A 56988-nucleotide genomic window follows, 5' to 3' on the forward strand; every position below is an offset into this window, starting at 1 on the left:
AGCGGTTCGCCGCCTGGGCCTCGCGGGCCAGTGAGGAGTCCCTCTCATGAGCGAGCGCGCGGCTCCCTTCTACTGCCCCTACTGCGGCGACGAGGATCTTCGTCCCAGCGAACAGGGCCACGGCGCGTGGGAATGCGCGGCGTGCAACCGCGCATTCCAGTTGAAGTTCCTCGGGCTACTTGCCCGGGGGCTTCGGCAGACGGAGTCAGGGGGAGAGCAGATATGAACACCGTTCAGGAAGAGCGCACTACCGACGATCTCAAGGCGCTCGCCGAGCAGGCGGGCCGTGACCTGGAGGACGCCTCGGCGCTGGAGATTCTCCAGTGGGCCGCCCGCACCTTCGGTAACCGTTTCTGCGTTACCTCTTCCATGGAGGACGCGGTCGTCGCACACCTCGCCTCCCGTGCGCTGCCCGGTGTCGACGTGGTGTTCCTCGACACCGGCTATCACTTCCCGGAGACGATCGGGACCAGGGACGCGGTGGAGGCGGTGATGGACGTCAACGTCATCACCCTGACCCCGCGTCAGACGGTCGCCGAGCAGGACGCGGAGTACGGCCCCAAGCTGCACGACCGCAACCCCGACCTGTGCTGCAAGCTGCGCAAGGTCCAGCCGCTGGAGGAAGGCCTCAAGGACTACGCGGCCTGGGCGACCGGACTGCGCCGCGACGAGTCCGAGAGCCGGGCCGGCACCCCCGTCGTCGGCTGGGACGAGAAGCGCCAGAAGGTCAAGATCTCGCCGATCGCCCGCTGGAGTCAGGACGACGTCGACGCCTACGTCGCCGAGCACGGCGTTTTGACCAACCCCCTGCTGATGGACGGCTACTCCTCCATCGGCTGCGCCCCCTGCACCCGTCGTGTCCTGGAGGGCGAGGACGCACGCGCCGGCCGCTGGGCGGGTCGCGCCAAGACTGAGTGCGGGCTGCACCTGTGACCATCAACCCGACCCAGGAGATGCAAGTGACGACCGGAGCCACCGTCTGGCTCACGGGTCTGCCGAGCGCCGGCAAGACCACGATCGCGTACGAGCTGGCCGGCCGGCTGCGCGCGGAGGGCCACCGTGTCGAGGTGCTCGACGGCGACGAGATCCGCGAGTTCATCTCGGCCGGCCTCGGCTTCAGCCGCGAGGACCGGCACACCAATGTGCAGCGCATCGGCTTCCTCGCCGAACTGCTGGCCCGTAACGGCGTCAAGGCCCTGGTCCCGGTGATCGCGCCGTACGCCGACAGCCGCGAGGCGGTGCGCAAGCGCCACCAGGAAAGCGGGGCGCCGTACTTGGAAGTGCATGTGGCCACCCCGGTAGACGTATGCAGCGAGCGGGATGTGAAGGGTCTGTACGCCAAGCAGGCGGCGGGCGAGCTGACCGGGCTGACGGGGGTCGACGACCCGTACGAGGAGCCCGAGTCGCCCGACCTGCGGATCGAGTCGCAGCACCAGACCGTGCAGGAGTCCGCGGCCGCGCTCCACGGCCTGCTCACCGAAAGGGGACTGGCATGACGACCGTGGTCACGACGCAGGAGGGTACGGACACCCCGTACGCCCTGTCCCACCTCGACGCCCTGGAGTCGGAGGGCGTGCACATCTTCCGGGAGGTGGCGGGCGAGTTCGAGCGGCCGGTGATCCTCTTCTCCGGCGGCAAGGACTCCATCGTCATGCTGCATCTGGCGCTGAAGGCGTTCGCCCCCGCGGCGATCCCCTTCTCGCTGCTACACGTGGACACCGGCCACAACTTCCCCGAAGTGCTGGAGTACCGCGACCGCGTGGTGGCCGCACATGGGCTGCGCCTCCATGTGGCCTCCGTACAGGACTACATCGACCGCGGTGTGCTGCGCGAACGTCCCGACGGGACACGGAACCCACTGCAGACACTCCCGCTGACCGAGAAGATCCAGGCGGAGAAGTTCGACGCCGTCTTCGGCGGCGGACGCCGGGACGAGGAGAAAGCCCGCGCCAAGGAACGGGTGTTCTCGCTGCGCGACGAGTTCTCGCAGTGGGACCCCCGCCGCCAGCGCCCCGAGCTGTGGAACCTCTACAACGGCCGCCACGCACCCGGCGAACACGTCCGCGTCTTCCCGCTGTCCAACTGGACCGAGCTGGACGTGTGGCAGTACATCGCCCGCGAGGGCATCGAGCTGCCGGAGATCTACTTCGCGCACGAGCGTGAGGTGTTCCAGCGGGCCGGCATGTGGCTGACCGCCGGCGAGTGGGGCGGGCCGAAGGCGACCGAGACGGTGGAGAAGCGGCGAGTGCGCTACCGCACCGTCGGCGACATGTCCTGCACCGGCGCCGTCGACTCCGACGCGACGACGCTGGAGGCCGTGATCACCGAGATCGCCGCGTCCCGGCTCACCGAGCGCGGCGCCACCCGCGCCGACGACAAGCTCTCCGAGGCCGCGATGGAAGACCGCAAGCGCGAGGGGTACTTCTAACGATGTCCAGCACCACCGAACCCACCGAGCCGCTGTCGGTCGAGCAGCTGTCGGAGACCACCCTGCTGCGTTTCGCGACGGCGGGCTCGGTCGACGACGGCAAGTCCACGCTCGTCGGACGGCTGCTGCACGACTCCAAGTCGATCCTCACCGATCAGCTGGAGGCGGTCGAGCGCGCCTCGGCCTCGCGAGGTCAGGACGCCCCCGACCTCGCCCTCCTCACCGACGGCCTGCGCGCCGAGCGCGAGCAGGGCATCACCATCGACGTGGCCTACCGCTACTTCGCCACGCCCAAGCGCCGCTTCATCCTCGCCGACACGCCCGGCCATGTGCAGTACACCCGCAACATGGTCACGGGCGCCTCCACGGCCGAGCTGACGGTGATCCTGATCGACGCGCGCAACGGCGTCGTCGAGCAGACCCGCCGGCACGCGGCGCTGGCGGCGCTGCTGCGGGTTCCGCACGTGGTCCTCGCCGTCAACAAGATGGACCTCGTCGACTACAAGGAAGCCGTGTTCGCCGCGATCGCCGAGGAGTTCACGGCGTACGCGACCGAGCTGGGCGTCCCCGAGGTCACCGCGATCCCGATCTCGGCGCTCGCGGGCGACAACGTCGTGGAGCCGTCCGCGGTCATGGACTGGTACGGCGGCCCGACGGTGCTCGAGCACCTGGAGACGGTGCCCGTCGCCCACGACCTGAGCCACTGCCACGCCCGGCTGCCCGTGCAGTACGTGATCCGGCCGCAGACCGTCGAGCACCCGGACTACCGGGGCTACGCGGGCCAGATCGCGGCCGGTTCGTTCCACGTCGGCGAGCAGATCACGGTCCTGCCGGCCGGCCGCTCGACGAAGATCAGCGGTATCGACCTGCTCGGCGAGCCCGTCGACGTCGCCTGGACCACCCAGTCGGTGACGCTCCTGCTCGAGGACGACATCGACATCTCGCGCGGCGACCTGATCGTGCCCAGCAAGGACGCGCCGCCCACCACGCAGGACATCGAGGCGACCGTCTGCCATGTCGCGGACGCCCCGCTGACCGTCGGCCACCGGGTGCTGCTCAAGCACGGCACCCGCACCGTCAAGGCGATCGTCAAGGACATCCCGTCCCGGCTCACCCTCGACGACCTGTCCCTGCACCCGCACCCGGGACAGCTCGTCGCCAACGACATCGGCCGGGTGAAGATCCGCACCGCCGAGCCGCTGCCGGTCGACTCCTACGCCGACTCGCGCCGCACCGGCTCGTTCATCCTGATCGACCCGAACGACGGCACCACGCTCACCGCGGGCATGGTCGGCGAGTCGTTCGCCTCCCCGGAGCCGGTCCGGGACGAGGGCGACGACGACGGGTGGGACTTCTGACCATGAACTCCCCCGATGTCTACTCCACGTTCGCGAAGGAGGGCGGCCGCGTCGGCAGCGGCGCCCTCGGCTGGGGTCCCCCCGAACGGAGTTTGGGGGAGGCCAGGGCGGGGTGCCGCGATGTGTGCGCTGACGTACGCGCACTGCTCGCGCGCCCTCACCCCCCACCGCCGTAGACGAAAACCTGCCGCCCTCCCGGCCGCGACCTGAGAGACCGTGACCGCCGGGCCTCCGAGAGGAACCCCTCCCGTGCCTGCCACATTCGCCGTACGTCGCACCCTCGCGGTGATCGCCGCGCTCCCCCTCCTCACCCTCGCCGCCTGCGGCTACGGCTCTCAGGCCGAGGACGACGGCACCGCCAAGGTGGCCGCAGGGGCGGAGAAGATCGACGGTCTCGACTCCGTCCGGATCGGCTACTTCGGGAACCTGACCCACGGCACCGCGCTGGTGGGCGCGAACAAGGGCTACTTCCAGAAGGCGCTCGGCGCGACCGAGGCCCAGTACCAGATCTTCAACGCCGGTCCCTCCGAGATCGAGGCGCTGAACTCCGACTCCATCGACATCGGCTGGATCGGCCCCTCCCCGGCGATCAACGGCTACACCGCGTCGGGTGGCAAGAACCTGCGCATCATCGGCGGTTCGGCGTCCGGCGGTGTGAAGCTGGTCGTCGATCCGGAGAAGATCAAGTCCCTGAAGGACGTCAAGGGCAAGAAGATCGCCACCCCGCAGCTCGGCAACACGCAGGACGTGGCGTTCCTCAACTGGGTCTCGGGGCAGGGCTGGAAGGTCGACGCGGAGAGCGGCAAGGGCGACGTCTCTGTGGTCCGCACTGACAACAAGATCACGCCGGACGCCTACAAGTCCGGCTCCATCGACGGTGCTTGGGTGCCGGAGCCGACCGCGTCCAAGCTGGTCGCCGAGGGCGGCAAGGTGCTGCTGGACGAGTCGGACCTGTGGCCGGACAAGAAGTTCGTGATCACGAACATCATCGTGCGGCAGGAATTCCTCAAGGACCACCCGAAGGCCGTCGAGGCGGTGCTGAAGGCCTCGGTCGAGGCCAACAAGTGGATCAACGCCAACCCGGACGAGGCCAAGGCAGCGGCGAACAAGCAGCTGGAGGCGGACTCGGGCAAGGCCCTGCCCGCCGAGGTCATCGACCCGGCCTGGAAGTCGATCACCTTCCTCGACGACCCGCTGGCCGCCACCCTCAACACCGAGGCGGAGCACGCGGTCAAGGCCGGCCTGCTGGAGAAGCCCGACCTCAAGGGCATCTACGACCTCACGCTGCTCAACAAGGTCCTCAAGGCCGAGGGCGAGAGCACCGTCGACGACGCCGGTCTCGGCGCGAGCTGACCGAACGACCCGATGACTTCCCAGGAGGTGACGACCATGGCCACGACCACGACCCTCGCCAAGGCCGCAGACGACGCTGCGACGGCCGCACACGCCGCCCGGATCGAGCACGTCTCGAAGTCGTTCGCAGGCCCCGCCGGACAGCAGCTCGTGCTGGACGACATCAGCATCGATGTCGCGCCCGGCGAGTTCGTCACCCTCCTGGGGGCCTCGGGCTGCGGCAAGTCCACGCTGCTGAACCTGGTGGCCGGGCTCGACGCGCCCACCGCCGGGTCCATCACCACGGACGGCCGCCCGGCCCTGATGTTCCAGGAACACGCCCTCTTCCCGTGGCTGACCGCCGGCAAGAACATCGAACTCGCCCTCAAACTCAGGGGCGTCACGAAGAACGAGCGGCGCGACAAGGCCCAGGAACTCCTCGAACTCGTCCGGCTCAAGGGCGCGCACGGCAAGCGGGTGCACGAGCTGTCCGGCGGTATGCGCCAGCGCGTCGCCCTCGCCCGCGCGCTCGCCCAGGAGAGCCGACTGCTGCTCATGGACGAGCCGTTCGCGGCGCTGGACGCCATCACCCGTGACGTGCTGCACGACGAGCTGACCCGGATCTGGGCGGAGACCGGGGTGTCCGTTCTCTTCGTCACGCACAACGTGCGCGAGGCGGTGCGGCTCGCGCAGCGCGTCATCCTGCTGTCGTCGCGGCCCGGCCGGATCGCCCGCGAGTGGACGGTCGGCATCCCGCAGCCCCGCCGCATCGAGGACGCGCCCGTGGCGGAACTGTCCGTCGAGATCACCGAAGTACTGCGTGGGGAGATCCGCCGTCATGGCCAGCACTGACTCGAAGACGACGGAGGACCCCGGGAGCATCGAGGCGGGCCTCGACGCGCTGGAGACCTCGGTCAGCGGCCGGCCGCCCTTGCGGCAGACCCTGCGCGAGAAGATCCTGCCGCCGGTCATCGCCATCGCTGTGGTCCTCGTCGTCTGGCAGGGACTGATCTCCCTGAAGATCGTCGACGACCCCGCGAAGCTGCCCTCCCCCGGTGCCGTGTGGGCCGAGGTCGAGGACGCGTGGCTGAAGGGCACGCTGCTCGACTACATCTGGACGAGCGTCTCGCGGGGCCTGTTCGGCTTCGCGCTCGCCCTCGTCATCGGCACGCCGCTCGGCCTGCTCGTGGCCCGGGTGAAGTTCGTGCGCGCGGCGATCGGCCCGATCCTGTCCGGTCTGCAGTCGCTGCCGTCGGTGGCGTGGGTGCCGGCCGCCGTCATCTGGCTCGGCCTGAAGCCCGAGATGATGTACGCGGTGATCCTGCTCGGCGCGGTGCCGTCGATCGCCAACGGTCTGGTGTCCGGCGTCGACCAGGTGCCGCCGCTGATCCTGCGCGCGGGGCGGACGCTGGGGGCGACCGGACTGCGCGGTACCTGGCACATCGTGATGCCCGCGGCGCTGCCCGGCTATGTGGCGGGGCTGAAGCAGGGGTGGGCGTTCTCCTGGCGCTCGCTGATGGCCGCCGAGATCATCGCGCAGGCACCGGACCTGGGCGTGGGGCTCGGCCAGCTGCTGGAGGTGGGCCGCACCAACAGCAGCATGGCGACGGTCTTCCTCGCCATCCTGCTCATCCTGTTCGTCGGTATCGCCATCGACCTGCTGATCTTCAGCCCGCTGGAGCGGTGGGTGCTGCGCACACGCGGTCTGCTGGTGAAGAGCTGAGTCTGATTCCCATGAACAAGAAGCCGGTCCTTCTCGTCATCGCCCACGGCAGCCGCGACCCGCGGCACGCCGCGACCGTCCATGCCCTGGTACGCCGGGTACGGTCGCGGCGGCCGGGGCTGCGCGTGGAGACCGGCTTCCTGGACTTCAACGTCCCGTCCGTCCAGGGCGTGCTGGAGTCCCTGGCGGCGGAGGGCGTCCGGGACGTCGTAGCCCTGCCGCTGCTGCTGACCCGCGCTTTCCACGCGAAGGCCGACATCCCCGCCGTACTGCGGGACGCCCCGCCGCGGCTGCGGATCCGCCAGGCGGAGGTACTGGGCCCGTCCCCGCTGCTCCTCCAGGCGCTTGAACGTCGTTTGTACGAGGCGGGGTTGACGCCCGCCGACAAGTCCTCGACCGGGGTCGTGCTGGCCTCGGCGGGGTCCACCGACCCGGAGGCGATCGCGGTGATCGCCGACATCGCGCGGGAGTGGTGGCACACCGGTTGGTGCGCCGTGCGACCCGCGTTCGCCTCCGCGGCCCTCCCCCGCACCGAGGACGCGGTGCGCGACCTCAGGTCCCTGGGCTGCTCAAAGATCGCCGTCGCCCCATACGTCCTGGCCCCCGGCTTCCTCCCGGACCGCATCGCCCGCGGCGCGACCGAGGCAGACGTACTGGCCGACGTACTGGGCCCGGCACCGGAGGTGGCACGAGTACTGCTGGAACGCTACGACGCGGCACGCACGCCGATACTGACGGCGGTCGGTGCCTGAACCGGTTCTGGGGCCGGGGCAACAGAGAGCGCGTACACGCGTGTTCCCCTCAGCAGGACTGGTGAAGTCCGGTGCGGTGCAGCGCCCCCAAAGGGGCGCGAGGAACTGCGCGACCAGCCCCCACCGGCACGCAGCAGCGCTCGGGTGCCGTTGCTCTCCGTGTCGTAGGTGAGGTGGACCAGGTCGGGGGCGAGTTGGACGCCGTGCAGGTGGGAGGGGACGACGGGGCGGAAGCCGGGGTCCGTACCGGAGGTCAGCGCGGCGATGGTCGAGGCGCGGTCCCAGTGTCGTCCGGACGCGCCGAACTCGTGGAAGTCGGGGTGCAGCAGCGCCCCGAGTAGTTTGGGCGAGCGGCGGACGTCGGGGGTGAGCAGCTTCAGCTCGCCCTCGATGGCCGCCTTCACGGCGGGACCGTTCTCAGGCACTGGTCATTTCCACGAGCTTGACGACCGTGTTCCAGTTGCGGGACGTGGCGATCACGCCCATGTTCAGCCGGGGCTTGGAAAGGTGCTCGGCGAGCTTGGAACGGCCCAGGCCGTTCGGGGCGTACAGGTACAGCGCGCGGTCGCCGAGCCGGAACTCCTCGGGGAGGTAGGCGGCCTGGTCGATCTCGGCGAAGCGGTCGGGGTCGACCGGCGCGGAGAAGTAGATGACGTGCAGTTGCTTGGCCTCGAGGTCGGCGGCCGGGAAGGGGCAAGCCTCGGCGACCGCCTTCAGATAGGCGTGGTCGCGCACGATCACGTCGACGCCGAAGCCGAAGTGTTTCTCGATGGCCCGCGTCAGCTCCGCGGCGAGGGATTCCTCGTCGCCGTGGCCGCTGGAGAACACGGCCTGGCCGCTCTGCAGATAGGTGCGTACGCCGTCGTGGCCGAGGCCCTCCATGAGGGTGCGCAGCTCGGCCATCGGGACCTTCCTGCTGCCCCCCACGTTGATTCCGCGCAGCAGCGCCGCATATGTCGTCATCCGCCCAGCTTATGCGGCTGGGGCACCCTGGGCCCCGCCCCCGAGAACTCCGAGTAGATGTAAGGGACCACGGTCCTCCCCAGTGGTGAGACCTCGGTATCCGAAGTGATGAGTCGCGGGCAGGGCACTTCACCGGGCAGCACGACGAGATGGCTTTATCCAGCCCATACCTTCGAAGCGGAGGTGACGGCAGGGGGCCGGCACCGTTGACGAGGGGGCAAGCCCGTCATGGGGAACGGAGATATACGGGTGCGGGGCATCGCCGCCCGGGCCGGCGGCTGGAGCGCCCGGCACCGATGGGCTGCCGTCGGTATCTGGGTGCTGTTCGTCGTCCTGGCGATGGGGCTGGGGTCGGCCGCGGGCCGGGTCGACGTCAAGGACAGCGATCAGCTCAAGGGCGAGACACACACCGCCGCCAGAATCATCGAGGACGCCGGGATCGACGAGCCGGCCGGTGAGACCGTCCTGATCCAGGCGAAGGACGGCGGCGTCAAGGCCACGGACGCCGACTTCCGGGCCGCGGTCGAGTCCGTGGTCAAGGCGGTCGAGGGCACCGGTGAGGTCACCGACGTGACGTCGCCGTACGAGAGCGACACGATCTCGAAGGACGGCCGCAGCGCGCTCGTGCAGTTCGACATCCGCGGGGACGCGGAGACCGCGGGCGAGCGGGTCGAGCCGGTCCTCAAGGCCGTCGAGGACGTTCAGAAGGACCATGCGGCGCTGCGGATCGAGGAGATCGGCTCCGCCAGCATGATGAAGACGTTCGACGACGCGTTCGGGGACGACTTCAAGAAGGCCGAGTTCTCGGCGGTGCCGGTGGCCCTCGGCATTCTGCTGATCGCCTTCGGCGCGCTGGTCGCGGCGCTGCTGCCGGTGCTGCTGGCGATCACCGCGATCATGGCGACGATGGGCCTGATGGGCATCGTCAGCCATGTGATGCCGATGAGCGAGACCGCCAACTCCGTGATGCTGCTGGTCGGTCTGGCCGTCGGGGTCGACTACTGCCTGTTCTATCTGCGCCGCGAGCGCGAGGAGCGGGAGGCCGGCCGGGACGCGCAGACCGCGCTGCGGATCGCCGCCGCCACCAGTGGGCGCGCGATCATCGTCTCGGGTGTCACGGTGTGCGTGGCGATGGCGGGCATGCTGTTCACCGGGCTCGCCGAGTTCGAGGCGATGGGCCTGGCCTCGCTGATGGTCGTGGCCGTCGCCATGGTCGGCTCCGTGACCGTCCTGCCCGCGCTGCTTTCGCTGCTCGGCGGACGGGTGGAGAAGGGGCGGATTCCGTTCCTGCGCCGCCGTCAGCGCAAGGGTGGCGGCTCGGACAGCCGGTTCTGGACCGCCGTCCTCAAGGGCGTCCTCGCGAAGCCCCTCGCCTCCGTCGTCGTGGCGGCCGGTGTACTGCTGGCGATCGCGGCTCCTGCGGTGGGCATGAAGACGCAGAACCTCACGCTGGACCAGGAGTTCGGCGACTCGCTGCCGATCGTGCAGACGTACAACCGCGTCAACGACGCCTTCCCCGGCGGCTCCGAGCCGGCCGAGGTGGTCGTCAAGGCCGACGACATCAACGCTCCCCAGGTGCAGGCCGCGCTCACGGACTTCCGTGAGCAGGCGATCAGTTCGGGTGCCTCGCGCGGCCCGGTGGACATCAAGCTGCACGACGCGCAGAACGTCGCCTTCGTCTACGTCCCACTGGTCGGCGGCTCCGACCTGGACAAGGCGGGCGCGAGCCTGGACAAGCTGCGCGACGAGGTACGGCCGGCCACGCTCGGCAAGGTCGACGGCATCGAGGCGCCGATCACCGGACAGGTCGCCGGTTCGAAGGACTTCAACGACCAGCTGGCCGGAGCGGTCGTCCCGGTCTTCGTGTTCGTCGTGGTCTTCGCCTTCCTGCTGATGCTGCTGTGCTTCCGCTCGCTGACCATCGCGATCACCTCGATCGTGCTGAACCTGCTGTCGGTGGGTGCGGCGTACGGCATCCTCGTCGCCGTCTTCCAGCACGGCTGGGGCGCGTCCCTGGTGGGCGCGGAGGGCGTCGGCGCCATCATCACCTGGCTGCCGCTGTTCCTCTTCGTGATCCTGTTCGGCCTGTCGATGGACTACCACGTGTTCGTGGTCTCGCGGATCCGCGAGGCGCGACTGCGTGGCCGGACGACGAAGGACGCGATCACACACGGTGTGGTCACCACGGCCGGTGTCGTCACCAGCGCCGCGGTCATCATGGTCGCCGTGTTCGCGATCTTCGGGACGCTGTCGATGCAGTCCATGAAGCAGATGGGCGTGGGCCTCGCGGCCGCGGTGCTCATCGACGCGACGATCATCCGGGGCGTGCTGCTCCCGGCGGTGATGGCGCTGCTGGGCGAGCGCAACTGGTACCTGCCGAAGTGGCTGAACCGGATGCCGGACCTCACGCACGACGAGGCGCCCGAGGCCGTGACGCGGGAAACGCCGTCGCGGGACGACGAGGGTGAGCCGGTGAGGGTCTGACCTCACCCCGAGCGGAGGGCCCGTTGGCTACAGGGGAGCCGACGGGCCCTCTCTTGCTCACTTCTCATAAGGCCTTATGAGGCCTTACGAGGCTTTGCGGGGCAGCTCCGCCTCGATGAGGTCCGCCGCCCGCCGTGTGCCGCCCTCCTGGGCCATCTCGGCCTGGAGGCTCCGCAGCCGCCGGGCGACCTCGGGATCGTCGACGAGCGCGAGGGCGGCGGTGCGCAGCGCCTCGGCGGTCGCCTCCTCCGTGGGAAGGTGCCGGGCCACACCGAGCGCCTGGAGCACGTCCGCGTTGCCGAACTGGTCCACGGCCTGCGGTACGGCGATCATCGGCGTGGCGGTCGCCATTCCCTCCTGGCTGCCGCCCGCCCCGGCGTGCGTGACGAACAGATCGGCCTGCTTGAGGACCGCCAACTGCGGGACCCAGGACCGCATTTCGACATTGTCCGGTACGGCGCCCAGCTCGGCGGGGTCCACATGCTTGCCGATCTGCAGCACCAGGTGCCAGCCCGGCAGCTCACCGAACGCCTTGACGCACTCCCGGTAGAAGCCGGGCTGCTTGGTGAAGGACGATCCCAGCGACACCAGGACCACCTTCTCCGCGCCGGCCGGCCGCTGCCAGTCGCCCTCGTGCGAGCGGTCGCCCTGGCAGGCGCCGACGAAGGTGTACACGCTCTCGTCGACCCGGTCGGCGTGGGGCTGCAGGGCCTTCGGGATGAGGACGAGGGAGCGGGCGGGGCGGCCGACGAAGGGGTCGGGGTGCTCGGTGATCCCGTTCTCCTGCAGCCAGTTGTGGAACTTGGCGTAGTAGGCACGCCCGCGCTCGGTCTTCTTCGGCTCCTCCCACATGGGCTCGGCGACCTCCTGCTCATAGCCCTCCCAGGCGACGAGGTTCGGGGAGAGCGAGATCGCGGGCACGCCCCAGCGGTGGGCCAGGACGCGGGCCGGGTAGGCGGTGATGTCCTGGAGCACGAGGTCCGGTTCGTCGCCCTCGTATGCGGCGATCAGCTGGGGCAGCGCCTGGATCGCGTCGTTCAGGAACGGCTCGACGTGGTCCAGGAGGGTGGAGCCCCAGGCCTCCGGATCGGCGTCGGGGCCGGGCAGTGTGGAGTTCCAGAGCTTGGGCTCGGCGCCCGTCTCGGCCACCTTCTCGGCGAAGGCCGGCGGAATCGCGTACGTCACCCGGTGCCCGCGCGCGACGAGCTCGCGGATCACCTCGAGGCTCGGGTTCACGTGACCGTGGGCGGCGATGGAGAACATGGCGATGTGTGCGGGACTGGTCATGACACCGACGATACGCGAGACGATACGTATCGTGCACCTCGGTTCACGGGGCCAGCACCTCGTGCAGCCTCAGCCACGCCCACGGCGGCACCCCGCCGACGAGCACGGTCTGGTCGAGGCCCGCCCTGCGGAACGCCGCGTCAACCCGCCGCCTCGGGTGGGCCCGGCGCAGCGAGGCGTGCAGCGAGCCGCCGAGCCCGGAGAAGCCCAGCTCCACCAGTGGCCGCCAGCTCTCGTACGCCGCGGCGTCGAGCAGCGGCGTACGGCGGCGCTCGATCCGGACGATCCCGGCGTCCACGCCGGGCACGGGCCGGAAGCTGCGCCGGCCGACCCGCCCCAGCAGACGCCACTCGTAGCGGGGCCAGGTCAGGACCGTCAGCAGGGTCCAGCTGCCGTAGTCACCCGTGCGTTTGCGGGCGTACTCGAGTTGGGTGAGGAGCGTGGCGTGGGTGAGGGCGGGTGCCTTCAGGCACCAGTCGACGATGGCGGCGGTGCGGGAGAAGGGCACGTTCCCGGCGACGGAGAACGGTGTGCACGGGGCTCGTGCGGTGAGGAAGTCCTCGCCGACGACGCGGACTTGGGGTGTGTCCGAGAAGCGGGAGCGCAGGGAGGGGACGAGCCGTGGGTCGATCTCGTAGGCGAGGAGGCGTCGGCAGCGCGGGGCGAGCTGCTCGGTCAACGCGCCTTTTCCGGCGCCGACTTCGAGCAGCAGAGGTGCTTCGCGTCCGTGCGGTACGGCGAGCCGGGCGAGCTGTACGGCGGCGGCGCGGTCGGCGAGGAAGTTCTGCGAGAGCGCGCGGGATACGCGGGTGGGGCGGGCCATGGCCTGCGGTCCTTGTCTTCCGTGGGGAGGGATAAGGGCAGACGAAGGCCCTGACCGGAAGACAGGAGATAAGGAAGTGGGAAGCAGTCAGCAGGACGCTGGAAACGCCGGTCCGCGACGGATCAGCGGGCGTGGCTCCCCGGGCCGGTCAGGGCTCCGGGACCGCGGCGCATCCGTACGGAGTGCGCGTAGCCCCGGCCGAGACCGGTGATGATGATCGCGTTGTTCGCTGCCACGGACGCCACGCTAGGCGTGGCCGGGCGACGCGGACAACCGAATTACGCCGACACCATGCCGGCGCCGACATGGCGTACGTCAGCGCTGGTAGCGCGCCAGCACCAGGTTCCCGTCCTCCTCCAGCCGCTCGCGCAGCTCGTCCGGTCCGATCGCGCCGCTGTAGTACTCCTGGAACGCCGGGGTGGCCACCTTGTCCTTCCACTCGGGATAGCCGCGGACGGACTGCGCGGGTGCCGAGCGCAAGTGGGCGGCGAGGGCGGTGCCGGTGGCCCAGTCGTGCTCGGTCGTGTGCAGGGCGGGGTGCTTCAGTGCCTGTGTGCCGGTGGGGAGCATCCAGTCGCCCAGGGCCAGCCGGACCATGTTCTCCGGCCGGAGCAGGAAGTCGATGAACGCGGCGGCCTCCTTCTTGTGCGGGCTGTCCTCCGCGACGGACAGCGTCTGCGGGCTGACTCCCTGGGCGAGCCCGTCGGCTCCGGCGGGAGCGGGCAGCACCTGCCAGTCGAAGCCCTTGGGAGCCTGCTGCACGATCTGCTGGCGGTACGAGAAGCCGAGCGGGACCATCGCGTACTTCCCGCCGAAGAACCCGGGCAGGGTGTCCGAGCCGCCGCTGCCGAGGGTCGTGGGCGAGGCGCTGCGGTCGGTGTTGACCTGGTGGTGGATGGTGTCCGGCACTACCTGGTCGGCCGTCCCGAAGCGGATGGCGACCTTGCCGTCCTGGTTCCGGTGGAACAGCTGTCCGCTGGTGGACAGGGACAGGTTGAGCGTGGCGGAGACGGGTTCCTTGAGCGGCCAGGCCACGCCATACTTCCCGTCACCGCTCAGCTCCTCGGTGACCTGCCGGAACTCGGCCCAGCTCCAGGGCTTTTCGGGCGTGGGGATCCGCACCCCGGACTGCTTCAGCCAGGTGGCGTTGGCGATGAGCACGCGGGGCTCCTGGAGGAACGGCACGCCGTAGATCCCGTCCCCGAAGGTCGTCGTGCGCCAACTGCGCTGCGGGATGTCGGACTTCAGCCGCCGCGGCAGCAGGTCGGTGAGATCGGCCAGATAGCCGCCGTATGCGAAGTCCGCGAGGTCGTCCGAGGCGTCGTGGATGATGTCCGGCGCCTCACCGCCCTCGAAGGAGGTGAGCAGCTGGTCGTGGACGCTGTCCCAACTCCCCTGCACATACTCGACCTTGACGTCGGGATGCGACGCGTTCCACTGCGCCACCAGCTCCTTGTTGGCGGCGACGGACTCCTCCTGCCAGGCGAGGGACTGGAAGCGCAGGGTGACGCGGCCGTTGTCGGGCACGTCGTCGCCGCTGGTGCAGCCGGCGAGCAGCAGGGTGAGGGCGAGCGTGAAGGCCGGGATCCATCGAAGCCGCAGACCGCTCCAGGGGGTGCGCATCAGCTCTTCACCGCCCCGGCGAGCATGCCGCCCGTGATCCGCCGCTGGATGAGCGCGAAGACGACCAGCGAGGGCAGGGTGGCGAGGAACGCGGCGGCGGCGAGCGGGCCGAGGTCGGCGACGCCCTCCGCGCCGATGAAGTGGGTGAGCACGACCGGCAGCGTCTGTTTCTCCGGTGTCTTGAGCAGCACCAGCGCGAAGAAGAACTCGTTCCACGCGGTGATGAACGCGAACAGCGCCGTCGCCACGATCCCCGGCGCGAGCAGCGGCGCGACCACCGAGACGAGGGTGCGCAGCCGTCCGGCGCCGTCGACGGCCGCCGCCTCCTCCAGTTCGGCGGGCACCGCGCGTACGTACCCCACGAGCATCCACAGCGCGAACGGCAGCGCCCACACCACGTACACCATGACCAGTCCGGGCACGGAGTTGATCAGCCGCAGGTTCTTGAGCACCAGGAACAGCGGGATGATCACCAGCACCAGCGGGAACGCCTGGCTGACGACCACCCAGCCGGTCGCGGCCCTCGCGAGCCGGGTGCGGTGCCGGGCCATGACGTACGCCATCGGTGTCGCGATCAGTACGGCGATCACCGCGGCCCCGAGTGCAGCGACGAGGGAGTTGAACGCGGCCTGCAGCAGCGGCTGTTCGTCGAAGGCCTGGCGGAAGTTGGCCAGGGTGGGGTTCTCCGGAATCCAGGTGGGGTGCAGGCTGCCCAGCTCGCGTGGCGGTTTGAACGCGGTGGAGATCAGCCAGAGGAAGGGGAAGGCGAGGAAGACGAGATACCCGAGCAGCGCCACGTACTGGCCCGCGCGGGCCGCCTGGCTGGTCCTCATGTGTTCTGTCCTCCCCTCAGACGGCCGGCGAGGAAGACGGCGAGGAGTACCGAGATCACCGCGACCATCACGCATCCCATCGCCGCCGCATAGCCGAACTGCCCGTAGCGGAAGGCCTCTTCGTAGGCGAACAGCATGGGCAGGCGGGTGCGGCCGCCGGGGCCGCCGCTGGTCAGCACATAGACCAGGGCGAATGAATTGAAGTTCCAGATGAAGTTGAGCGCGGTGATCGCCAGCGCGACCGGTCTGAGGGCGGGCCAGGTGACCGTACGGAACCGGCGCCAGGCGCCCGCGCCGTCCATCGCGGCCGCCTCATGGAGTTCGCGCGGGGTGTTCTGCAACCCGGCGAGCAGGGCGACCGTCGTCTGCGGCATGCCCGCCCAGACGCCGACGACGATCACGGCGGGCAGGGCGGTCGCCAGGCCGCTGAGCCAGTCCCGGCCGTCGCCGAGGCCGAGGTCGCGCAGGGTCTCGTTGAGGATGCCCGCGTCCGGGTTGTAGACGAGCCGCCACATGACGCCGACGACCACCTCGGGCATCGCCCACGGGATGATGGCGAGCGCGCGGGCCAGCCATCTCAGGCGCAGCTCCTGGTTGAGCAGCAGGGCGAGGCCGAGGGCGAGCAGGAACTGCGGCACGGTCACGCCGACGGCCCAGACCAACCCGATCCGGAACGACTCCCAGAACAGCGTGTCGTGCAGCAGATCCCGGAAGTTGAGTGTGCCGATCCACTCCGTGGGCTCGGTGCGGCCCGACTGGGCGTCGGTGAACGCCAGCAGGATCCCGTACAGCAGCGGTCCTACGCTCAGCAGGAGGATCGGGATCAGGGCGGGTAACACCAGGAACCAGGCGCCGTGATCGGCGGCAGGGCGTTTCCGGCCGGTGCTCGGCGCGCGTTTCGCCGCGCCCTCCCCTCGCACCTCGGTCACCAATGTCACGGAATCAGCCCCTTTGCGCGGCTCGGACGGGCCCCGTCATGGTCGTGAAGGCGGTCGGTGTCGTCAAGACACCGCGCGCCCGGCGCGACCTGTGCGAATGCGACACTGACCGGCGGATGGCGGGAAGGTGACGCCGTACGCGGACGCGCAGGGATCACTCGGGATCACTCGGAGGTGGACGATGGACGAGGCACGGGCGCGGGAGGTGCTGGCCGCGGCAGGGGTGTTGCCCGGACCGGTACGGGATGCGCGGTTGCTCGCCCTGGGTGAGAACGCCGTGTTCGCCGCCGGTGACCTGGTCGTCAAGGTGGGCCGCGACGCCGAACTCCTGGACCGGGCCCGGCGGGAACTGGACATCGCGCTCTGGCTGGAGGCGGCGGATGTGCCGGCGGTGCGTGCCGCCGAGCCGAAGGCACTCCTGGTCGAGGGGCATCCGGTGACCGTGTGGCATCGGATGCCCGATCCCGTACGGCCCGCGGAGCCGTGGGATTTGGCCGAACTGCTACGGGTCGTCCACGCACTGCCCTCTCCCTCCTTCGAACTGCCGCCCCGCGATCTGCTGGGCGGTGTGGAACGCTGGCTGCGGCTTGCGGGTGACGCGATCTCTCCCGCCGACGCGGACTATCTGCGTGCGCGCCGGGACGGCTTCGCGACGGCCGCGGCCGCTCTCACCCCGTATCTGCCGCCCGGGCCGATCCATGGCGACGCGCTGCCCCGCAATGTGCATGTCGGGCCGGACGGGCCGGTGCTGGTCGATCTGGAGACGTTCTCGACCGATCTGCGGGAGCACGACCTGGTCGTCATGGCCCTCTCCCGCGACCGCTACGGGCTCCCTGCTGCGGCGTACGACTCCTTCACCGACGCGTACGGCTGGGATGTGCGCGAGTGGGACGGGTGCTCGGTGCTGCGCGGTGCCCGGGAGACCGCCAGTTGTGCGTGGGTCGCGCAGCATGCGCCGAGCAATCCTGATGCATTGGCCGAGTTTCGGCGACGGGTGGGGTCTTTGCGGGACGGGGATGAGACGGTGCGCTGGTATTCGTTTTGACACCTGCTGAACTGTCCGATGCCCGCTGGGTGTTGGCGACCACTCAAAGATGCTGGAACAGCACTTGGATCAGGGCAGGCATGGCAGGGGCCAGTAGATAGAGACCGATTCCGGTCACGGCCTTGCGGGTCGTGACCGGAAGCACGGGAGTGGACCAGATCCGCGCTACCGCCGCGTCACATTCATCACTGGGAAGGCCGCTTGCGTACAGAGACTCGACGTGGGCTTTCTTGACATCCAACGCGAAGTGGTAACCGATCGAGGAGGGATAGACGATCACAGCCATGTCCACGAGCATCACCCCCAGCACTATGAACACCATCCAAGGTGACGCCGGCAGCCAGACCATGAAGAGGACCAGCAAGCCGATCAGGTGAGCCAAGGCGGAGCCATAAGTCCACAGCATGAAGCGGCGCAACGGACGCAGCCCCTGGAAACCGTCGCTGTCGAATCTCATGTTCGGCGTCACCCCGAAACCGAGTGCCGCGGACCGATACAGGTAGCCGGTGAAGACGACGCCCATGACCAATTGCTTGACCAGGAAGTGGAAGGCGTAGGTGCCGGCCGCACACAAGGCCACCGCCATTTCGCGGTGGGTGTGCCAGTTGGCCCACCAACCGGCGTAGACCTCGTCGCGCCAGACCGCGTCAGGGAGCGCGGTCGGATTCCATGTCTCCATGAGGCCATGGGCGTTGACGAAGGCGTACAGCGCGATCGTGCCAGTCGCCGCGGCCACCATGATGCCCGCGGAGACACTCCTGCGGCCCAGCATTCGGAACCACGCGTTGGTCTTGCGGACCAGCGTGTCGTGTCGACGGATCTGTTCGGGGGACAGCCGGGTCCCTCCGCCATTGCGCTCGTTCATCTGAACGAAGTCGGCGATGGCCTGCACTTGCTGGCAGCAGAAGAGGGGCGTGACGAAGACAACAGTCAACACGATCAGGCCGGCCAGATCCTGGAGGAGGGACAGGCTTACGCCGCTCAGTTCGGCATCGGCGGAGAACAAGTGGGCCAGCGCCCACCGTCTGTCCGCGTCAGGCGACGGTCCCAGGGCTCCGCCCGCTTCTGCCAGTCCCAGCAGGGTGACAGACGCGACCAGGCTGATCAGCAGAATCTTGGTCTTGGCTGTCAGCGGCCAGTACAGCAGGCTGATCAGCTGGCGAGCAGCCTCCCGACACGGCCTCGGCACTCTCCGCAACAGGCGCATCGCCAAGCGGATACCGACGGGCGCGGATGAGCGGAAGACTCCACCGATCAGCTGCGGTTCCAAGGTCTTCAGCTGCGCCATCCTCGCCCCCCGACGGTGACACACGATGTTCCTTTATAACCAGCCTGCGCGGCAGGCGCCTACTCCACGGGAGCAAACACAGTGCAGCTCAACTGGGTGGCTCTGACCGCGAGTTCGCGAGCGGCGTCCTCGTTGCCGCGAACCCTGAGCGCGTCTCCTCGCTGTCGCGGTCGACGTCCCGGATGGTTCGCGCGGCGCGGCGCAGTTCGGCCAGGACCGTGCGCACAGCTGCCCTTGCTGTGCGCTCGGGGCGGTGCAGCGCGTCGATGTGGCGTCTTGCCTGGACGCCGCTGAGGGGTCTGAGGGCCAGCTCGGGGTGTGGGCGCATCGTCCAGCGTGGCATCAGGGCGATACCGCCTCCGGCCGCCACGGCCTCGGCCACGACCGCGAACTCGTTGATGCGGTGGGCGAGATGGAGGCGACGGCCGGCCGCTGCGGCGATGGCCTCGATGACTGCCAGGACGGGGAAACCGTCGTGCACGGTGATCCATGGCTCGTCGGCCACGTCGCGTGGGGTGACGCGGCGCTTGGCGGCCAGGGGGTGGCCGGCCGGCATGGCCACATCCAGTGGCTCGCGCAGCAACGTCGTCGTGCCCACCGTGTCCGGCCATGGCGGGGCGTGCTCCAGGCGGTGGGCGAGGACGAGGTCGTAGTCCCGGGTCAGTCGGGGGAAGTCCTCCTGGGGTACGTCCTCGTCGGCCAGCCTCGGCACCGGCTTGCCCGGGCCGGCCAGCGCACGGAGCAGCAGCGGGAAGAACGCCGCGCCCGCGCTGTGGAACGCCGCCACCGACACCTCCCCGTCCGGCCGCCCGACGAACTCCTCGACCGTGTACCGCGCCCGCGCGAGCGCCGTCTCCACCTCGACGGCCGCGCCCGCCAGCGCCAGTCCGGCGTCGGTGAGCACCAGGCGGCGCCCCTGACGTTCGGTGAGCGGGACCGGGATCGCTCGCTGCAGCAGCCGTAGCTGCTGGGAGATCGCCGATGGCGTCACCAGCAGCGCCTCGGCGACCGCCGTGACGCTGCCCAGTTCGCCGAGCTCCCGCAGAATCCTCAGCTGCCGTTCGTCCACTGCGCCAGTGTAGAACTCTGTAGCTCCGCTACATGATTGTTTTAGAAGGTGGCACTGGGCTTCAAGGACGTCTCCGGTGCACTGTGGGCGCGTGTCCAACGTCCGCCGTACCGATGCGGTACTCCTCCTTGTCGCGCTCGTCTGGGGTTCCAGCTATCTGTCCGCCCAGACGGCCACTGCCGCGCTCCCCGTCCTGCTGGTGCTGTTCGCCCGCTACGCCCTGTCGGCTGTCGCCTGTCTCGGCATGGTCGCGTCACGACGGCGCGGGTCGGGGTGGTGGACGCGTGACGAGCTGCGGGCCGGCGTGCCCCTGGGGGTGACGCAGGCCGCGGTCCTGGGCGTGGAGACGTACGGCGTCGCGCACACCAGCGCCGCCAACGCCGGCCTCATCATCAGCCTGACCATCGTCCTCACCCCGCTCCTCGACCGCGGCGGCCACCGCGGCGCACTGCCCGTCTCCTTCTTCGCCGCGACCGGTGTCTGTGTCCTGGCCGTCGGTCTGCTCATGTCCGGCAACGGCTTCCATGCGCCGCGCCTCGGCGACCTGATGATGCTCGGCGCCGCGCTGATCCGGGCCGGGCATGTCGCCCTCGTCGGCCGCTTCACTACCGGGCGGGCGATCCGTCCCCTGCACCTGACGACCGTGCAGACGCTCGTCGGCACGGCCCTGTTCCTGCCGGCCGCGGCCCTGGACCTGCCGACGCTGGTCCGTGCGGACCCGGCGACCTGGGCCCAGCTCGTCTATCTCGCCCTGTTCTGCAGCGTGTTCGCCTTCCTCGCGCAGACCTGGGCCGTGCAGCGCACCTCCGCCAGCCGGGCCAGCCTGCTGATGGGCACCGAGCCGGTGTGGGCGGTCGCGGTGGGCGTGGCGCTAGGCGGTGAACACCTCACCCCGCTCACCGGCCTCGGGGCGGCCCTGATGCTCGCCGGCACCTACTGGGGGCAGGCCGTGGAACGGGCCCACCGAAGCGCACAAGAACCCGGGCTCCTCTCCGCCCCGGCCCTCGACAAGGATCGCGACAAGGACTCCGCATGCCCGAGCACGCCCACCACGACCTCCCCCACCACGACACTTACGAGCACCTGACCTCCCTGCTGGATGCCTCCCACATCGACTACCGCCTGATCGACCACGAACCCGAGGGCTCAACGGAAGCCGTCTGCGCCCTGCGCGGGCACCCGGCCCACGAAGCCGCGAAGTGCATCGTGCTGCGGGTCAAGGTGGACCGCCGCACCACACGTCACGTCCTCGCGGTCGTCCCCGGCGACCGGCGGGTGGACCTGGACGCGGTCCGGGCGCTTTTCGACGCCCGCTACGTCGGCTTCAGCGACCCGGTGACCGCCGAGCGGCTGGCCCGTGCCGTCCCCGGCACCGTCCTGCCATTCAGCTTCGATCCCGACCTCGAACTGGTCGCCGACCCGGACGTCGTGGCCCAGCCGAAGATGTACTTCAACGCGGCCCGGCTCGACCGCTCGCTGCTCATCTCGGGCGCCGACTACGAGCGACTGGCCAAGCCCCGCATCGAACGCATCGCAACGCCCGCACCGGCGTGAGGGAGGGGGTGACGCATGACTTCGCCCGGTCCACCGACTCCGATCGCCCCGCCTCTTCCACCGACACGCGGTTCGTCTCGCGCACCGGGCTCAGATCGCCTCGCCCGGCACTGTCTCCTCCGCCGGTTCCCGCAGTGGCCATGTTCCGTCGATCACCGCGTCTGTCTCGCCCTTGCTGCGCAGGAAGTTCTGGAAGTCGGCGGCTCTTTCGGCGTACCAGTCGATCTGGCGGCGGTGGAGTTCGGCCGGGCCGAGGGCGGCGATCTTGGGGTGGCGGGTGGCTATGGCGCAGGCCAGTTCGGCTGCGGCCAGGGCGTCGGATGTGGCGTCGTGGGCGGAGTCGAGGGCGACGCCGTATTCGGCGCAGACCGCTTCGAGGTTGCGCTTGCCGCGGCGGTAGCGGTCGACGGACCGGTCGATGGTGTACGGGTCGATGACCGGGGCGGGGTCGACGCCACCCAGGCGGTCACGCAGCGACGGTAGGCCGTGGCGCCGCAGCTCGGCCGCCAGCAGGGTCAGATCGAAGGCCGCGTTGTAGGCGACGACCGGGACGCCCGTCTTCCAGTACGTCGCCAGGACGTCCGCGATGGCGTCCGCGACCTGGTCGGCCGGCCGGCCCTCGGCGGTGGCGCGCTCATTGCTGATGCCGTGTACCGCCACCGCGTCCGCCGGGATCTCCACCCCGGGATCGGCCAGCCACTCCCGGCGCCCTATGGGCTGCCCGGCCCTGACCTCGATCACGGCCCCCGTGACGATCCGCGCCTTGCGCGGGTCCGTGCCCGTCGTCTCCAGGTCGAAGCCGATCAGCAGCTCTCGGTGCCAGCCCATGCCTGGCCCCCCTTCTCGGTGGTGCTTTCCCCCAGTGGTCTCCACCTTCCCATGAGCCACTGACAATCAGAGGACCGGCATTCCGCTTACCCGGTGGGGGACTTGTCAGGACACCGGCCGCGAATCCGCCCAAGCCTGCTCGAACTCCTCGCGGTACGTCGGAAACAGCCCGCTCTCGTCGACTTCGCCCGGCTTGACCACCTTGCTGCCGTTGCGCAGCACCAGCACCGGCGCCTCCATCCCCCGCGCCCGCCGCAGATAGGACTGCACGACGGCGATCCCGTCCGAGCCGTCGCCATCGACGAGGTAGGCGGTGAAGCGCGGCGTCTCGTCGTAGACCTGGATCTCGAAGGCACCCGGGTCGCGCAGCCTGGACCGCACCCGCCGCATGTGCAGGATGTTCATCTCGACCGCTCGGCTCAACTCCCCGCGTTTGATGCCGAGTTCACGCTCACGGCGCTTGACCGCACTGGAGGCCGGGTTGAGGAACAGCAGCCGCACCCGGCAGCCCGTCTCGGCCAGCCGGACCAGCCGTCGTCCGGAGAAGTTCTGCACGAGCAGGTTGAGGCCGATACCGACGGCGTCGAGCCGGCGGGCGCCGCCGAAGATGTCCTCGGCGGGGAACTGCCGCAGCAGCCGCACCCGGTCGGGGTGCACGGCGACCACGTCCGCGTACCGGTCGCCGACGAGGTCCTCGACCGCGTCGACGGGCAGCCGGCGCGCGGACGGTACGTCGGTGCCCGTGCCGAGTATGTCGAGGAGGCGGGCGGAGGCCCGCTCGGCCTGATTGAGGACCGACTCGGACAGCGCCCGGTTGCGGGAGACGACGTTCCGGGTGACTTCCAGCTCGTCCAGGGCGAGCTCGACGTCCCGGCGCTCGTCGAAGTACGGCTCGAAGCACGGCCAGTGCTGCACCATCAGCTCGCGCAGCTGCGGCAGGGTGAGGAAGCTGAGCACGTTGTCGTCGGCCGGGTCGAGCAAGTAGCCCTTGCGGCGGCTGACTTCGCGTACCGCGACCGCGCGCTGCACCCACTCCTGCCCGGCGGGTCCGGCCGCGGCGACCACCCACTCGTCGCCGTGGACGGGTTCGTAGATGGGACGCAGAACAGCGGCCACGACCGCGCGCAGCCGCTGTTCGACGAGGTTCAGCCAGATGTAGGCCCGGCCGGCTCGCTGGGCGCGCGTACGTACCTCGCGCCAGGCCTCGGCGTCCCAGTCCAGCTCCGGTCCGATGGAGCCCGTGTCCATCGGACGGGCCAAGGACACCGTGCCGGGCGGGGCGTCTGCGGAGTTCCCCTCGTGACCCTCGTCACCAGGGGGCAGCTCCAGCCCTCCCGAGCCCACCCGCGCACCGCCTTCCGCTCCCCCGAGCACTCCCCGTGTCAACGATCAAGGAAGGGTACTCCGGGAGCGGCCCGAGGTGCAGCCGGATGCACGGACCGTTTCTCAACTACCGTCCATGGGATTGCCGTTCTGATCGGCCAGCTCAGCCGGAGTGAGCGGATTCATGGCGGTGACATCGCGCGGGGCGATGGAGAAACCCTGCCAGTGGACCGGCATGGGCTGCTGGTCCTCGTCCCGGGCTATGTGGTGGAAGCCCACATTGACCCAGGCCACAGGGTGGGTGAGGGTCTGTCCGCCGACCCATTTGTCGACGGACTTGGGGTGGGAGCCGGCACAGCCCGGGTTGTTGCTGGCGAACAGCTCGCACTTGTTGTACTGGGTGAAGTAGATGTCGTGCTTGGTGTAACTGCGGCCCGGGTACTTGGTGCTCGGGCCGGGGACGAACTCGTACGAGCGCGCGTGGCCGTCCTTGTTCTTGCCGGTCGCGCTGACCATCCGCCACCAGCGGTAGCCCTTGGCGTCGCCCGCGAGTTCCTTGGTGACCTTGGTGCTGGTGGTCTTGGTCGTCGGGGCGAACTGCTGGCCGCGGGGCGGGGAGACCTTCGAGTCGTACTGCTCGACCCGGTTCTTGCTGGAGCCGTCGAGGGCGAAGTCGAGCCGCCAGAAGGCGTTGTGGCTGTGACTGGTGGCCTTGGCCTTGGGCCCCTTGCCGATGGGCCAGCCGCGTCCGTCGCCCGCGTCGTAGTCGACCGGGGAGAGGCTGCCGGTCGCGCCGACGTTCATGTTGATCGTGCCGTCGTCCTGGAAGCGCCATTCGGTCATGTACTCGTACCAGCCGACCTGGTTGACCGTGTAGACGAGAAGGTCCTTGCCCTGGGCCTGGTAGACCTTGTTCGCGGTGTCGCCCTGCATCCGGTAGGCGTGGCCCCGCGCGCGGGTGGTGGTGCACAGGCCCTTGACGTTGGGGTTCGAGCCCTCGTGCGGGTCCGGGACCTTGACGGTCTTGATGGTGCCGCCGGGGCACTCGCCGGGCGCGAGCGGCATCAGGTCCTTGGCGAAGTCCTGGCCCGTCAGGTCGTCGTACTCCGCGCCTCCGTCGTCGTACGGGACGTGGATCTGGCCGAGCCGGCCGCTGTCGAGGACCTTGATCGGCTTGGCCTCGCCCTTGGGCTGGTAGGAGATGTCGTCCAGCACGAGACCGGCCTTGCTGTCGTAGTGCCAGCACATCCGCCAGGTGGTGCCGCCGGTGAGCTTCTGCTCGATGCGGTAGGCGGCGCTGCAGTCGGCGGCGGCCGCGGCGGCGGTCTTGGGCTGGGCGGCGGCCGGTCCGGTCCCGGTCGTCAGACCGGTGGCCAGCGCGGCCACGGCGACACCGAGGGCCGCCGTCCGGCGGTGGGCACGGCTGATTCTGTTCTGCACGCGCATGAAGAAGTGACTCCCTGCAGGAGGTGCGGGTTGGAAAAGTGGACGGAGGGTCGGCTCAGCCGTCGAGGTCGGCGACCTTGCGGGCGCTCAGGTCGATCACCAGGGACATGGTGTCGATCCACGGCCCGTTCTTGACCTTCGTGAACAGCCGTACGCAGCGGTGCTCGCCGCACTTGTCCAGTACGGCGGGCTGGGCGCCCGGCGTGGCCCGGTAGATGCCTCCGCTCAGCCGCAGCTGGTCCGGTGAGGTGAGTTCCTTGCCGGTCGCGTCCTTGTAGTCCGCCTTGAGGTCCGCGCCCAGCGGGTCGGCGATCAGCAGGCTCGCCGCCTCGATGCTCTCGGCCCGGCTGGGCGGCGGCTGGACGCCCTGCCGGCTGGTGGTCTCCACGACCTTGCCGGTGTCGAGGTCGACGGTCCTGGTGACGAGGGCGTCGTCCCGGTAGTCGTAGAACGTCACGTCGGCACGCCGGGGTCCGTCCGCGCCGGCGCCGGAGTCGGCCTCCGGCTCGGCCAGGTCGACGCTCACGCGCTGCGGGCCGCGCTCGCCCTCGACGTCCTCGCTCGCGTTGAGCAACTGCCGGTTGACCGCGAGCTGTTCGGCCCGCTTCATCTCGTCGTCGGTCAGCGGGTCATTGCCCTTGCCCTTCTCGCCCTCGGCCGGGGCCTGCTCGACGACACCGGGTGCGACGGCCTCGCCCTGCCCCGGTACCGCCTGCTGTCCGGCCCCGCCGGTCTTCTGCCTGCCATCCGATTCGTCGGCCCCCGCCGACCCCGGCAGTGTGACGGCGACCATCACGGCGGTCGAGGCCACCGCGATGGCAGCCCCTGCCACCACCTTGCCCAGATGACGGTGCACTGCGTTGCGCACGTTGTTGCCCCCTACTCCCCCGACATCCCTGGGAGTACCTGTTGCCCCACTGGTTCGGCATACCGTGTATGCACTGGTCGAGAGGTAAGAGGGACATAAGTCATAGGAGGTTCCCTCACTTTCGGGGAGACTCGGGGCCAAGGCGCCCCCAGCGGCGAGGCACACCTGAAAGAGTCGTATCCATGCAGGTCTGGCCTGGAGAGGCGTATCCACTCGGTGCCACGTACGACGGCGCCGGGACCAACTTCGCGGTCTTCACGGAGTCCGCGGACCGAGTAGAGCTGTGTCTGCTGCACGACGACGGCTCGGAGACGGCGGTGGAACTGCGGGAGAGCGACGCGTTCGTGCGGCACGCGTACCTGCCCGGCGTCATGCCGGGCCAGCGGTACGGCTTCCGGGCGCACGGCCCGTACGCCCCCGAGCACGGCCTGCGCTGCAACTCCGCGAAGCTGCTGCTCGACCCGTACGCGCGCGCGATCAGCGGTTCGATCGAGTGGGGCGAGGAGGTGTACGGCTATCACTTCGGCGCGCCCGACGAGCGCAACGACCTCGACTCCGCCCCGCACACGATGACGTCGGTCGTGGTCAACCCGTACTTCGACTGGGGCGACGACCGGCGCCCGCGTACCGAGTACCACCACACCGTCATCTACGAGGCGCATGTCAAGGGTCTCACGATGCGGCACCCGGGGCTGCCGGAGGAACTGCGCGGCACGTACGCGGCCCTGGCGCATCCGGCGATCATCGAGCACCTCACCGAGCTGGGCGTCACGGCCCTCGAGCTGATGCCGGTCCACCAGTTCGTGAACGACCACCGACTGGTGGACATGGGCCTGAACAACTACTGGGGCTACAACACGATCGGCTTCTTCGCCCCGCACAACGCGTACGCCTCCTGGGGCGACCGCGGCCAGCAGGTCCTGGAGTTCAAGTCCGCGGTGCGGGCGCTGCACGAGGCCGGTATCGAGGTCATCCTGGACGTGGTCTACAACCACACGGCCGAGGGCAACCATCTGGGCCCGACGCTGTCCTTCCGGGGCCTGGACAATCCGCAGTACTACCGGCTGGCGAACGACCCGCGCTACTACATGGACACCACGGGCACCGGCAACTCCCTGCTGATGCGGTCCCCGCACGTCCTTCAGCTGATCATGGACTCGCTGCGCTACTGGGTCACCGAGATGCATGTCGACGGCTTCCGCTTCGACCTCGCGGCGACGCTGGCCCGGCAGTTCCACGAGGTGGACCGGCTGTCGTCGTTCTTCGACCTGGTCCAGCAGGACCCGGTGGTCTCGCAGGTGAAGCTGATCGCCGAGCCGTGGGACGTGGGCGAGGGCGGCTACCAGGTGGGCAACTTCCCGCCGCTGTGGACCGAGTGGAACGGCAAGTACCGCGACACGGTACGGGACGTATGGCGGGGCGAGCCGCGCACGCTGGCGGAGTTCGCCTCCCGCCTCACGGGCTCTTCGGACCTCTACCAGGACGACGGTCGGCGTCCGCTCGCCTCCATCAACTTCGTGACCTGCCACGACGGGTTCACGCTGCACGACATGGTGTCGTACAACGACAAGCACAACCACGCCAACGGCGAGGACAACCGGGACGGCGAGAGCCACAACCGGTCGTGGAACTGCGGGGCCGAGGGCGAGACCGACGATCCGGCGGTGCTGGAGCTGCGGCAGCGGCAGATGCGGAACTTCGTCGCGACGCTGATGCTGTCCCAGGGTGTGCCGATGATCAGCCACGGGGACGAGTTCGCCCGGACCCAGCGCGGCAACAACAACGCCTACTGCCAGGACAACGAGCTGGCCTGGGTGCCCTGGCCCGAGGATCCCGAGGACGGCGGTGAGCTGCTCGCGTTCACGCGCGCGCTGGTGTGGCTGCGCAAGGAGCACCCCGTCTTCCGTAGGCGGCGCTTCTTCCACGGCCGGCCCGTGGAGGGCACCCACGACGAGCTGTCGGACATCGCCTGGTTCACCCCCGAGGGCAAGGAGATGGTCCAGCGGGACTGGGACTCGGCACAGGCGTCGGCGCTGACGGCGTTCCTCAACGGGAACGCGATCTCGGAGCCCGGCTCGCGCGGCGAGCGCATCAGCGACGACTCGTTCCTGCTGATGTTCAACGCCTCGCACAAGTCACTGGACTTCGTGGTGCCGGTCAACCACGGCCGCCAGTGGGAGGTCGTCGTCGACACCGCTCGCGCGGACGGCGTACCGCCGGGTACGGGAGCGAAGGTGCAGGCGGGGGACCGGCTGACGCTGGTGGACCGGAGCATGACGGTGTTGCAGCGGCCCGTGTAGGAGGACGGACTCGTCCAGGGGAGTCGATGACACGAAAGGGTGCAGGGCGGGTACGTAGGTTTCCATGACACCTGAGCGTCCTGACCCGGTGGTGCCGACGGCCACCTACCGGCTGCAGCTGCAGCCCGACTTCCCGTTCGAGGCCGCCTCGAGGGCCGTGCCGTACCTGGCGGCGCTCGGCGTCTCGCATCTGCACCTGTCCCCCGTCCTGGAGGCCGTCCCGGGCTCCGCGCACGGCTACGACGTCGTGGACCACGCGCGCGTGCGCGGCGAGCTGGGCGGCGAGGAGGGGCTGCGGCTGCTGGCGCGCACCGCGCGGGAGCACGGTCTCGGTCTGATCGCCGACATCGTCCCCAACCACATGGCGATGGCCCCGCGCCACAACCGCGCCCTGTGGGAGGTGCTCCGGGAGGGCCCCAAGTCGCCGTACGCGCGCTGGTTCGACATCGACTGGGAGGCGCAGGGCGGCCGGCTGCTGCTGCCGGTGCTCGGGCATCCCGTCGGCGCGGAGCTGGACGCGCTGGCGGTCGACGGCGACGTCCTGCGCTACTACGACCATGAGTTCCCGTTGCGTGAGGGCACCGAGGAGCTGCCGCTGCCTCAGCTCCTGGACGCGCAGTGGTATCGCCCGGTGTGGTGGCGGCTGGCCCGTACGGAGCTGAACTACCGGCGCTTCTTCAGCATCTCGGAGCTCATCGGGGTGCGGGTGGAGGACCCGGAGGTCTTCGAGGCCACGCACGCCAAGATCCTGCAGCTGCTGCACGAGGGCGTGTTCGACGGGCTGCGGATCGACCACCCCGACGGACTCGCCGACCCGGACGCGTATCTGCGGCGCCTGCACGAGGCCACCGGCGGCCGCTGGACGGTGGTGGAGAAGATCCTGTCGGACGGTGAGCACCTGCCGGCCTCCTGGCCGGTCGCGGGCACCACCGGATACGACGCCCTGCGGCACGTGGACGGCCTCTTCACGGATCCGGCGGGGTACGGGGAACTCCTCGGCCAGTACCGGCGTTTCGCGGCCCCTCAGACCGACCGTGGCGGGCAGTGGGAGGCGACCGTACGGCGGGCGGCGTACAAGGTGCTCACGCATGAGCTGGCCGCCGAGGTCGAGCGGCTGACCCGGGTGGCGAGCCGCCTGTGCGACACGTCGCCGGACCCCGCGCTGCGCGACCGGGCACCGTGGGCGCTGCGCACCGCCTTGCAGGAGCTCCTGGTCCGGCTGGAGGTCTACCGGCCCTACGAGTCCGGGGACGCCGCCGCGGTCGTCACCGAGGAGGCCGCGGCCGAGTCCCGGCAGGCCTACGTCGTCCCCGAGGAGGCCGGTGCCGTCGATGTCGTACGCGACCTGGTGCTCGGGCGGGCCGGTGACGGGCCCGGCCACGCGGAGTTCCGGGCCCGGTTCGCCCAGACCGCGTCCGCGCTGCGCGCCAAGTCCGTGGAGGACACCGCGTTCTACCGCTATGTGCCGCTGCTGTCGGCCACCGAGGTGGGGGGAAATCCGGGCAGCCCGGCGGTGTCCGCGGAGGAGTTCCACGCGTACTGCGCGCGCGTGCAGCGCGACTGGCCGGCCACCGGGACCGTCGCCTCGACGCACGACACCAAGCGCAGTGCCGATGTACGGGCCGCGCTGGCCGTGCTCACCGAGTCTCCGCAGCGCTGGGCGGACGTCCTGGCCGAGGTGACCCGCACCGGCGAGGGCGTCCCGGACGCGCAGCTGGCGTGGGCGGCCTGGCAGACCGTGTTCGGGCTCGGCGCGGCGGACGCGGACCGGGTGCAGGGGGCGCTGCTGAAGCATGTGCGGGAGGCCGGGCTGTACACGAGCTGGACGGAACAGGAGCCCCCGTACGAGGACGCGGTGGCCGCGTTCGTCGCGGCGGGGCCGTGCGGGGGTCCGGGCAGGCACGTGACCGACTTCCGCGCCGCCCTGGAGCCCCACATCCGGGCGAACGTGCTGGGCACCGCCCTGGTCCAGCTGACGATGCCGGGCGTGCCCGATCTCTACCAGGGCACGGAGGGCGAGTACCGGGCGCTGGTGGACCCGGACAACCGGCGGTCCGTGTCCTTCCCTCCGGAGGACCCCGGCGACAAGGGGGCGGTGACCGCGGCGGCGCTGCGGCTGCGCAGGCGGCGCGCCGACGTCTTCGGTGACTCGGCGACGTACGCGCCGCTGGCCGCGGAGGGTCCGGGCGCCGCGCACTGTGTGGCGTTCGTGCGGTCGGGTGAGGTGGTGACCGCAGTGACGCGGCTGTCCCTGCGGCTCGCCGAGGCGGGCGGCTGGCGCGACACGCTGCTGCCGCTGCCGCCGGGGCGATGGGCCGATGTGCTGGCTCCGGAGCGGGAGTTCAGCGGGCACGCGCGCGTGGACGAGCTGTTCGAGCGGCTGCCGGTGGCGCTGCTGGAGCGGGTGGGCTGAGCGCTCCGGGAAGTGCCGCGATGTGCGGCTCCGCCGCGGGGCGGCGATGGGCCGTCGATCGCCTGCGGGCCCGTCGTGGCTGGGCGCTCCCCCACTCTCGAATTCGCTCGAGCGGGGGCCCCCATCGCGGCGGAGCCGCATATCGATACAGCCCCGCGCCCCTTCGGGGCGCTCCGAACCGCAGCCGACTTCGCGAGAGCCGCTTGGCGCGGCTCGACGGGGGAGAGCCCGCGAGACCTGGACGCGTCGCCCCTGGAGGGGCGCGCGTGTCCGGTCGTCCACGCCGTGGTGCACGCCGTACGAGCGGGGAGCTGGTGGTCCGTGTCCGGCGCACGGATGGATGCCGTGCCCAAGCGGCCACCGCGCCCGTCCAGCGGCAGCCCATACACCCATTCGGGTGAATTCGAGGCGAGCGCGGAGGGCGCCGGGACCTACGCGTCGGCGCCGCACGGGAACCGGCAGCCCGGCAGGCACCAACGGCCTTTCCGGGTGCCGGTGAATGCATCTGGGCGCCCCCTGGAGCCTCCCCCGCCACCGCCTTGACACTGCCCGGCGACCGTGGGGTACTGCGGATTGCGAAGCCGGGCGGATGTGACGGGGGTGAGTCTCCTGCCGGAGCTGCGCTACCCCACCGTTTCCGAACTTGTCTCGTCCGCCCGGACGTTGGCCGCGCACCGGCCCGGCCTCTGCGCCCTGAGACAAGTGGGGGTCTCCCGCGCCGGCAGACCCCTCCATCTGCTGTCGATGGGCCATGCCCGCCGCGCCGTCCTGGTCGTCGCCGGCGCCCACGCCAATGAGCCGACCGGGGGCTCGACGACCCTCGCCCTCGCGGAACGGGTGCTGCACGAGCGGCAGTTGCGGGCCGATGTCTCCTGGCACTTCCTGCTGTGCGCCGACCCCGACGGGGCGAGCCTGCATGTGACCCCGGCGCCGCGCAGCCTCCACGACTACCACCGCGGCTTCTTCCGGCCCGCCGCACCCGAGCAGCCGGAATGGGCGCCGTCCGCACTGCCGCCGGACCGGCTGCCGCCGGAGACCCGCGCCCTGACCCGCGTCATCGACGAGTTGCGCCCCTTCCTCCAGGTGACCCTGCACGGCACCGACCTGGGCGGCAGCTGGGTGCAGCTGACGAAGGACGTCCCCGGTCTCGCCGAGCCGTTCGCCAAGTCCGCGGCGGAGCTGCACATCCCGGTGGAGACCGGCGCCTCCGACGCCGCCGGTTGGCCCGCCTCCGGACCCGGCGTGCATGTGATGCCCGGCCCCGGCGCGGGCGCCGCGTACCCGAGCATGCCGGACGACGCGCGGCACAGCACCTGGTACCACGTGCACCGGTACGGCGGTCTGACCGCCGTCGTCGAGGTGCCGATGTGGGCGAGCGACCTGGTGGACGACCCGGCGCCGCATCCGGCTCCGGCAGCCGAGATACGGCGGCTGGCGGAGCGGCTGCTGCGCGACTCGCTGGAGGTGGAGCGGGTGCTCGCCGAGGCGCTGCCGCGGCTCGCCGACGTCGACGGGCCCCTGCTGCGCGCGGCCAGATGGGCGCTGGAGCTGGTTCCGGGGCTGGCCGAGGACTGGACGCTCACACAGCCCGCCGACGATTCCATGGCGTACGTCGGAAGCGTGGACGCGTTCGCGCGCCGGCTGCCGTTGCGGGCGGCGGCCATGCTGATGCGGGTCCTGCAGGAGAACGGCGACCGCGCGGCACCCCGGCTGGAGCGCCTCGTCGCGACCTGGAGCGACGCCTTCGCGGAACGCTTCCGCGCCCGCTGGGTGCCGCTGGAGCACCAGGTGGAGCACCAGTCCCGCACGGTCGTCGCGGCGGTACGGCACGCACGCGACCGGGCGACGTGAGGCTCCGAGTGACTCGCTGAGCGTTCACGCGCGCGTGCCGGTGATTCCGCTGATTCCGTCACGCGCGCGTACCGGCCGGCCGGCCCGACGGTCAGGTGGGACGCGCGAACACCGACCCCGTCGACGCCGCCATCACGCACCGGTTCGAGAACGTCTTCGTGTACGTGACCGGCCGTCCGTTCCACTCCCCGCGCGCGTGGACGGTCACCGGCGCGTAGATCATCGTGCAGAAGGTGTCCTTCTGCGGGATGCCGCCGATGTCGCCGCCCGCGGCCTCCAGCTCCGCGCAGGCGTCAGCCGCGCGCGCGGGCCCCTTGGGCGGGTCGCACAGGAGCAGCTTGCCGGGCGTCTCGCCGGCCCGGGCGTCGCCCTGGGTGACGGTGAGGTAGAGCCAGTTGTCCGGGGGAGCCTGCCGGGGCGCCGACTGCGCCGGAGCCGCGGAGGCGACGAGGAGGGCGACCGCCGCGAGCAGGCCGCCCCGTACCGCTTTCGCTGTGGTGAAGTACGTCATTCCCGATGCATCGGCACGGCGGCCTGCGAGCCCCACCCCGACTCACCCGAACGGGAGCGCACCGGCCCGTGCCGTCCGGCCAGTTCGAAGGCGGCGAGCACCACCCGTGCCTGGTACTCCACCTGGCGGGCGACCGGGATCCAGCGGGCCCCGCAGCCGTCGCGGTAGTCCGCGCACCACGCGTCGACCAGCCGGTCCAGTTCCGGCAGCACCCCGGCCGGGTCACCGCCCGCGCCCGCGACGAGCTGGTGCAGCAGCCCCGCCGTGCGCAGCGCGAGCCGGCGTCCGGCGATGCGCAGGGTGGCCAGGTGGGCGGTGCTGAGCGGGGGCAGCGGGCGCACGCCGTCAGCGCCCTCGATGTCCGGGTCCCATGCGTCGGCGAGGCCGGGGCAGACCAGTAAATAGTCGTCGACCGGGGCGAGCAGGCGTGCCGCGTCCGGTGCGCCCGCGTGGTGGAGCCGGATCCGCGTCAGGAGCCGCCGCAGGGCCTCGGTGTCGTGGCGCAGCGTGTGGCTGACGGTCCGCAGCACTCCGGCCGGGTCGGCGGGCTCGGTGGCGTCCTCCACGGCGGCCACGCTCCACATGGGCGCCTCGACGACCGCGGTCACCGTGCCGTACGGGTGCGGGTGGAACCACGTCGACTCGACGGCGGCCTCGGTGATGGCGGCGGCCAGGTCGCCCCGGCGCGGCGGCGGTATCCGGTAGACGGCGGGGCCGAGGCCCGGCCAGTACAGGGTGTCGTACGGGCCGAGTTCGCGCGGTATGCCGAGGCGGGCCGCGGTGTGCGCGACGCGTCCGGCGAGGCCGGGGAGGTCGCGGGTGAGTTCGACGAAGCCGCCGCCCACGTCGACGCCGTGCAGGGAGCACTGGAGGAACGGCCGCAGTTCGTCCTGGAGGTCGAGCAGGGCGCGGGTCTCCGGCAGTACGGCGGCTGCCGCGCCCTCGGGCAGCCATTCGGGCTGCTCGAGGAAGCCGGGCCGAAAGAAGTGCCGGAAGTAGTGGCCCAGGGTGTACGGGCCGTGCAGCCAGCCCTCGTTGCGGCGCAGGCCGTCGGGGTCGAGGCAGAGCAGCAGGTTCCAGGTGGCGTCGGCTCCTTCGGTGAGCCGGGGGTCGGCGAGCGCTCGTTCGGCGAGCCGCAGGGCGGTGGCGCCGCCCACGGGTTCGTTGGCGTGCGGGCCGGCGACGACGAGGACCTGGCGGCTGCCGTGGCCGACGGACAGCAGCCACAGGGGCGTGCCCGCGCGGGAGGTTCCAACACGGCGCAGTCGGGCGGCCCGGGGATGCCGGGCGACGAGTGTCGCCGCCCGGGCGTGCAGCTCGTCGACGGTCGGGTAGCGGAGGAGTGGCGGCAGGGCACACCTCCACATGTGGTGCCGTCGGTTCACCTGGTGTGCATGGTGTACGCACAGTCAGTCACGAGATGACGGGTACGTCAACACCGCGAGAGGCAAAGGCATTTCGGCCACCGGGGCGCGATCTGGACCGGGGCCGGACTCAGTTCGCGGCGAGCCGGAACGACATCCGCCCGAAGCCGACCTGATCACCCTCACGGACGACGGCGGCACCGATGACACGTCGCCCGTTGACCGTCGTCCCGTTGGTAGAGCCGAGGTCCCGCAGCACCCACATGCCGCCCTGCCGGCTGAGTTCGGCGTGCACCCGGGACACCGTCTCGTGGGTCAGCCGGAGCCCGTTTGCGGGGTCGCGCCCTATGCGCAGCGGATGGCCGTTGCCCGCGTGGGGCAGCAGCAGCTTGGGCAACCGCTCGGCCTGCCATGCCCTGCGCAGCCGTACCGTGAAGCCGGAGACGGCCTCGACGGTGCCGAACACCAGCCGCGACAGCCGGCTCTCGGTGGGCAGGTCGGCGGTGAGGAGCGCGAGGTCCTCGGACCGGCGGGCGGTCAGGGCCAGCTCCATGCGCCGGATGAACGTGTCGTGCGACAGGCGGCCCATTTCGACGCCGTCCCGGAGCACCTTCAGCGCCCTGTCGCGCTCCGCGTCGGAGAGCCGCGCGGGGTACGTGTTGAACTCGAAAAACGGCGTCACGCTCGTGATTGTCGGGCAGTGAACGCCGGGTGTCCAGAAAAGGCGAGAACAGCCGCCACGCGCGCGTGCTCCGACGACACCCGCCGCAAAAGGGAAGATTCAAAAGCGGATTGATCTCGTTTGAAGCACCATGGACGGGCTACATCACGGTGAGCAGACGAAGGGGAACCGTCCGTGCAGTTCGAGGTGTGGGCACCGCAGGCAGACCGAGTGACGCTCCAGTGCGAGGGCGCCACGCGCGCGTTGGAGCGCGATCCCGACCGAGCGGGCTGGTGGAGGGGGGAGGCCGATGCCGATGACGGCTCGCGGTACGGGTTCGCGCTGGACGACGGCCCGGTGCTGCCCGACCCGTGCTCGCGCCGGCAACCGGACGGCCCGGACGGGCTGAGCGCTGTCGTCGACCACGAGCGGTACGCGTGGCGCAGCGAGTGGGCCGGGCGCCCGCTGCCCGGTGCGGTCCTGTACGAGCTGCATGTGGGCACGTACACGCGCGAGGGCACCCTGGACGCGGCCGCCGAGCGGCTCGGGCATCTCGTCGAACTGGGCGTCACGCACGTCGAGTTGATGCCGGTGTGCCCGTTCCCCGGGCGGCACGGCTGGGGGTACGAGGGGGTGTCGCTGTGGGCGGTGCACGAGCCGTACGGCGGCCCCGAGGCGCTGAAACGGTTCGTCGACCGGGCGCACGAACTGGGCCTGGGCGTGGTCCTCGACGTGGTGCACAACCACCTGGGGCCGTCCGGGAACTACCTGCCCCGGTTCGGCCCGTACTTCACCGACACGCATCACACGCCCTGGGGTTCCGCCGTCAACCTGGACGCGCCCGGTTCGGACGAGGTGCGCGCGTATCTGCTGGGCAGTTCGCTGGCGTGGCTGCGGGACTACCGGATCGACGGGCTGCGCCTGGACGCGGTGCACGCGCTGGCCGACACGCGCGCGTGCCACTTCCTGGAGGAGCTGTCGACGGCCGTGGACGCCCTGTCCGCCGACGTGGGCCGGCCGCTCTTCCTCGTCGCCGAGGCCGATCTGAACGACCCCCGACTGGTCAGCCCGCGCGCGGAGGGCGGCCTGGGCCTGCACGCCCAGTGGAACGACGACTTCCACCACGCCCTGCACACGGCACTCACCGGCGAGTCCCAGGGCTACTACGCCGACTTCGCGCGAGCCCCGTTCGCGGCGCTCGCCAAAACGCTCACGGGCGGCTACTTCCACGACGGCACGTACTCGAGCTTCCGGGGCCGGTCCCACGGCCGTCCCCTGGACCGTACGCGCGTGGCCGCGCACCGGCTCCTCGGCTACGCCCAGACCCACGACCAGGTGGGCAACCGCGCCCTGGGAGACCGGCTTTCGGCGTCCCACTCCCCCGGGCTGCTGGCCTGCGCGGCGACACTGACGCTGACCGCGCCGTTCACGCCCATGCTGTTCATGGGCGAGGAGTGGGCCGCGGGCACGCCCTGGCAGTTCTTCACCGACCACACCGACCCCGAGCTCGCCGAGTCCGTACGGCGGGGCAGACGGCGGGAGTTCGCCGCGCACGGATGGGCCGAGGAGGACGTGCCCGACCCGCAGGACCCGGCGACCCGCGACCGTTCCTGCCTCGACTGGTCCGAGCCGGAGAACGAGCCCCACGCGCGCGTGCTGGCCTGGCACCGCCGCCTCATCGCCCTGCGTCACGAGCAGGCCGACCTCACCGACCCCGACATCGCCGACACCAAGGTGGCCTACGACGAGGTGGGGCGCTGGCTCGCATTCCGGCGCGGGGACGTCCGCGTGGCCGTCAATCTCGCCAAGGGGCCGGCGGCGATCCCCCTGGGCCCGCGTCCGGCGCAGGTGCTCGCCGCGTGGGAGCCGGTCGAAGCGCCGGGCGCGGACGGGATGCTGCATCTGCCCGGGGAGTCGTGCGTGGTGCTGTTGCAGGACTGAGCGGTGGGTACGTAAACGCTTGCGCGTTGGCCAAGACCGATCGGCCCCGCTCTATGACTCCTCGTCCCGCAACTCCGTCACCCGTTCCAGCAGGATCGCCTCCCAGGCCCGCTCCAGCTGCTCCCGCAGCAGGGGCAGAGGGCTGCCGCCCCGGCCTTCGAGGCGTTCGGCCAGGCGGATCAGGGTGTCGCAGCGGGCGAGCCAGAGGCCGCGCAGACAGGGGCGGGCGCCGTAGCCGGCGAGGGTGGCGGCCCGGACGGCGGCGGGGGATCCGACGGCGAGCGCGAGGCCGGCGATGTCCTCGGCCGGGTCGCCGAGGACCGCGTCGGTCCAGCCGAGGACGCCGCGTACCCGGCCGTCGGCGCTGACCACGAGGTGCTCGCCGGTGAGTGCGTGGTGGACGAGGACCGCGGTGCCGGGCTGGGCAGCGAGCTGGACCGCGGCGGGTGCGGTGAGCTGCTGGAGGCGTACGGCGTCGAACTCGTCGGCGGCGGCGAGCCGCCGGGCGGTGCGTTCGGCGGACCGGCGCAGGGCCTCCAGGGAGCGGGGTGCGGCGCGCGGGACGCCGAGGGTCTCGGCCTGCCGTACGGGCACCTCGCGCAGCCCGGTGAGCAGCCCGGCCAGGTCGGCCTCCCCGACGGCGGACACGTCATGCTCCTCGGCCGAGCCGCCGGGGACCTTGGTGTCCAGTGTGTAGGTCAGCCCGGGAGCCCACTCGCCGTGCGCCACGCTCGTCGGCACGGCTACCGGGAGGTGCGGGCGGACGAGGTCGCGCAGGCGCAGTTCGCGGCGCTGACGGACGGTGGCGTCGCGGTCGGGGGCCAGACGCAGGACATGGCGGGTGCCGACCCACCAGGTGGCCTGCCCCCCGCCCTCCGCGACCGGCCGGACGTCGGGTCCGGCGGCGCTCTTCCCGGCGTCGGCGCCGTCCTTGAGCAGGGAACGGACCAGTCGGCGGACGGTGTCCGCGGTGGGTGTCGGTGCCTGGGTCATGGTCGCGCCGTCGTCGCTCGAAGTCGTCGTGGGAGGCTCCTGTGCTCGGTCAGTCCACTATGACCAGCTCGCGGGTGGTGTCGTTGAGGCGGCGGGCGCCGTCCTCGGTGACCGTGACGATGTCCTCGATGCGGACGCCGAAGCGGCCGGGCAGATAGACGCCGGGCTCGACGGAGAAGCACATGCCGGGCACGAGGGGCTGCTCCTCGCCCTCGATCATGTACGGCGGCTCGTGCGTGGTGACGCCGATGCCGTGCCCGGTGCGGTGGATGAAGTACTCGCCGTATCCGGCGTCGGCGATGACCGCGCGGGCGGCCCGGTCCACCTCCTGACAGGCCACCCCGGGACGTACGGCTCTGAAGCCCGCCTCCTGGGCCTCGCGTACGAGGTCGTGGACCCGGCGTTCCTCGTCGGTCGGTTCGCCGACGTGGACCGTGCGGGAGGTGTCGGAGCCGTAGCCGTCCTTCAGGCCGCCGAAGTCGAGGACGACCATGTCGCCGTGCTCGATGACCCTGTCGCCGACCTCGTGGTGCGGATTCGCCCCGTTCGGGCCGGAGGCGACGATGGTGAAGTCGACCTGGGAGTGCCCGAACCGGCGCAGCAGATGGGCGAGGTCGGCGGCGACGTCGGACTCCTTGCGCCCGGCGAAGGGAACCTTCCGGATCTCCTCGAACGCCGCGTCCGCGGCCGCGCCGGCGGCCGCCAAGAGTCTCAGTTCCGCCGCGTCCTTGACGGCGCGGAGCATCGGCAGGGCGTCGGTGAGGGAGGCGTAGGAGGTGCCGGGCAGCGCCTTCTGCAGGCCCAGCAGATGCAGGGCCCAGGTGTTGTCGCTGATGCCGAACCGCCCGGTGGAGTCCAGGAGCGCGGCGGCGGCGGCGGCGTAGGGGTCCTTGCCGTCGGTCCAGTCGCGCAGCGTCAGCGCGGGCGCGCCGGGCGCCTTGGCCGCGTCCGGGGCCTCCAGGGTGGGCACGACGAGTACGGGGTCACGGCCGGGGGTGAGCACCAGCAGGGTGAGCCGTTCGGTGACCGCGGGGGGCGCGTAACCGGTCAGCCACACGAGGTCCGGCCCCGGCGCCACGAGCAGTCCGGCGAGCCCCGCGTCGGCGGCCGCCCGGGCCGCACGCTCCATCCGGGCCCGGTAGTCGTCGGCGCCGAAGGGCGCGGGCGCGGTGCCGGTCATCCTGGCCTCCCTGTGCGGCTGAAAGGACTACGTGCAGCATCCTGCCCTTACGACGGGGGCCGCGCGAGCCGATTTGCCTGACTTTTCGACGCGCCGTTCCCGGTGCTGACCGGCCCGGGCCATCACGACAGCCGTGCGCCGACGTGCGACTGGATGGAAGCGACCCGCGACGAACTGGACGGCAACCTTCCGGAGGGTCATGTGACGACACCCGGAATCACCGTCAACTGCTGGTAACCGCCGCCCTCATGACGCACCGTCAAGGTGACCGCTGCTCCCGGCCGGGTGTCGGCGACCGCTTGCGCGAGGTCGGCGGCCGAGTCGATCCGGGTCGTGTCGAAGGCGAGGAGTACGTCGCCCCTGACCAGGCCCGCCGTATAGCCCGGGCCGGGGACATGGACGCCGACGACCAGCGCCCCGGACTTCTCGGCGTCCACGGCCTCCACACCGAGCGTGGCACCGGCGGGCGCCGGTGACGGGGTGGGCGTGGCGGGCGGTGGGGTGGGTCCGGGGAGCGCCTGGCCTTGCAGATCGGCCAGCTTGCTCATGCCGATCACGGTGGCGCCCACCGTCCCGAGGCCGACGCCGGACAGGACCAGGACGGCCCCGAGGAGCAGGCCGAACAGCAGGGTGGTGAGCCGTCGGCGACGCCGGCGGGCGGCGTGCGGGCGCCGGACGGGGTCGGGCGTGGGGCTGCCGCCGGGGTCCTGACCGGGCATCGGCTTCGGACGCAACGCTGTCTGTTCCATGTCTCTCGCCTCCGGCTGAGAACTACCCGGAGCACCGGCGCACGACGAGCCACGAACGAGTGAGACTGACCCATGGTCAAGAGCGGGAAGCCATAGTGACTCACGCTCGTCGGGTCAGCGCGCCCGGCACCGCCGCCGTCAGCCGACGGGCAGGGAAGGCGGTCGGTCCGGGAGGAAGCCGTGGGCGCGGCGGGACAGCCAGTCGGCCTTGTAGCGGTCCACGTTCCGGTGCCAGTTCAGGATGCCCGCCATCCAGTTCTGCAGGTCGGTGACATAGCCCCGCATGATCGCGCGGGCCTCGTCGGAGAGCGCGAAGTCCTCGTAGACGACGGGCAGTTCATGGGCGGCGACATGCTGGAACTGCTGCATGCGCTGGGTCATCAGGTCGTGGACGACGCCGACCGCGGTCGGGTAGTCGCAGCCGAAGAAGTTCTGGACGACGAGGACGGCGTTGTGGATCTCACCCTCGTACTCGATCTCCTTCTGGTAGGAGAACACGTCGTTGACCAGGCAGGCGTAGTCGACGGCCGCGTTCTCCAGAGAGCGGACGGGGCCGCTGCGGTACACCTCCGCGGGGACGGCGGGGCCGTGGCCCACCCGGCACAGGCTCATGGTGAGGTCGGCGCCGAAGGTGGCGCGCCGCATCTCCAGGTAGTCGACCGGGTCGGGGACGCGGTTCTGGAGCTGGTTGGACAGCTCCCACACCCAGCTCTCGGTCATGACGTCCACCGTGGCCTTCACGGTGCGCCGTTGCTCGGGGGTCATCTCCGCCGTCGTACGGGCCCACAGGTCGATCAGTCCGCGCTCCATCGCGTTCGCGGGGGCGGGGACCTCTTCACCGTCGACGGGCATGCAGGCGGACAGCCGCGCCGTGGTCAGGCGGGCGGCTGCCAGGTCGCGGCGGTGGCCGAAGACGAGCGGGTAGTAGTCGTCGCCGTAAGTGCCCCAGGCGAGCCATTGGGCGCTGAGGCCGAGGGCCTCGGGGGTGGCGTCGGGGTCGAGGCCCGCCGAGCACAGCGCGAGGTCGTAGGCGCGGAGTTTGTCCTCGTCCCAGACGCCTTCCTGGAGGATGCCCATGCGGTTCGCCCAGCCGGTGAGGCGGTGGCGGGCGTCGTCGAGGTGCGGGCTGAGCTCCACTTGGAAGGGCATGTGGAAGTCGGGCAGCAGCGACGGGCCGACCTTCTGGAACGGCACATGGGTGTGGGCGCGCAGGCGCTCGGCGCCGGCCGCGGCGAGGAGCGCGCCGACGTCGGCGGCGGAGGTGCCGGGGCCGGTCAGGCCCTGCCAGGGCGAGGTGGCCCGGGCGCGCTTGTTCATGTAGCGGCTGGAGCGCATGTGCCATTCGTGGCCGCCTGACTGCCAGTCCTGAAGTCCCTTGGTGTACGCGGCGATCGCGGCGAGTTCCCCGGGGGCGAGGCCCTTCTCCAGGGCCAGCGCGGGCACTTCGGTGAGGGCGGTGTGCTCGAACTGGTGCAGCCGGGAGGTCAGGATGTCGTTGACGGTGTCGGCGGCCTCCTGGGTGGTGCAGCCGAAGAAGGTCTCCAGGACGAGTACGCCGTTGCTGAGTTCGCCCTCGTCCTCGACCTCCCGCTGGTAGGAGAAGAGGTCGTTGCGCAGGTGCACCGCGTCGGAGAACGTCTCCATCAGGACCCTGAGCGGCCTCGACCCGGCGACGGCCGCGGGCACTTCGGCGGTCGCGTACTCCACGAGCCCCGACGACCAGGGGGCGCCGCCCACCTTGCGGCGCATCTCGATGTATTCGACGGGGTTGGCGATCCGCCCCTCGTTGATGTTGGACAGCTCCCACAGGGACTCGTTGAGCAGATGCTCGGTGGCGACCGAGAAGCGCCGCCGCCAGTCGGCGGACATGGCGGGCACCGTGCGCGCCCACAGGTCGGCGAGGCCGGCCTCCACCGGGTTCTGCGGCTCGGGCACCTCGGCGGACAGGTCCATCGGCATGAACAGCGGCAGCCGGTCCAGATAGGCCTTGCCGCCGGCGCGGTCCTGGGTGCGCTTGAAGATCTCCAGGAAGTGGTCGTCGAAGAAGAAGACCCACACGTACCAGTCGGTGATGAGGGAGAGGGCGGGTCCGTCGCAGTCGGGATGGGTGTAGGCGCAGAGCAGGCCGTAGTCATGCGCGTCGAGGTCGGACTGTTCCCAGATCCCGGACCCCTCCAGCATGCCCATCTCGCGCGCCCAGGCGGTCGAGTGGGCGCGGGCCTCGTCGACATGCGGGTTCAGCCGCGCGGGATACGGCATGTAGAAGTGCGGGAGTTCGAAGGGCTGCTGCGTCATGGCCGGGCCCTACCCACGCGTTTCGGGCGACATCCGCGGCCCCGGACATGATCACACCATCGCGTGAATCAGCGGTGAATCCGGGAGTTCTCGACGGGACTTGTGGCGTTCATCTCTACGCGCGCAGACTACGGAAATTCACGTGTCCCTTCGTATGGGAGTTCCGATGAACCAGCCCAGATCCCTCTCCCGCCGCACCACGCTCGCCGCACTCGCCGGGGCGGCGCTGGCCGGCACCTCGGCCGTGCCCGCGGCGGCATCGGACCGCCGTGGTCGTACGGTGCGTTTCGCCACGTTCAACGCCTCCCTGAACCGCGGCACTCAGGGCGCGCTCGTGTCCGATCTGTCCACGCCGGACAACGCCCAGGCGAAGAACGCCGCGGAGACGATCCAGCGGGTCGACCCGGACGTGCTGCTGATCAACGAGTTCGACTACGTCGAGTCCGGTGCGGCGGTTCGCCTCTTCCTGCGCAACTACCTCGCCGTCGGGCAGAACGGCGCGAAGCCGGTCCGCTACCGGTACCACTTCACCGCCCCGGTGAACACGGGCGTGGCCTCGGGTCTGGACCTCGACGGGCGGGGCGGCGCGGTGACGACGCCCGGTTCGGACGCGTACGGCCAGGACGCGTACGGATACGGCTGGTTCCCCGGGCAGTACGGCATGGTCGTGCTCTCCAAGTACCCGATCGACACCCGCGCGGTGCGCACGTTCCAGCGTTTCCTGTGGCGGGACATGCCCGGCAACATCATGCCGACCGACTACTACAGCGCGGAGGCGCAGGCGGTCCTGCGGCTCTCCTCCAAGAGCCACTGGGACGTGCCGGTGTGCGTCGGTCACGAAACCGTGCACTTCCTGGTGTCGCACCCCACGCCGCCCACCTTCGACGGCACCGAGGACCGCAACGGCCGGCGGAACCACGACGAGATCCGCCTGTGGGCCGACTACATCGGCGGGCGCCGGCGCGGCTCGTACCTGTACGACGACAAGGGCAGGCGTGGCGGTCTGCGGCCGGGGGCGCGCTTCGTGCTGGCCGGCGACCAGAACGCGGATCCGTACGACGGCGACAGCTACGACCACGCCATCCGCCTGCTCCTTGACCACCCGGCGGTCAGCCTGCCCAAGGTGCCGCCGACGAGCAAGGGCGCGGTCGAGGCGGCGCGGCTCCAGGGGGGTGCGAACACCTCGCACATCGGCGATCCCGCCTACGACACGGCGGACTTCGGCGACACCGCTCCGGGCAATCTGCGTGTCGACTACGTCCTGCCGTCCAGGGGGCTGATACCCGCGTCGAACGGCGTGTTCTGGCCGACGTCCGACGACCCGCTGTACCGGCTGGTGGGCGGCGGGGCGAACGTGCCGACCTCCGATCACCGGCTGGTGTGGCAGGACGTGCGCGTGGTCTGACCGTCCCCGTCAGTACGACGCTCAGGCCCCTCGCACCGCCCGGCCCACCTCGGTCCGCAGCGCCACGAACTCGGGCAGTCCCCGGGTGGTGATCTGGTCCCGCTTGCCGGGGAGTTCGACCGGCAGGTCCCGTAGGACGCGGGAGCCGGGGCCCGGGGAGAGGACGACGACGCGATCGCCGACGTACACGCTCTCGTCGATGTCGTGGGTGACGAAGACGATGGTGGTGCCGTCGGTGCGGTGGACCTCGAGGAGGAGGTCTTCGAGGTCCTCGCGGGTCTGGGCGTCGAGGGAGCCGAAGGGCTCGTCCATGAGGAGGAGCGAGGGGCGGCAGACCAGGGCGCGGGCGATGGCGACGCGCTGCTGCATGCCGCCGGAGAGCTGCCAGGGGTGACGGCGGGCGGCGCCCTCGAGGCCGACGCGTTCCAGGATCCGCTCGGCCTCGGCGCGCCGCTCGGCCCGGCCGAGGCCGCGGCGGCGCAGCGGCAGGGCGACGTTGTCGCGGACGGTGAGCCAGGGGAAGAGGGAGCGGCCGTAGTCCTGGAAGACGACGGCGAGTCGGTCGGGCACGCCGGTGACCGGTGTGCCGTCGATGGTGACCGTGCCGTCGCGGGCGGGGAGCAGGCCCGCGATGGTGCGCAGCAGGGTGGACTTGCCGCAGCCGGACGGGCCGACGACGCTCAGGAGCTGGCCGTCGGGGACGGTGAGGGTGATGTCGTGCAGGACGGGGTGGTCGCCGTAGTGCTGGGCGACTTCGTCTAGGCGGAGCATCCGGCAGCGTCACCTGGCCCAGGGTTCGTAGAGCGCGCCCTCGGTGTCGGCGACGCGGAGGTGGAGGAGGTGCGGGCCCGCGTCGTCGCCCGCGTTCAGGGCGCGGTCGAGGGCGGCGGGGAGGTCGTCGGGGTGGGCGGCGTACGAGGAGGGGCAGCCGAAGGAGGCGGCGAGGGCGGCGAAGTCGATGCCCTCGATGTCCGTGCCGGGGACGGGAGAGACGCCGATCCGGCGGCCGAGGGCGCGGACGGCGCCGTAGCCGCGATTGTCGAGGACGAGGAAACTGACCGGAGCGCCGAGGCTCGCGGCGGTCCACAGCGCCTGCACCGAGTACAGCGCGGAGCCGTCGCCGATCACGCACGCCACCCGGCGCCGGTCGGCGAGGGCTCGGCCGACCGCGAGGGGCAGCCCCCAGCCGAGGGCTCCGCTGCCGGTGGTGAGGAAGCCGCCGGGGAGGTCGACGGGCACGCGCGCGTGGAACGCGTCGCGGTGGCTGGGGGCCTCCTCGACCCGGACCCGGTCGCGGGGCAGTCGCTCGCGCAGGAGGTCGAAGACCAGCTCCGGGGTGATGTCAGGGGTGGCCGGCACGGGTTCGGGTGCCGGGCGGGGCGGGGGCGGTGCGCGGTCGGGGTCCAACAGCCGCGCGGTGAGATGGGCGAGGGCCGGTTTGAGGGTGGTGACGAGGCTTGTGCCCAGCGGCAGCCAGGCCGCCTGCGCCGGATCGCAGTCCAGGTGGAACAGCTCGGTGCCTGGCGGCAGGAGCGGGCCGTCGTCGGCGACGTGGTACGTGAACAGGGGTGCGCCGAGGGCCACGACCACGTCGTACGGTGCCAGGCGCGCGGCGAGTGCGCCTGCCACCGGGGGCAGGAAGCCCTGGAAGAGCGGGTGGGTCTCGGGGAAGCCCGAGCGGCCGGACAGCGGGCTGATCCACACCGCCGACCTGGTGCGCTCGGCCAGCGCACGCGCCTCGGACTGCGCCTCCTCGTCGTCAACGCCCGGGCCGATCACCAGCGCGGGCCGGGCGCACGCGTCGAGCCGGGCGGCGAGGTGGGCGAGCGCCGAGGGCGAGGCCATGAAGCCGCCGTGCACGGTCCGCGGCGCCACGGGCTCGGCGGGCCGGTCCCAGTCGTCCTCCGGTACGGAGACGAAGACCGGCCCGCGCGGATGGGTCATCGCGATCCGGTGGGCCTCGGCGAGGACGGCGGGCACGTCGGCGGCGCGTTCCGGCTGGCGGGCGAACTTCACGTACGGGCGCGGGAATTCGGCGGGCTGGTCGGCGCCGAGAAACGGGCGCAGCTGGATCAGCGAGCGTGCCTGCTGGCCCGCGACGATCACCAGGGGGACGCGGTCGCGGTAGGCGTTGAAGACGGCGCCCAGGCCGTGGCCGACGCCGCCGGCGGAGTGGAGGGAGACGAAGGCGGCGCTGCGGGTGCCGAGGGCGTGTCCGGCGGCCATGGCGACGGCGGTGGACTCCTGGAGGCCGAGGACGTAGGTGAAGTCGTCGGGCCAGTCGCGGAGCATGCGCAGTTCCGTGGAGCCGGGGTTGCCGAAGACGGTGGTCATGCCGGTGTCGCGCAGCAGCCGCACGACGGCGTCGAGGACGGTGCCGCTCATACGGGCCTCCCCTGTGCGCTCATATGGGCCTCCCGTGCGAGTTCATACGGGCCTCCCCTTGCCGATCAGCCGCTTCTCGACCGCCAGCAGGCCGGTGTTGAGCAGATATCCGAGGGCGCCGAGCAGGACCAGCGCCGCCCAGACGGTGAGCAGGTCGGAACGGGACTGGGCGTCGGTGAGCGTGAAGCCGATGCCGTTCGCGGTGCCCGGCAGCAGTTCCGAGAACACCATGAGGATGAGGGAGAGCGAAAGGCTCAGGCGCAGGCCCGCGAAGATGCGCGGCAGCGCGGAGGGCAGGAGGAGGAAGCGGAGCCTTTCGACGGCGTTCAGCCGCAGGACCGCGGCGACGTCGAGGCGCAGCGGGTCGGTGTTGCGGGCCCCCTCCGCGGTGTTGATCAGCACCGGCCAGAGAGCGCTGAAGGCGATCGACGCGACCTGCATCTGCGTACCGAAGTCGAGGACGACGACGAAGACGGGGACGAGGGCCGGGGGTGGTACGGCCCGCGCGAACTGGAGCACCGGGTTGCACAGCGCGTACGTCCGGCGCGAGCGGCCCACCGCCACACCGAGCGCGATGCCGGCGACGGCGGCGATCAGGAACCCGGCGGCCATCCGGCCGAGGCTGGGGCCGATGTTGTCGACGGCCGCGTCGGTGAGGAACACGTGCCGGACCGGGCCGGAGAACCACAACTCGTAGGCGTGGTCGGTGATACGACCCGGTGGCGGGAAGTACACGCTGTCGTGCGCCCGGGCGGCCACCTCCCAGCACCCGACGGCGACGGCGAGCACGGCCCAGCGCAGCAGCCCACCGCCCACGGCGCCCCGCCCGACCTGCCGTACGCCACCACCCCGCACCGCCACCGCACTGTCCCGGCTCACACGCCCCTCCCCCGATAGGCCGCCGCCCGCTCCCGCTGCTCCGGCGTCCACGGGAACAGCCGCCGCTCGCCCCACACCAGGACGCCGTTGATGAGAAGCCCCAGCGCGCCCGCCCACACCACACCCGCGAGCACGTCGCGGGTGCCGTCCGTCGACAGGCTCGCCTGGGCGATGAAGATGCCGAGGCCCTCGCCGAAGCCCGCGAGGATCTCCGTGGCGACGGCGAGGATGAGCGCGACGGCGGCCGAGATGCGGATGCCGGCGGCGATGAAGGGGGCCGTGCCGGGGAGTTCGACGCGCAGCAGGACGGCGAGCCGCCCGAAGCCGAAGGCGCGCAGGGTGTCCTTGGCGAGGGGGTCGGTCTCGCCGAGGCCGTAGACGGTGTTGAAGAGGATCGGCCACACGCACGCGTAGGTGATCAGCGCGACCTTGGTCTCGGTGCCGGAGCCGAGCAGCAGGGAGACCAGCGGGATCAGCGCGACGGACGGCAGCGGCCGCAGGAACTCCACGATCGCGCGTACGGCGGCGTCGACGAGGGGCACGCTGCCCAGCAGCAGACCCAGCGGGACGGCGATCGCGCACGCGAGGCCGAGCCCGAGCATCCAGGCGCGCAGGGTGGCCCCGATGCCGTCCAGGAAAACGCTGTCGCCCGCCAGCTCCAAGGCCCGCGAGAGGACTTCGGAGGCGGGCGGCAGATAGCTGCGGCGCACGATCCCGGCCCGGCTCACCGCCTCGCACACCCCGAAGGCGAGGAGCACGCCGAGGAGACCGAGCCCGAGTTCCTGACGCCGTCTCACTTCACCACGAGGGTCGCCGGGTCGATCGGCTTCTTCAGCATCCCCTGTTTCTTCATCAGGTCGGTGAGCCGGGAGATCTGCTCGGCGTCCACGGTGGGCGGAAAGGCCGGCAGCCCGATCTGCTCCGCCTGCTCCTCGGTCACCTTCGTGTACGTCGGCAGGATCTCCCGTACCGCCGACGGGTCCTTCCCGGCGATCTCGGCGGCGGCCTTGAGGGCCCGTTGGAAGGCCGCGAGGGTCTCCTCGTTCTCGTCCGCGAAGCGGCTCGACGTGAGGTAACCGCTGAGCGGGATGTCCTCGACGGGCGCGGCCGCCCCGTCCACCACGATCCTCGCCTGCAACTCGTCCTGGATCACACTGTCGAAGGGCTCGACCGCGTGGACCGCGTCGACCTGCCCCTTCTCCAGGGCGGCGCCCATCTGCGGGAACGCGACCTGCCGGTAGACGGGCTTGCCGACGCCCTCCTTCTCCAGGATCTCGTTCAGGGTCAGCGACTGAACGTTGTTGAGCAGGTTGACGGCGAGTTTCCGCCCCTCGAGGTCGGCGGCGGTCTTGATGTCCGAGTCCTTCGGGACCAGTACGTCCATCATGTGCGGCGCGGCCCGGATCGACTCGGCGACGATCCGGATGTCGAGGGTGCCCTGCTCATGGGCCTGGAAGTAGGTGACGTAGTTGGCGCTCGCCACCATGTCGACCTGCCCCTTCGACAGCGCGGGCAGCGCCTGGAGGCTCTGCTGGATCTGCTGGATCCGCACGTCCAGGCCCTCCTTCTCGAAGAGCCCGCGGTCCTGTGCGATATAGAGCGCGGCGCAGTCGATCAGTGGCAGTGCGGCCACGGTGACGGTTTTCTTATCGCCGGACGCGGAGTCGGAGCCCTCGTCGTCGCCGCATGCCGTGAGGGCGAGGGTCAGGGCGGCCAGGGTCGCCGCGAACTTCCGCGGTCCCGCAGGTAAGTGACATGACGTCATGCGCGCATGAGTATCAGGGATTTGTCATGATCACCACAGTAGTCGCATGCCCTCAGGTGCGGACCTGGATCAGGGCGTGTGTGCCACCGGTCCGCCAGCACTGTCCCTCTGCGGCGACCAGTGCGGCCTCCGTGGCGGGGTCGAGGCCGGTGATCACATCTGACTTCAGGGTGCGCAGCGCGGCGACCGGACCCGGGAAGTACGCGGTGACCTCGTCGAAGGGTGTGGTCGGCGGCCACATCCGGTCGCCCACCAGGCGGCGGTAGTTGAGGTCGCCCTTGACCACGGTGAGGGTCGCCGAGGCGAAGTCCGCTCGCAGGTCGTCGGGCATGGCGGCGTACGGCAGCGGGGCACAGGAGAAGGGGTGGGCCCGTACCGTCAGGCGGCCGTCGGTCATCGCCGCCCACAACTCACGCCCGTGCCCGGCGGCCACGCCCGGTACGGAGGTGATCCGGCGCAGCGCGTCCAGGACGTCGGCTGTCGTGGCGTCGGAGACGTAGTACGGGTACGGCTTGATGTGCAGCACCGCCCGCCCGATGTGCCCGTGCGCGAGGAGGTGGGCGATGAGGAGCAGGTCGGGGATGAGTTCGCGGCCCGCGTTGTCGGCGACGAGGCAGAGGGTGCCGGCGCCGGAGGGGGGCAGCAGCGACCAGAGGGTGTCGCTGTCGTCGGCGACCAGGGCGGGCGTGGCGGCGGGTGTTCCCGCACCCTTGGCGGAGAGGCGGAAGCCGAGGTCCGCGCGGTTGCCCCACAGGGAGCCGTGCAGCAGGGCGCGCGCCTGCTCGTCGGCCGGTTTCGCCTCCAGGTCGTCGAGCGCGGCGAGTTCCTCGTCCGTCTCCGGGGCGTCGAGTTCGGCGAGCTTGGAGGGGCGGAACGGGTCGATGCCCTGCCAGGCGCCGGGACCGAAGTAGCCGACCGCGTCGAGGAGCCGGCGGTAGAAGTAGCTCTCGGACCACAGCCACGGGATGTCGAACCAGGACCGGCCGGTGTGCTCGGCCGCGCCCCAGCCCTGCCAGCGCTCCCGGTCGGGCGCGTCGGCCGGGAGCGGTTCGGCCACGCCCTTGGTGCAGCTGTCGAGGAGCGCGTCGAGTGCGTGCTGCTGCGCGGGGCCGTACGGGAAGGCCTCGCGGATCTGCCGCACGATCGCGGGGTGCCGCTCGGCGAGGACGCTGTGCGGGAATGAGCCGGGTTCGTTGCCGAGGATGACGGGTGCGGGCGGGGCGGAGGGCATGCGCGTCACGGTATCGCCCCAGCTCCGCTGGAAGGGTGCGTGGTTGGAAGGGGCGCGAAATGCCGTCGGTCGGCTGCGGGCCGGTGGGGGCTGGTCGCGCCCACGCGGCGGAGCCGCATCTGGATACAGCCCCGCGCCCCTTCGGGGCGCTATATGCCGTCGGTTTTCTGCGGCTCCGTCGTGGCTGGTCGCGCCCACGCGGCGGAGCCGCATATGGATACAGCCCCGCGCCCCTACGGGGCGCTTAGCCGGCCGTGATTTCCCGTTCCAGTCTGGTGGCCAGGCTCAGGTAGCGGGCGCGGCGGGGGACGGGGACCAGGCCGCGGATCAGGACATGCCACATCTCGGCCATGCGGCGGGGCTGCCGGGCGAGTGGGTCGAGGGAGCGTCCCACGATCCGGGTGCCGACGAAGAAGGAGACCAGGGCGTGGGCGACGGCTTCGATATCGATGTCCTGGTGGACATCGGACTCCCTGACCGCGCCGCCGAGCTTGCGCGAGGAGAACTCCAGCCACTCGGTGAAGGGGTGCCGCAGCGGCGGCCGTACGGCGACTCCGGCGGTGGCGAGCCGGAGTCCGGCCCGGTGTATCGGGCCGTCCACGGACAGGCGGGCGATGCCGAACGTGGTGCGGATCAGCGCTTCGAGGGACGTGCAGCCCCGGCTGTCCATGTCCTCCACCAGTTTTCGAGCCGCCGTGGACTGGATCTCCAGAATGGCGTGGGCCAGATCCTCCTTGGCCGCGAAGTGGAAATACAGGGCGCCCTTGGTGACGCGGGCGTGCTCGACGATGTCGCTCAGACTGGTCGACTCGTATCCCTGGTGGTCGAACAGATCGGCGGCCGCGGTGATGATGGTCGCGCGGGTCTGCTCGGCGCGTAACTGCCTCGCCATCGTGGGGACTCCTGAACAAAAAAGACGGCTCGCGCCGTTTGTTTCTGACTCCCCGTATAAGATAACTCACCGTACAGCGTGATCGACGAGCCCCAGTCGTCCCGTCGACTTTCACTCCATTCCCGCGACTAGCGCATTCACACCCTTCGCATCGTGTGGCGCCCGTGAAGGGTTGGCCGAAAAACAGGGTGGACGGTATCGAACGACGGCAAAAAACGACGGGCCGACCGGTGCCCATCCGCACCGGTCGGCCCGTCCGCTTGTGGACGTGTTCGCTCAGAAAGTCAGCTTCCAGCTGTTGAGCCTGCCCGTGTCCTGCGCCGCCGTGTCCTGGACGCGCAGCTTCCAGGTGCCGTTCGCGGTCTCGCTGGACGCGTTCACCGTGTAGGTGGTGTTGACGTTGTCCGCCGAGTCCGACGAGGCCGACTTCAGGCGGTAGGCCGAACCGTCCGGCGCGATCAGGTCGATGACCAGGTCACCGCGGTAGGTGTGGGTGATGTCCACGCCGACCTGGAGGGCCGAGGGCGCGTTGCCGCTGCGGCCGCTGACCGCGATGGAGGACTCGACGGCCGCGCCGTTGTCCGGGACGGAGACGGCCGTGCCGCTGGTGAAGGTGGTGCCCCCCGTGGAGCCGCCGGAGCCGCTCACCGCCTGCACCGTCTTGGCCGCGTCCGCCAGGCCCGCGCCGCAGCCGCCCGAGCAAGCCCCGGGCAGGGCACGGGCGTTGGCCTTGATGGCCGACTCGACCTGGGCCGGCGTCAGCGCGGAGTTGGCCGACTCCATCAGCGCGGCGAGGCCCGCGATGTGCGGGGTGGCCATGCTGGTGCCCTGGTAGTAGTCGTAGTTCTCGGTCGACGGGGTCTTCGCGCCGGAGTTCAGCGTGGACAGGATGCCGTTCGCGGTGCCGGTGCTGGTCTGGCCGCCGGGCGCCGAGATGTCCACGAGGGAGCCGAAGTTGGAGTAGGACGCCTTGGCGCCGGAGCGGTTGGTCGCGGCGACCGAGATGACGTTGTTGCAGTTGCCCGGGTTGTGGTTGGCGACGTTGTCGCTCTCGTTGCCCGCGGCCACGACGACCGTCGTACCCCGGTTCACGGCCCCGTTGATCGCGCTCTGGGTGGCCGAGGAGCAGGCGCCGCTGCCGCCGAGGCTCATGTTGATGACCTTGGCGACGTTGGTGTTCGCCGGGACGCCGGAGACCGTACCGCCGGACGCCCAGGTGATGGCGTCGATGATGTCGGAGTCGTAGCCACCGCACTTGCCGAGGACGCGCACCGGGGAGATCTTCGCGCCGTACGCGACGCCCGCGACACCCTTGCTGTTGTTGGTGGCCGCGGCGATGGTGCCCGCCACGTGCGTGCCGTGCCAGGAGGAGTCGCTGGCCGGGATGCCGGCGCCGCACTCGTTCGCGTTGTACCAGTCGCCCGGGTCGGCCGGGTTGCTGTCACGGCCGTTGCCGTCGACGGAGACGGCGGTGTCGGAGATGAAGTCGTAACCGCTTACGACGTTGGCCGCGAGATCCGAGTGCGTGACGTAACCGGTGTCGATGACGGCGACGGTGACACCGGTGCCGGTGGTGGTCGCCCAGGCGCCCGGCACGTTCATGCCCGCGGTGGCCTCGAACAGGTCCCACTGCTTGGCGTACTCGGTGTCGTTCGGGTCGGCCTTGGCGGTGTTGAGGCGGTCCGGTACGACATAGGCGACCTGCGGGTCTGCCTGGTACTCGGCGACGACGTCGGCGACATCGGTCCTCGACAGGTTCTCACCGAGCTCGACCAGGGCGGCACCGGTGCCAAGGCGGCGCTGGAAGTCCAGGTCTTCGCCGGCCTCCTTGCCCTTGGCCACGGCGTCGGCGTCCGCGGCCCTGTTCGACTTGGCCTCGGTGGCACCGGACTTGTAGCCGACGATGAGACGGTCGGCGACGGCGCCGGGGGCGGCCTCGGTCTGCGCGGCCGGGACGGCGGCGGCTTCCCGGGCGCCCGTTTCCTGGGCGACGGCGGTCGAGGCGGTGGCGGCGGTGACGAGTGCGGCGGAGACCGCCGCGACGGATATCAGCTTCCGTCTGAGCGAGGGGGAGGTACGCAAGGGCTTTGCCTTTCGTTGCCGGACTCCGGGCAGCGCGGAGCGGCGGTCGATTCGCTTCGTCCTCGAAGCGGCGGGGGGTGAGCCGAAAAGCGGTCGGGAGGAAACCCGAAGTGCGTTGCGTGGCCGGCCGGGCGCGGACGCCGACCCGTCCAGGGGTTACCTGTGGGTCAGCTGAGGTCGAACGATAGGCAAAGGAATCACCATCCGGATACAGGGGAAACCCTCGATCCGGCCGGAAACCCACCCTAGACAGCGGGCAGTTGACCGGTTACGACACCTTTCACCCCGGACGTCACGCGATGAACGCGCCGGACGCGTCGTCCGTACTGCACACAGCAGACCGCTCGCAACACGACAGACCGTTCGCATGCCCGGCCGAGGAGACGTTCCGGATGTCCCGGATGACCGCATACCGCAGAGCCCTGGGGGCCGTAGCCGTGGCCCCGTTCCTTCTTCCTCTCTGGGCGGCGGGACCGGCACAGGCGCACGGTGCGCCCACGGATCCGGTGAGCCGGGTGTACGCCTGCTCCCCCGAGGGCGGAGAGGCGACCGGTTCGGCGGCCTGCGAGGCGGCCGTCGGCGCGAACGGCGCGCCCTTCACCGCCTGGGACAACCTGCGGATCGCGAACGTGAACGGCCGGGACCGGCAGACCATCCCGGACGGGCAGTTGTGCAGCGGCGGCCTGCCCGCGTACCGGGGGCTCGACCTGGCCCGCTCCGACTGGCCGTCGACGAACCTGAAGCCGGGCGCGGCACTGACGATGCGGTACGCCTCGACCATCCCGCACACCGGCACGTTCCGGGTCTATCTGACGAAGCAGGGATACGACCCGTCGAAGCCGCTCACCTGGTCCGACCTGCCGTCGCAACCGTTCGCCGAGGTGACGGACCCGGCCCTGACGGACGGCGCGTACCGGATCACCGGGACGCTGCCGTCCGACCGGACGGGGCGGCATGTGCTGTACACGATCTGGCAGAACACCAGCACGGCGGACACGTACTACTCGTGCTCGGACGTGGTGTTCCCGGCGTCCGGGCGGGGCGGGAGCGCGGCGACGCCGAAAGCGCCGGGTTCGGCGTCGCCGGCCGGCAAGTCGGCATCGCCTGCCGAGAAGAGCCCCGCCGAGAAGAGCAAGGCCCCGTCGCCGACGCCCACCCGGAACAGCGCACCGCCGAGTCCGGCGGCCGCCACCCCGCAGACCCCGGACAGCACCCCGCTCGCCTCCACCCCCGACGCCGGCTCGGGCCCCTCGGCCCCGATGGTGGCGGGCGGCGCCGCGGCGGTGTTGGTGCTCATCGGCGGCACCGCCCTGGCCCTGCGTCTGCGTCGGAGCTGAACGCCGGGCGTACGAGGGTCAGTTGACGTAGACGAGTGCGCCCGCGTCGGTCACGGGGGCGTACTTGGCGGTGAAGTAGCCGTTGGCGAAGCAGAGCGAGGAGCCGGACGTCTTGGTGAACTGCTGGGCGGTGAAGGCGATGCTGTTGTCGGTGTTGTCCGCCCGGCCGGTCAGGCTGGGGGCCTGATAGACGCAGGTGATGCTGCCCAGAAGGGTGCGCAGCACGACCGTCGTCTGGATGGCGGAGCCGCTCGCCGGGGTCACGGTGAGGCTGCCGTCGGAGGACACGGACGTCGTGTAGGGCAGGTTGTCGACGGAGATGCTGGTGACGCCGAGCACGCCGACGACATTGGTGGTGCAGCTGGCGCTGTTGAAGGTGTGGCCCGTGACGGACTCGGTGGCGGTGCCGGGCGCGGTGGGGTTGTCGGTGACGGTCGCGGTGAACTGCGACTCCGCGCAGGAGATGCCGCTGGTGCCGGTCGCGCTGGAGTAGAGGGTGGCCTTGGTGCCACTGGCCAGCGGTGCGGTGAGGACATCGCCGACGGCGACGGGCGTGCCGGCGAGGCCGCCGGTGGTGAGGACCTGGGTGTCGGCCGCGGAGGCGGGGACAGCGGCCGGGAGGGTGAGGGCGGCGACGGCGGTGGCCAGGGTGAGCAGGGTTCGCGTGCGCATGGGGGTGCCTCGATTCTGAGGTGAAGGGGTGAAGGTGGGGGGTGGGCGCGCGTGAGTGCCTGCCGTTGCCGGTCCGAGACGCCTTCTCCGTACGTGACGGACCGGCAACGACAAGCCGGCCTGTGAGCGGCCGGGGAGGGGGCGGGAAAGGCCCGCCGGGGAGGACAAGAGGTCCGGGAGAACGCGGGCAGTGCCGCGGGGCGGATCCGGCGCCACGGATCCGGGGAGAGCAGTGCAAGTTGTAAACCTGAGGGTTGTTCAACGTCAAGGGTTCTCAAGGGAGTTGGGACACGAACCGCGGTCTTCGCGGAGGCCGGGAAGCCCTTGGCGCACAGGTGGCACACAATCGGCACGTTTTTTACACAACTCTCTTGACCCTCAAATGTAACCCCCGGTAACTTCCTCGGCGGCTACTGCCGCGTAACGAGAAAGCCCTTGCGACCGCCGGGAGTTGTGGGGAGGCGTGCGCGGCAGCCGCTGTCCGCGCCAGGACGCCGTGCCGTGCACGATCCGACCGCATTCACCAGTCCTCTGGAGCCGCCATGACCCCGCCCTCGGACGTCTCGTCGTCCGCCGACCACACCCCCGAAAGCGGTTCCACCACATCCACCACCTCCGCCGAGCCGCACAGACGCGGCCGGGTCCGGCTGCGCCGGGCCGCGGTGATGGCCGTACCCGCCACGCTGGTCACCGCCGCGCTCGCGGTGCTCACCGCCGAAGGGGCGCTGGGCGTGCAGTTCGCGATCTCCGGCATGCCCTTCACCGTCACGGCGACCGAGCTCAAGGGCACGGGCTTCGAGCAGTTCGGCGGCCTCGACAACATGGCGCCGGGCAGCCCGAACGCCGGCGACACCGGCGGGCAGGTCCTGGTCGTCACGTCCGCGATCAAGGACGCGACGCTCACCAAGCTGTGTCAGAGCGTCGATCTCGGCGGTACGAACCTGCTGATCACGGCGGGCAGCGGCGCGGAGAAAGTGCATGCGCGCGACCTGACCACCGACTCGACCGAGCTGTCCGGTGACGCCGCCTTCAAGAACATCGAGATCGGCAACGACGCGAGTACGTTGACCAAGGCCGGGGTGAAGGGGCCGATCGGGGTGTTCAGTCAGCAGGCCGACACCGTGCGCATCAAGAATCTGCGGCAGACCAACTACGCCACCACCGCCGGGGTGTTCAAGCTTCCCGGCCTGAAACTCAGCTTCAGCAGCAAGGGTTGCTGATGTCGGGGTGGCGGGCCGGCCGGCCGTTCTGGGGCGGGTTGCTGCTTGTGCTGGGCGGGGTGGAGGTCCTCCTCACCATGAAGGCGTCGATGAAGGTCATGCTGCATGTGGGGATGCAGGGGGTGGCCGGGTATCTGCTGCCTGCGCTGATGGTGCTGCTGGGGTTGCTGGTGCTGTTCAATCCGGCGCAGCGGTTGTTCTATTCGATCACCGGGGTGCTGGTGTCGCTGGGGACCTGGATGACGTCCAACCTGGGTGGCTTCTTTGTGGGGCTGCTGTTGGGTGTGGTGGGGAGTTGTCTTGTGTTCGGGTGGCTGCCGGATCAAGAACCGCGGCGGGTTCGGCGGAAGGTTGTCAAAGCGGTTGCGCCGTAGGGGTTTCATCGAGTCTGGCGGGTGCAGGTTCGTGGGTGGCTGGTCGCGCAGTTCCCCGCGCCCCTGAGGGCGTTGCCGTCAACTTCCCGATAAGTGGAGGATCCCTTGACCACCGACCGCATCGACACCGAGCACGCTCACTCCGCTCGGATCTACGACTACATCATCGGCGGGAACGATCACTACCCGGCCGACCGGGAAGCCGGTGATGCCATGGTTCGGGAGTGGCCTGCGTTGCCTGTTCATATGCGGGCCAACCGGGACTTCATGAACCGGGCGGTGCGGTATCTGGCTCAGGAGGCGGGGATACGGCAGTTCCTGGACATCGGGACGGGCATACCGACCTCGCCGAACATCCATGAGATCGCGCAGGCGGCGGCCGAGGCGCGGGTGGTGTACGTCGACAACGATCCGCTCGTGCTCGCGCTGTCGGAGGGGATGGTGTCGGGTACGGCGGAGGGCAGGGTGTCGTACATCGAGGCGGACATGCGGGAACCGGCGGCCGTGCTCGACGCCCCGGCGT

The 56988-nt window shown here is 70.7% G+C and carries 51 protein-coding genes and 1 pseudogene (2 of these 52 running past the window's edge); 23 read left to right on the top strand and 29 right to left on the bottom strand.

Features of this window, described 5'->3' with window-relative positions:
• The 10 genes from KCH48_RS32130 to KCH48_RS32175 form a co-directional block, all read left to right on the top strand.
• On the top strand, positions 1–50 hold the 3' portion of the coding sequence (locus KCH48_RS32130) for a nitrite/sulfite reductase (RefSeq protein ID WP_210579378.1). It extends 1648 nt beyond the left edge of the window; the window shows 50 of its 1698 coding nt (coding positions 1649–1698); its start codon lies off the left edge, out of view; the stop codon is at positions 48–50.
• Positions 47–226 carry a hypothetical protein gene (locus KCH48_RS32135; RefSeq protein ID WP_210579381.1) on the top strand — a complete coding sequence of 60 codons (180 nt, stop codon included), beginning with the start codon at positions 47–49 and terminating at the stop codon, positions 224–226. The genes KCH48_RS32130 and KCH48_RS32135 overlap by 4 nt, the downstream gene beginning before the upstream one ends.
• A complete protein-coding gene (locus KCH48_RS32140) occupies positions 223–933 on the top strand; it encodes a phosphoadenylyl-sulfate reductase (protein ID WP_210579384.1) in 711 nt (236 codons plus the stop codon). The genes KCH48_RS32135 and KCH48_RS32140 overlap by 4 nt, the downstream gene beginning before the upstream one ends.
• Positions 934–959: 26 nt before the next feature.
• A complete protein-coding gene (gene cysC / locus KCH48_RS32145; protein WP_307841006.1) occupies positions 960–1496 on the top strand; it encodes an adenylyl-sulfate kinase in 537 nt (178 codons plus the stop codon).
• A complete protein-coding gene (gene cysD, locus KCH48_RS32150) occupies positions 1493–2428 on the top strand; it encodes a sulfate adenylyltransferase subunit CysD (protein WP_210579390.1) in 936 nt (311 codons plus the stop codon). Before cysC ends, cysD begins: the two co-directional genes overlap by 4 nt.
• A 2-nt stretch (positions 2429–2430) precedes the next feature.
• Entirely contained in the window at positions 2431–3786 is a 1356-nt protein-coding gene (locus KCH48_RS32155) for a sulfate adenylyltransferase subunit 1 (RefSeq protein ID WP_210579397.1), read from the top strand.
• 249 nt (positions 3787–4035) lie between these two features.
• Complete coding sequence (locus KCH48_RS32160; RefSeq protein ID WP_210579398.1) at positions 4036–5139, top strand: aliphatic sulfonate ABC transporter substrate-binding protein; 1104 nt, start codon at positions 4036–4038, stop codon at positions 5137–5139.
• A 12-nt stretch (positions 5140–5151) separates the two neighbouring features.
• Positions 5152–5970, top strand: a complete 819-nt coding sequence (locus KCH48_RS32165; RefSeq protein WP_210579400.1) for an ABC transporter ATP-binding protein — start codon at positions 5152–5154, stop codon at positions 5968–5970.
• The gene (locus KCH48_RS32170; protein ID WP_210579402.1) at positions 5957–6841 is read left to right on the top strand and encodes an ABC transporter permease; all 885 of its coding nucleotides are present in this window, start codon (positions 5957–5959) and stop codon (positions 6839–6841) included. Before KCH48_RS32165 ends, KCH48_RS32170 begins: the two co-directional genes overlap by 14 nt.
• A gap of 11 nt (positions 6842–6852) precedes the next feature.
• A complete protein-coding gene (locus KCH48_RS32175; RefSeq protein ID WP_210579404.1) occupies positions 6853–7593 on the top strand; it encodes a sirohydrochlorin chelatase in 741 nt (246 codons plus the stop codon).
• Here the strand turns inward: KCH48_RS32175 and KCH48_RS32180 are convergent.
• Together KCH48_RS32180 and KCH48_RS32185 are read right to left on the bottom strand one after the other, a co-directional pair.
• The gene (locus KCH48_RS32180) at positions 7548–8018 is read right to left on the bottom strand and encodes a DUF4440 domain-containing protein (RefSeq protein ID WP_210579406.1); all 471 of its coding nucleotides are present in this window, start codon (positions 8016–8018) and stop codon (positions 7548–7550) included. The two genes, KCH48_RS32175 and KCH48_RS32180, sit on opposite strands and share 46 nt — an antisense overlap.
• Positions 8011–8556 carry a DUF1697 domain-containing protein gene (locus KCH48_RS32185; RefSeq protein WP_210579407.1) on the bottom strand — a complete coding sequence of 182 codons (546 nt, stop codon included), beginning with the start codon at positions 8554–8556 and terminating at the stop codon, positions 8011–8013. The genes KCH48_RS32180 and KCH48_RS32185 overlap by 8 nt, the downstream gene beginning before the upstream one ends.
• A 228-nt stretch (positions 8557–8784) precedes the next feature.
• Between KCH48_RS32185 and KCH48_RS32190 the strand changes: the two genes are divergently transcribed.
• A complete protein-coding gene (locus KCH48_RS32190; RefSeq protein ID WP_210579409.1) occupies positions 8785–11040 on the top strand; it encodes an MMPL family transporter in 2256 nt (751 codons plus the stop codon).
• An 84-nt stretch (positions 11041–11124) separates the two neighbouring features.
• On the opposite strand, the pseudogene mgt reads toward KCH48_RS32190, so the two are convergent.
• The 5 genes and pseudogenes from mgt to KCH48_RS32215 form a co-directional block, all read right to left on the bottom strand.
• A pseudogene (gene mgt, locus KCH48_RS32195) lies at positions 11125–12364 on the bottom strand (macrolide-inactivating glycosyltransferase).
• A gap of 6 nt (positions 12365–12370) precedes the next feature.
• Positions 12371–13150: an ErmE/ErmH/ErmO/ErmR family 23S rRNA (adenine(2058)-N(6))-methyltransferase gene (gene erm / locus KCH48_RS32200; protein WP_210579413.1), complete on the bottom strand. Its 780-nt coding sequence runs from the start codon at positions 13148–13150 to the stop codon at positions 12371–12373.
• A gap of 315 nt (positions 13151–13465) precedes the next feature.
• On the bottom strand, positions 13466–14773 hold the full coding sequence (locus KCH48_RS32205; protein ID WP_210579422.1) for an ABC transporter substrate-binding protein: 1308 nt from the start codon (positions 14771–14773) through the stop codon (positions 13466–13468).
• The gene (locus KCH48_RS32210; RefSeq protein WP_210579424.1) at positions 14773–15606 is read right to left on the bottom strand and encodes a carbohydrate ABC transporter permease; all 834 of its coding nucleotides are present in this window, start codon (positions 15604–15606) and stop codon (positions 14773–14775) included. The genes KCH48_RS32205 and KCH48_RS32210 overlap by 1 nt, the downstream gene beginning before the upstream one ends.
• Positions 15603–16544 (bottom strand): carbohydrate ABC transporter permease, encoded by a 942-nt coding sequence (locus KCH48_RS32215; protein ID WP_210579426.1) that lies wholly within the window; start codon positions 16542–16544, stop codon positions 15603–15605. The genes KCH48_RS32210 and KCH48_RS32215 overlap by 4 nt, the downstream gene beginning before the upstream one ends.
• A gap of 181 nt (positions 16545–16725) precedes the next feature.
• On the opposite strand from KCH48_RS32215, the gene KCH48_RS32220 reads away from it, so the two are divergent.
• Entirely contained in the window at positions 16726–17589 is an 864-nt protein-coding gene (locus KCH48_RS32220; protein WP_210579428.1) for a phosphotransferase enzyme family protein, read from the top strand.
• Positions 17590–17632: 43 nt separating this feature from the next.
• On the opposite strand, the gene KCH48_RS32225 is transcribed toward KCH48_RS32220, so the two are convergent.
• Together KCH48_RS32225 and KCH48_RS32230 are read right to left on the bottom strand one after the other, a co-directional pair.
• Complete coding sequence (locus tag KCH48_RS32225) at positions 17633–18877, bottom strand: hypothetical protein (RefSeq protein WP_210579443.1); 1245 nt, start codon at positions 18875–18877, stop codon at positions 17633–17635.
• A gap of 88 nt (positions 18878–18965) precedes the next feature.
• Positions 18966–19946: a LysR family transcriptional regulator gene (locus tag KCH48_RS32230; protein ID WP_210579445.1), complete on the bottom strand. Its 981-nt coding sequence runs from the start codon at positions 19944–19946 to the stop codon at positions 18966–18968.
• Between the two features lie 91 nt (positions 19947–20037).
• Here KCH48_RS32230 and KCH48_RS32235 point away from each other — a divergent pair, with 91 nt between their 5' ends.
• Both KCH48_RS32235 and KCH48_RS32240 read left to right on the top strand, forming a co-directional pair.
• On the top strand, positions 20038–21033 hold the full coding sequence (locus tag KCH48_RS32235) for a DMT family transporter (RefSeq protein ID WP_210579447.1): 996 nt from the start codon (positions 20038–20040) through the stop codon (positions 21031–21033).
• Positions 20979–21500: a YbaK/EbsC family protein gene (locus KCH48_RS32240; RefSeq protein WP_210579449.1), complete on the top strand. Its 522-nt coding sequence runs from the start codon at positions 20979–20981 to the stop codon at positions 21498–21500. Before KCH48_RS32235 ends, KCH48_RS32240 begins: the two co-directional genes overlap by 55 nt.
• A gap of 90 nt (positions 21501–21590) precedes the next feature.
• Here the strand turns inward: KCH48_RS32240 and KCH48_RS32245 are convergent, their stop codons facing one another.
• The 4 genes from KCH48_RS32245 to KCH48_RS32260 all read right to left on the bottom strand — a co-directional run bounded on the left by KCH48_RS32245 (position 21591) and on the right by KCH48_RS32260 (position 25965).
• Positions 21591–22328 (bottom strand): 3'-5' exonuclease, encoded by a 738-nt coding sequence (locus KCH48_RS32245; protein ID WP_210579451.1) that lies wholly within the window; start codon positions 22326–22328, stop codon positions 21591–21593.
• Positions 22329–22433: 105 nt separating this feature from the next.
• On the bottom strand, positions 22434–23672 hold the full coding sequence (locus tag KCH48_RS32250) for an SAV2148 family HEPN domain-containing protein (RefSeq protein ID WP_210579592.1): 1239 nt from the start codon (positions 23670–23672) through the stop codon (positions 22434–22436).
• A 102-nt stretch (positions 23673–23774) separates the two neighbouring features.
• Positions 23775–25097, bottom strand: coding sequence for a copper amine oxidase (locus KCH48_RS32255; protein WP_210579453.1), 1323 nt, complete (start codon positions 25095–25097; stop codon positions 23775–23777).
• 55 nt (positions 25098–25152) lie between these two features.
• Positions 25153–25965, bottom strand: a complete 813-nt coding sequence (locus KCH48_RS32260; protein ID WP_210579461.1) for a Tat pathway signal sequence domain protein — start codon at positions 25963–25965, stop codon at positions 25153–25155.
• Between the two features lie 182 nt (positions 25966–26147).
• Here KCH48_RS32260 and glgX point away from each other — a divergent pair, with 182 nt between their 5' ends.
• The 3 genes from glgX to KCH48_RS32275 all read left to right on the top strand — a co-directional run bounded on the left by glgX (position 26148) and on the right by KCH48_RS32275 (position 32529).
• Positions 26148–28265, top strand: coding sequence for a glycogen debranching protein GlgX (glgX, locus tag KCH48_RS32265; protein ID WP_210579463.1), 2118 nt, complete (start codon positions 26148–26150; stop codon positions 28263–28265).
• 64 nt (positions 28266–28329) lie between these two features.
• The gene (gene treY, locus KCH48_RS32270) at positions 28330–30678 is read left to right on the top strand and encodes a malto-oligosyltrehalose synthase (protein ID WP_210579465.1); all 2349 of its coding nucleotides are present in this window, start codon (positions 28330–28332) and stop codon (positions 30676–30678) included.
• A gap of 600 nt (positions 30679–31278) precedes the next feature.
• Positions 31279–32529, top strand: coding sequence for a M14 family zinc carboxypeptidase (locus tag KCH48_RS32275; protein ID WP_210579467.1), 1251 nt, complete (start codon positions 31279–31281; stop codon positions 32527–32529).
• A gap of 91 nt (positions 32530–32620) precedes the next feature.
• Here the strand turns inward: KCH48_RS32275 and KCH48_RS32280 are convergent, their stop codons facing one another.
• From KCH48_RS32280 to KCH48_RS32290, 3 genes are all read right to left on the bottom strand, one after another.
• Complete coding sequence (locus KCH48_RS32280; protein ID WP_210579469.1) at positions 32621–33040, bottom strand: SSI family serine proteinase inhibitor; 420 nt, start codon at positions 33038–33040, stop codon at positions 32621–32623.
• Positions 33037–34407, bottom strand: a complete 1371-nt coding sequence (locus KCH48_RS32285) for a M14 family zinc carboxypeptidase (RefSeq protein WP_210579594.1) — start codon at positions 34405–34407, stop codon at positions 33037–33039. The genes KCH48_RS32280 and KCH48_RS32285 overlap by 4 nt, the downstream gene beginning before the upstream one ends.
• 127 nt (positions 34408–34534) lie before the next feature.
• Positions 34535–35086 carry a DUF1707 and FHA domain-containing protein gene (locus KCH48_RS32290; RefSeq protein ID WP_210579476.1) on the bottom strand — a complete coding sequence of 184 codons (552 nt, stop codon included), beginning with the start codon at positions 35084–35086 and terminating at the stop codon, positions 34535–34537.
• Positions 35087–35260: 174 nt separating this feature from the next.
• Between KCH48_RS32290 and treZ the strand changes: the two genes are divergently transcribed.
• On the top strand, positions 35261–37006 hold the full coding sequence (treZ, locus tag KCH48_RS32295; RefSeq protein WP_210579478.1) for a malto-oligosyltrehalose trehalohydrolase: 1746 nt from the start codon (positions 35261–35263) through the stop codon (positions 37004–37006).
• A 51-nt stretch (positions 37007–37057) separates the two neighbouring features.
• Here the strand turns inward: treZ and KCH48_RS32300 are convergent, their stop codons facing one another.
• From KCH48_RS32300 to cyc2, 4 genes are all read right to left on the bottom strand, one after another.
• Positions 37058–37999, bottom strand: coding sequence for an aminoglycoside phosphotransferase family protein (locus KCH48_RS32300; RefSeq protein ID WP_210579480.1), 942 nt, complete (start codon positions 37997–37999; stop codon positions 37058–37060).
• A gap of 49 nt (positions 38000–38048) precedes the next feature.
• Complete coding sequence (locus tag KCH48_RS32305; protein ID WP_210579490.1) at positions 38049–39179, bottom strand: aminopeptidase P family protein; 1131 nt, start codon at positions 39177–39179, stop codon at positions 38049–38051.
• Between the two features lie 197 nt (positions 39180–39376).
• Positions 39377–39928 carry a PDZ domain-containing protein gene (locus KCH48_RS32310; protein ID WP_210579493.1) on the bottom strand — a complete coding sequence of 184 codons (552 nt, stop codon included), beginning with the start codon at positions 39926–39928 and terminating at the stop codon, positions 39377–39379.
• Positions 39929–40066: 138 nt separating this feature from the next.
• On the bottom strand, positions 40067–42223 hold the full coding sequence (cyc2, locus tag KCH48_RS32315) for a germacradienol/geosmin synthase Cyc2 (RefSeq protein WP_210579495.1): 2157 nt from the start codon (positions 42221–42223) through the stop codon (positions 40067–40069).
• A 166-nt stretch (positions 42224–42389) separates the two neighbouring features.
• Here cyc2 and KCH48_RS32320 point away from each other — a divergent pair, with 166 nt between their 5' ends.
• Entirely contained in the window at positions 42390–43628 is a 1239-nt protein-coding gene (locus KCH48_RS32320; RefSeq protein WP_210579498.1) for an endonuclease/exonuclease/phosphatase family protein, read from the top strand.
• Positions 43629–43649: 21 nt separating this feature from the next.
• Here the strand turns inward: KCH48_RS32320 and KCH48_RS32325 are convergent, their stop codons facing one another.
• From KCH48_RS32325 to KCH48_RS32360, 8 genes are all read right to left on the bottom strand, one after another.
• Positions 43650–44399 carry an ABC transporter ATP-binding protein gene (locus tag KCH48_RS32325; protein ID WP_210579500.1) on the bottom strand — a complete coding sequence of 250 codons (750 nt, stop codon included), beginning with the start codon at positions 44397–44399 and terminating at the stop codon, positions 43650–43652.
• A 9-nt stretch (positions 44400–44408) separates the two neighbouring features.
• Entirely contained in the window at positions 44409–46013 is a 1605-nt protein-coding gene (mdlC, locus tag KCH48_RS32330; RefSeq protein WP_210579502.1) for a benzoylformate decarboxylase, read from the bottom strand.
• A 42-nt stretch (positions 46014–46055) separates the two neighbouring features.
• Positions 46056–46892 carry an ABC transporter permease gene (locus KCH48_RS32335; protein ID WP_210579504.1) on the bottom strand — a complete coding sequence of 279 codons (837 nt, stop codon included), beginning with the start codon at positions 46890–46892 and terminating at the stop codon, positions 46056–46058.
• Positions 46889–47689: an ABC transporter permease gene (locus KCH48_RS32340; protein WP_210579506.1), complete on the bottom strand. Its 801-nt coding sequence runs from the start codon at positions 47687–47689 to the stop codon at positions 46889–46891. Before KCH48_RS32340 ends, KCH48_RS32335 begins: the two co-directional genes overlap by 4 nt.
• On the bottom strand, positions 47686–48657 hold the full coding sequence (locus KCH48_RS32345) for an ABC transporter substrate-binding protein (RefSeq protein ID WP_210579508.1): 972 nt from the start codon (positions 48655–48657) through the stop codon (positions 47686–47688). Before KCH48_RS32345 ends, KCH48_RS32340 begins: the two co-directional genes overlap by 4 nt.
• Before the next feature lie 52 nt (positions 48658–48709).
• On the bottom strand, positions 48710–49888 hold the full coding sequence (locus KCH48_RS32350; protein ID WP_210579510.1) for a damage-control phosphatase ARMT1 family protein: 1179 nt from the start codon (positions 49886–49888) through the stop codon (positions 48710–48712).
• 244 nt (positions 49889–50132) lie between these two features.
• Positions 50133–50780, bottom strand: a complete 648-nt coding sequence (locus KCH48_RS32355) for a ScbR family autoregulator-binding transcription factor (RefSeq protein WP_210579512.1) — start codon at positions 50778–50780, stop codon at positions 50133–50135.
• A gap of 276 nt (positions 50781–51056) precedes the next feature.
• Positions 51057–52862, bottom strand: coding sequence for a S8 family serine peptidase (locus tag KCH48_RS32360; protein WP_210579514.1), 1806 nt, complete (start codon positions 52860–52862; stop codon positions 51057–51059).
• A gap of 392 nt (positions 52863–53254) precedes the next feature.
• Here KCH48_RS32360 and KCH48_RS32365 point away from each other — a divergent pair, with 392 nt between their 5' ends.
• Entirely contained in the window at positions 53255–54199 is a 945-nt protein-coding gene (locus tag KCH48_RS32365; RefSeq protein ID WP_210579523.1) for a lytic polysaccharide monooxygenase, read from the top strand.
• 18 nt (positions 54200–54217) lie between these two features.
• Here KCH48_RS32365 and KCH48_RS32370 read toward each other — a convergent pair whose 3' ends face one another.
• Positions 54218–54871 carry a Tat pathway signal sequence domain protein gene (locus KCH48_RS32370; RefSeq protein ID WP_210579533.1) on the bottom strand — a complete coding sequence of 218 codons (654 nt, stop codon included), beginning with the start codon at positions 54869–54871 and terminating at the stop codon, positions 54218–54220.
• A 542-nt stretch (positions 54872–55413) separates the two neighbouring features.
• Between KCH48_RS32370 and KCH48_RS32375 the strand changes: the two genes are divergently transcribed.
• From KCH48_RS32375 to KCH48_RS32385, 3 genes are all read left to right on the top strand, one after another.
• On the top strand, positions 55414–56091 hold the full coding sequence (locus KCH48_RS32375) for a DUF6230 family protein (protein ID WP_210579535.1): 678 nt from the start codon (positions 55414–55416) through the stop codon (positions 56089–56091).
• Complete coding sequence (locus KCH48_RS32380; RefSeq protein WP_210579537.1) at positions 56091–56465, top strand: DUF6114 domain-containing protein; 375 nt, start codon at positions 56091–56093, stop codon at positions 56463–56465. Before KCH48_RS32375 ends, KCH48_RS32380 begins: the two co-directional genes overlap by 1 nt.
• A gap of 105 nt (positions 56466–56570) precedes the next feature.
• Positions 56571–56988 carry the 5' portion of an SAM-dependent methyltransferase gene (locus KCH48_RS32385; RefSeq protein ID WP_210579538.1) on the top strand. The gene runs 383 nt beyond the window's last position, so the window shows 418 of its 801 coding nt (coding positions 1–418); the start codon lies at positions 56571–56573; its stop codon lies beyond the right edge, outside the window.

Origin of the sequence: Streptomyces sp. GESEQ-4 (assembly GCF_017948455.1) — a bacterium.
GTDB lineage: Bacteria > Actinomycetota > Actinomycetes > Streptomycetales > Streptomycetaceae > Streptomyces.

Excerpts from the sequence above, each read along its gene's own strand:
- KCH48_RS32375 (WP_210579535.1), top strand. The coding sequence starts at position 55,414 with ATGACCCCGCCCTCGGACGTCTCGTCGTCCGCCGACCACACCCCCGAA.
- KCH48_RS32285 (WP_210579594.1), bottom strand. The coding sequence starts at position 34,407 with ATGTGGAGGTGTGCCCTGCCGCCACTCCTCCGCTACCCGACCGTCGAC.
- KCH48_RS32140 (WP_210579384.1), top strand. The coding sequence starts at position 223 with ATGAACACCGTTCAGGAAGAGCGCACTACCGACGATCTCAAGGCGCTC.
- KCH48_RS32225 (WP_210579443.1), bottom strand. The coding sequence starts at position 18,877 with ATGGCGCAGCTGAAGACCTTGGAACCGCAGCTGATCGGTGGAGTCTTC.
- mdlC (WP_210579502.1), bottom strand. The coding sequence starts at position 46,013 with ATGAGCGGCACCGTCCTCGACGCCGTCGTGCGGCTGCTGCGCGACACC.
- KCH48_RS32325 (WP_210579500.1), bottom strand. The coding sequence starts at position 44,399 with ATGCTCCGCCTAGACGAAGTCGCCCAGCACTACGGCGACCACCCCGTC.
- KCH48_RS32220 (WP_210579428.1), top strand. The coding sequence starts at position 16,726 with ATGGACGAGGCACGGGCGCGGGAGGTGCTGGCCGCGGCAGGGGTGTTG.
- KCH48_RS32165 (WP_210579400.1), top strand. The coding sequence starts at position 5,152 with ATGACTTCCCAGGAGGTGACGACCATGGCCACGACCACGACCCTCGCC.
- cysD (WP_210579390.1), top strand. The coding sequence starts at position 1,493 with ATGACGACCGTGGTCACGACGCAGGAGGGTACGGACACCCCGTACGCC.
- KCH48_RS32190 (WP_210579409.1), top strand. The coding sequence starts at position 8,785 with ATGGGGAACGGAGATATACGGGTGCGGGGCATCGCCGCCCGGGCCGGC.
- KCH48_RS32365 (WP_210579523.1), top strand. The coding sequence starts at position 53,255 with ATGTCCCGGATGACCGCATACCGCAGAGCCCTGGGGGCCGTAGCCGTG.
- erm (WP_210579413.1), bottom strand. The coding sequence starts at position 13,150 with ATGGCCCGCCCCACCCGCGTATCCCGCGCGCTCTCGCAGAACTTCCTC.
- KCH48_RS32205 (WP_210579422.1), bottom strand. The coding sequence starts at position 14,773 with ATGCGCACCCCCTGGAGCGGTCTGCGGCTTCGATGGATCCCGGCCTTC.
- KCH48_RS32310 (WP_210579493.1), bottom strand. The coding sequence starts at position 39,928 with ATGGAACAGACAGCGTTGCGTCCGAAGCCGATGCCCGGTCAGGACCCC.
- KCH48_RS32345 (WP_210579508.1), bottom strand. The coding sequence starts at position 48,657 with ATGACGTCATGTCACTTACCTGCGGGACCGCGGAAGTTCGCGGCGACC.
- KCH48_RS32255 (WP_210579453.1), bottom strand. The coding sequence starts at position 25,097 with ATGCGCGTGCAGAACAGAATCAGCCGTGCCCACCGCCGGACGGCGGCC.
- KCH48_RS32170 (WP_210579402.1), top strand. The coding sequence starts at position 5,957 with ATGGCCAGCACTGACTCGAAGACGACGGAGGACCCCGGGAGCATCGAG.
- KCH48_RS32185 (WP_210579407.1), bottom strand. The coding sequence starts at position 8,556 with ATGACGACATATGCGGCGCTGCTGCGCGGAATCAACGTGGGGGGCAGC.
- KCH48_RS32175 (WP_210579404.1), top strand. The coding sequence starts at position 6,853 with ATGAACAAGAAGCCGGTCCTTCTCGTCATCGCCCACGGCAGCCGCGAC.
- KCH48_RS32240 (WP_210579449.1), top strand. The coding sequence starts at position 20,979 with ATGCCCGAGCACGCCCACCACGACCTCCCCCACCACGACACTTACGAG.
- KCH48_RS32370 (WP_210579533.1), bottom strand. The coding sequence starts at position 54,871 with ATGCGCACGCGAACCCTGCTCACCCTGGCCACCGCCGTCGCCGCCCTC.
- KCH48_RS32210 (WP_210579424.1), bottom strand. The coding sequence starts at position 15,606 with ATGAGGACCAGCCAGGCGGCCCGCGCGGGCCAGTACGTGGCGCTGCTC.
- KCH48_RS32300 (WP_210579480.1), bottom strand. The coding sequence starts at position 37,999 with ATGACCCAGGCACCGACACCCACCGCGGACACCGTCCGCCGACTGGTC.
- KCH48_RS32245 (WP_210579451.1), bottom strand. The coding sequence starts at position 22,328 with ATGGGCTGGCACCGAGAGCTGCTGATCGGCTTCGACCTGGAGACGACG.
- KCH48_RS32355 (WP_210579512.1), bottom strand. The coding sequence starts at position 50,780 with ATGGCGAGGCAGTTACGCGCCGAGCAGACCCGCGCGACCATCATCACC.
- KCH48_RS32350 (WP_210579510.1), bottom strand. The coding sequence starts at position 49,888 with ATGCCCTCCGCCCCGCCCGCACCCGTCATCCTCGGCAACGAACCCGGC.
- treY (WP_210579465.1), top strand. The coding sequence starts at position 28,330 with ATGACACCTGAGCGTCCTGACCCGGTGGTGCCGACGGCCACCTACCGG.
- KCH48_RS32305 (WP_210579490.1), bottom strand. The coding sequence starts at position 39,179 with ATGACCGGCACCGCGCCCGCGCCCTTCGGCGCCGACGACTACCGGGCC.
- KCH48_RS32380 (WP_210579537.1), top strand. The coding sequence starts at position 56,091 with ATGTCGGGGTGGCGGGCCGGCCGGCCGTTCTGGGGCGGGTTGCTGCTT.
- KCH48_RS32135 (WP_210579381.1), top strand. The coding sequence starts at position 47 with ATGAGCGAGCGCGCGGCTCCCTTCTACTGCCCCTACTGCGGCGACGAG.
- KCH48_RS32280 (WP_210579469.1), bottom strand. The coding sequence starts at position 33,040 with ATGACGTACTTCACCACAGCGAAAGCGGTACGGGGCGGCCTGCTCGCG.
- glgX (WP_210579463.1), top strand. The coding sequence starts at position 26,148 with ATGCAGGTCTGGCCTGGAGAGGCGTATCCACTCGGTGCCACGTACGAC.
- KCH48_RS32320 (WP_210579498.1), top strand. The coding sequence starts at position 42,390 with ATGAACCAGCCCAGATCCCTCTCCCGCCGCACCACGCTCGCCGCACTC.
- cyc2 (WP_210579495.1), bottom strand. The coding sequence starts at position 42,223 with ATGACGCAGCAGCCCTTCGAACTCCCGCACTTCTACATGCCGTATCCC.
- KCH48_RS32155 (WP_210579397.1), top strand. The coding sequence starts at position 2,431 with ATGTCCAGCACCACCGAACCCACCGAGCCGCTGTCGGTCGAGCAGCTG.